General features: G+C 64.4%; 58 protein-coding genes (2 of these 58 running past the window's edge). 21 read left to right on the top strand and 37 right to left on the bottom strand.

What is annotated here, in order from left to right:
- From LSQ66_RS17825 to LSQ66_RS17845, 5 genes are all read right to left on the bottom strand, one after another.
- Positions 1-765 carry the beginning of a methyl-accepting chemotaxis protein gene (locus tag LSQ66_RS17825; protein WP_231766530.1) on the bottom strand. 1,497 nt of this gene lie to the left of the window's left edge, so 765 of the gene's 2,262 nt are visible here — the first part of the coding sequence; its start codon is at positions 763-765; its stop codon lies off the left edge, out of view.
- A 30-nt stretch (positions 766-795) separates the two neighbouring features.
- On the bottom strand, positions 796-1,353 hold the full coding sequence (locus tag LSQ66_RS17830; RefSeq protein WP_231766531.1) for a chemotaxis protein CheW: 558 nt from the start codon (positions 1,351-1,353) through the stop codon (positions 796-798).
- A gap of 3 nt (positions 1,354-1,356) precedes the next feature.
- Positions 1,357-1,722, bottom strand: a complete 366-nt coding sequence (locus LSQ66_RS17835; RefSeq protein ID WP_269449098.1) for a response regulator — start codon at positions 1,720-1,722, stop codon at positions 1,357-1,359.
- A gap of 9 nt (positions 1,723-1,731) precedes the next feature.
- On the bottom strand, positions 1,732-2,133 hold the full coding sequence (locus tag LSQ66_RS17840; protein WP_231766532.1) for a response regulator: 402 nt from the start codon (positions 2,131-2,133) through the stop codon (positions 1,732-1,734).
- A gap of 83 nt (positions 2,134-2,216) precedes the next feature.
- Entirely contained in the window at positions 2,217-2,369 is a 153-nt protein-coding gene (locus LSQ66_RS17845; RefSeq protein ID WP_231770144.1) for a rubredoxin, read from the bottom strand.
- A 92-nt stretch (positions 2,370-2,461) separates the two neighbouring features.
- Between LSQ66_RS17845 and thiD the strand changes: the two genes are divergently transcribed.
- The 4 genes from thiD (at position 2,462) to LSQ66_RS17865 (ending at position 6,579) form a co-directional block, all read left to right on the top strand.
- On the top strand, positions 2,462-3,289 hold the full coding sequence (gene thiD, locus LSQ66_RS17850) for a bifunctional hydroxymethylpyrimidine kinase/phosphomethylpyrimidine kinase (protein WP_231766533.1): 828 nt from the start codon (positions 2,462-2,464) through the stop codon (positions 3,287-3,289).
- 9 nt (positions 3,290-3,298) lie between these two features.
- On the top strand, positions 3,299-4,585 hold the full coding sequence (gene hemL / locus LSQ66_RS17855; protein WP_231766534.1) for a glutamate-1-semialdehyde 2,1-aminomutase: 1,287 nt from the start codon (positions 3,299-3,301) through the stop codon (positions 4,583-4,585).
- A gap of 182 nt (positions 4,586-4,767) precedes the next feature.
- Entirely contained in the window at positions 4,768-6,036 is a 1,269-nt protein-coding gene (locus LSQ66_RS17860) for an NRAMP family divalent metal transporter (RefSeq protein ID WP_231766535.1), read from the top strand.
- A 150-nt stretch (positions 6,037-6,186) separates the two neighbouring features.
- On the top strand, positions 6,187-6,579 hold the full coding sequence (locus LSQ66_RS17865) for a cbb3-type cytochrome c oxidase subunit I (RefSeq protein WP_231766536.1): 393 nt from the start codon (positions 6,187-6,189) through the stop codon (positions 6,577-6,579).
- A 25-nt stretch (positions 6,580-6,604) separates the two neighbouring features.
- Here the strand turns inward: LSQ66_RS17865 and corA are convergent, their stop codons facing one another.
- The 9 genes from corA to mpl form a co-directional block, all read right to left on the bottom strand.
- Complete coding sequence (gene corA / locus LSQ66_RS17870; RefSeq protein ID WP_231766537.1) at positions 6,605-7,570, bottom strand: magnesium/cobalt transporter CorA; 966 nt, start codon at positions 7,568-7,570, stop codon at positions 6,605-6,607.
- 88 nt (positions 7,571-7,658) lie between these two features.
- Positions 7,659-8,042 carry a DUF4124 domain-containing protein gene (locus LSQ66_RS17875; protein WP_231766538.1) on the bottom strand — a complete coding sequence of 128 codons (384 nt, stop codon included), beginning with the start codon at positions 8,040-8,042 and terminating at the stop codon, positions 7,659-7,661.
- Positions 8,043-8,052: 10 nt separating this feature from the next.
- Positions 8,053-8,769, bottom strand: coding sequence for a monofunctional biosynthetic peptidoglycan transglycosylase (gene mtgA, locus LSQ66_RS17880; protein ID WP_231766539.1), 717 nt, complete (start codon positions 8,767-8,769; stop codon positions 8,053-8,055).
- Positions 8,766-9,584, bottom strand: a complete 819-nt coding sequence (gene aroE / locus LSQ66_RS17885) for a shikimate dehydrogenase (protein ID WP_231766540.1) — start codon at positions 9,582-9,584, stop codon at positions 8,766-8,768. Before aroE ends, mtgA begins: the two co-directional genes overlap by 4 nt.
- Positions 9,584-10,465: a TonB family protein gene (locus LSQ66_RS17890; RefSeq protein WP_231766541.1), complete on the bottom strand. Its 882-nt coding sequence runs from the start codon at positions 10,463-10,465 to the stop codon at positions 9,584-9,586. The genes aroE and LSQ66_RS17890 overlap by 1 nt, the downstream gene beginning before the upstream one ends.
- Before the next feature lie 110 nt (positions 10,466-10,575).
- Positions 10,576-12,606: an RNB domain-containing ribonuclease gene (locus LSQ66_RS17895; RefSeq protein ID WP_231766542.1), complete on the bottom strand. Its 2,031-nt coding sequence runs from the start codon at positions 12,604-12,606 to the stop codon at positions 10,576-10,578.
- Positions 12,607-12,609: 3 nt separating this feature from the next.
- Positions 12,610-13,203, bottom strand: coding sequence for a chorismate--pyruvate lyase family protein (locus tag LSQ66_RS17900; protein ID WP_231766543.1), 594 nt, complete (start codon positions 13,201-13,203; stop codon positions 12,610-12,612).
- Positions 13,200-13,769: a YqiA/YcfP family alpha/beta fold hydrolase gene (locus LSQ66_RS17905; RefSeq protein WP_231766544.1), complete on the bottom strand. Its 570-nt coding sequence runs from the start codon at positions 13,767-13,769 to the stop codon at positions 13,200-13,202. Before LSQ66_RS17905 ends, LSQ66_RS17900 begins: the two co-directional genes overlap by 4 nt.
- Positions 13,766-15,136: a UDP-N-acetylmuramate:L-alanyl-gamma-D-glutamyl-meso-diaminopimelate ligase gene (gene mpl, locus LSQ66_RS17910; protein ID WP_269449099.1), complete on the bottom strand. Its 1,371-nt coding sequence runs from the start codon at positions 15,134-15,136 to the stop codon at positions 13,766-13,768. The genes LSQ66_RS17905 and mpl overlap by 4 nt, the downstream gene beginning before the upstream one ends.
- Positions 15,137-15,214: 78 nt before the next feature.
- Here mpl and LSQ66_RS17915 point away from each other — a divergent pair, with 78 nt between their 5' ends.
- From LSQ66_RS17915 to LSQ66_RS17950, 8 genes are all read left to right on the top strand, one after another.
- Positions 15,215-15,844, top strand: coding sequence for a hypothetical protein (locus LSQ66_RS17915; RefSeq protein ID WP_231766545.1), 630 nt, complete (start codon positions 15,215-15,217; stop codon positions 15,842-15,844).
- Complete coding sequence (locus LSQ66_RS17920; RefSeq protein ID WP_231766546.1) at positions 15,841-16,386, top strand: TlpA family protein disulfide reductase; 546 nt, start codon at positions 15,841-15,843, stop codon at positions 16,384-16,386. Before LSQ66_RS17915 ends, LSQ66_RS17920 begins: the two co-directional genes overlap by 4 nt.
- A gap of 82 nt (positions 16,387-16,468) precedes the next feature.
- Positions 16,469-16,906, top strand: coding sequence for a type II 3-dehydroquinate dehydratase (gene aroQ / locus LSQ66_RS17925; RefSeq protein WP_231766547.1), 438 nt, complete (start codon positions 16,469-16,471; stop codon positions 16,904-16,906).
- 90 nt (positions 16,907-16,996) lie between these two features.
- On the top strand, positions 16,997-17,473 hold the full coding sequence (gene accB, locus LSQ66_RS17930) for an acetyl-CoA carboxylase biotin carboxyl carrier protein (protein ID WP_231766548.1): 477 nt from the start codon (positions 16,997-16,999) through the stop codon (positions 17,471-17,473).
- A 102-nt stretch (positions 17,474-17,575) separates the two neighbouring features.
- A complete protein-coding gene (gene accC / locus LSQ66_RS17935; RefSeq protein WP_231766549.1) occupies positions 17,576-18,934 on the top strand; it encodes an acetyl-CoA carboxylase biotin carboxylase subunit in 1,359 nt (452 codons plus the stop codon).
- Positions 18,931-19,866 carry a 50S ribosomal protein L11 methyltransferase gene (gene prmA, locus LSQ66_RS17940; protein ID WP_231766550.1) on the top strand — a complete coding sequence of 312 codons (936 nt, stop codon included), beginning with the start codon at positions 18,931-18,933 and terminating at the stop codon, positions 19,864-19,866. Before accC ends, prmA begins: the two co-directional genes overlap by 4 nt.
- A 15-nt stretch (positions 19,867-19,881) precedes the next feature.
- Positions 19,882-21,234, top strand: coding sequence for a DUF3426 domain-containing protein (locus LSQ66_RS17945; RefSeq protein ID WP_269449100.1), 1,353 nt, complete (start codon positions 19,882-19,884; stop codon positions 21,232-21,234).
- Between the two features lie 9 nt (positions 21,235-21,243).
- Positions 21,244-22,182 carry a carbohydrate kinase family protein gene (locus tag LSQ66_RS17950; protein WP_231766552.1) on the top strand — a complete coding sequence of 313 codons (939 nt, stop codon included), beginning with the start codon at positions 21,244-21,246 and terminating at the stop codon, positions 22,180-22,182.
- A gap of 59 nt (positions 22,183-22,241) precedes the next feature.
- On the opposite strand, the gene LSQ66_RS17955 is transcribed toward LSQ66_RS17950, so the two are convergent.
- From LSQ66_RS17955 to LSQ66_RS18025, 15 genes are all read right to left on the bottom strand, one after another.
- Positions 22,242-22,775, bottom strand: a complete 534-nt coding sequence (locus LSQ66_RS17955) for a YggT family protein (RefSeq protein WP_231766553.1) — start codon at positions 22,773-22,775, stop codon at positions 22,242-22,244.
- A gap of 70 nt (positions 22,776-22,845) precedes the next feature.
- Positions 22,846-23,706, bottom strand: coding sequence for a histone H1-like repetitive region-containing protein (locus tag LSQ66_RS17960; protein ID WP_231766554.1), 861 nt, complete (start codon positions 23,704-23,706; stop codon positions 22,846-22,848).
- A 751-nt stretch (positions 23,707-24,457) separates the two neighbouring features.
- Positions 24,458-25,396 carry a diacylglycerol/lipid kinase family protein gene (locus LSQ66_RS17965; protein WP_231766555.1) on the bottom strand — a complete coding sequence of 313 codons (939 nt, stop codon included), beginning with the start codon at positions 25,394-25,396 and terminating at the stop codon, positions 24,458-24,460.
- A gap of 53 nt (positions 25,397-25,449) precedes the next feature.
- The gene (locus LSQ66_RS17970) at positions 25,450-25,863 is read right to left on the bottom strand and encodes a hypothetical protein (protein WP_231766556.1); all 414 of its coding nucleotides are present in this window, start codon (positions 25,861-25,863) and stop codon (positions 25,450-25,452) included.
- Positions 25,860-26,141, bottom strand: a complete 282-nt coding sequence (locus LSQ66_RS17975) for a hypothetical protein (RefSeq protein ID WP_231766557.1) — start codon at positions 26,139-26,141, stop codon at positions 25,860-25,862. Before LSQ66_RS17975 ends, LSQ66_RS17970 begins: the two co-directional genes overlap by 4 nt.
- The gene (locus LSQ66_RS17980) at positions 26,095-26,595 is read right to left on the bottom strand and encodes a hypothetical protein (RefSeq protein WP_231766558.1); all 501 of its coding nucleotides are present in this window, start codon (positions 26,593-26,595) and stop codon (positions 26,095-26,097) included. The genes LSQ66_RS17975 and LSQ66_RS17980 overlap by 47 nt, the downstream gene beginning before the upstream one ends.
- A 107-nt stretch (positions 26,596-26,702) precedes the next feature.
- Positions 26,703-27,812: a ribonucleotide-diphosphate reductase subunit beta gene (locus LSQ66_RS17985; protein WP_231766559.1), complete on the bottom strand. Its 1,110-nt coding sequence runs from the start codon at positions 27,810-27,812 to the stop codon at positions 26,703-26,705.
- A 55-nt stretch (positions 27,813-27,867) separates the two neighbouring features.
- The gene (locus tag LSQ66_RS17990; protein WP_231766560.1) at positions 27,868-30,807 is read right to left on the bottom strand and encodes a ribonucleoside-diphosphate reductase subunit alpha; all 2,940 of its coding nucleotides are present in this window, start codon (positions 30,805-30,807) and stop codon (positions 27,868-27,870) included.
- A gap of 352 nt (positions 30,808-31,159) precedes the next feature.
- Positions 31,160-32,650: a sigma-54-dependent transcriptional regulator gene (locus LSQ66_RS17995; RefSeq protein ID WP_231766561.1), complete on the bottom strand. Its 1,491-nt coding sequence runs from the start codon at positions 32,648-32,650 to the stop codon at positions 31,160-31,162.
- 20 nt (positions 32,651-32,670) lie between these two features.
- Positions 32,671-34,353, bottom strand: a complete 1,683-nt coding sequence (locus LSQ66_RS18000; RefSeq protein ID WP_231766562.1) for a sensor histidine kinase — start codon at positions 34,351-34,353, stop codon at positions 32,671-32,673.
- 3 nt (positions 34,354-34,356) lie between these two features.
- A complete protein-coding gene (locus tag LSQ66_RS18005) occupies positions 34,357-34,605 on the bottom strand; it encodes a PP0621 family protein (RefSeq protein ID WP_231766563.1) in 249 nt (82 codons plus the stop codon).
- Positions 34,602-35,405: a cytochrome C assembly family protein gene (locus tag LSQ66_RS18010; RefSeq protein ID WP_231766564.1), complete on the bottom strand. Its 804-nt coding sequence runs from the start codon at positions 35,403-35,405 to the stop codon at positions 34,602-34,604. The genes LSQ66_RS18005 and LSQ66_RS18010 overlap by 4 nt, the downstream gene beginning before the upstream one ends.
- 40 nt (positions 35,406-35,445) lie before the next feature.
- Positions 35,446-36,243 (bottom strand): ABC transporter ATP-binding protein, encoded by a 798-nt coding sequence (locus LSQ66_RS18015; RefSeq protein ID WP_231766565.1) that lies wholly within the window; start codon positions 36,241-36,243, stop codon positions 35,446-35,448.
- Positions 36,244-37,068 (bottom strand): ABC transporter permease, encoded by an 825-nt coding sequence (locus LSQ66_RS18020; protein ID WP_231766566.1) that lies wholly within the window; start codon positions 37,066-37,068, stop codon positions 36,244-36,246. It lies immediately after the preceding gene.
- 10 nt (positions 37,069-37,078) lie between these two features.
- Entirely contained in the window at positions 37,079-38,056 is a 978-nt protein-coding gene (locus LSQ66_RS18025) for an ABC transporter substrate-binding protein (RefSeq protein ID WP_231766567.1), read from the bottom strand.
- A 180-nt stretch (positions 38,057-38,236) separates the two neighbouring features.
- Between LSQ66_RS18025 and LSQ66_RS18030 the strand changes: the two genes are divergently transcribed.
- Positions 38,237-40,261, top strand: a complete 2,025-nt coding sequence (locus LSQ66_RS18030; protein ID WP_231766568.1) for an NHL repeat-containing protein — start codon at positions 38,237-38,239, stop codon at positions 40,259-40,261.
- A gap of 1 nt (position 40,262) precedes the next feature.
- On the opposite strand, the gene LSQ66_RS18035 is transcribed toward LSQ66_RS18030, so the two are convergent.
- Positions 40,263-41,270 carry a M48 family metallopeptidase gene (locus tag LSQ66_RS18035; protein ID WP_231770146.1) on the bottom strand — a complete coding sequence of 336 codons (1,008 nt, stop codon included), beginning with the start codon at positions 41,268-41,270 and terminating at the stop codon, positions 40,263-40,265.
- Complete coding sequence (locus tag LSQ66_RS18040; protein ID WP_231766569.1) at positions 41,270-42,325, bottom strand: YjgN family protein; 1,056 nt, start codon at positions 42,323-42,325, stop codon at positions 41,270-41,272. The genes LSQ66_RS18035 and LSQ66_RS18040 overlap by 1 nt, the downstream gene beginning before the upstream one ends.
- 189 nt (positions 42,326-42,514) lie before the next feature.
- Here LSQ66_RS18040 and ffh point away from each other — a divergent pair, with 189 nt between their 5' ends.
- The 3 genes from ffh (at position 42,515) to LSQ66_RS18055 (ending at position 45,696) form a co-directional block, all read left to right on the top strand.
- Positions 42,515-43,882 carry a signal recognition particle protein gene (gene ffh / locus LSQ66_RS18045; RefSeq protein WP_231766570.1) on the top strand — a complete coding sequence of 456 codons (1,368 nt, stop codon included), beginning with the start codon at positions 42,515-42,517 and terminating at the stop codon, positions 43,880-43,882.
- A 191-nt stretch (positions 43,883-44,073) separates the two neighbouring features.
- Entirely contained in the window at positions 44,074-44,451 is a 378-nt protein-coding gene (locus tag LSQ66_RS18050) for an SWIB/MDM2 domain-containing protein (protein WP_231766571.1), read from the top strand.
- Positions 44,452-44,514: 63 nt separating this feature from the next.
- Positions 44,515-45,696 (top strand): MFS transporter, encoded by a 1,182-nt coding sequence (locus LSQ66_RS18055; RefSeq protein WP_231766572.1) that lies wholly within the window; start codon positions 44,515-44,517, stop codon positions 45,694-45,696.
- Here the strand turns inward: LSQ66_RS18055 and LSQ66_RS18060 are convergent.
- The 4 genes from LSQ66_RS18060 to LSQ66_RS18075 are packed head-to-tail and all read right to left on the bottom strand — an operon-like array spanning position 45,684 to position 50,621.
- Positions 45,684-47,066 carry an alkaline phosphatase gene (locus tag LSQ66_RS18060; protein ID WP_231766573.1) on the bottom strand — a complete coding sequence of 461 codons (1,383 nt, stop codon included), beginning with the start codon at positions 47,064-47,066 and terminating at the stop codon, positions 45,684-45,686. The genes LSQ66_RS18055 and LSQ66_RS18060 overlap by 13 nt on opposite strands.
- A complete protein-coding gene (locus LSQ66_RS18065; RefSeq protein ID WP_231766574.1) occupies positions 47,063-48,196 on the bottom strand; it encodes an alkaline phosphatase in 1,134 nt (377 codons plus the stop codon). Before LSQ66_RS18065 ends, LSQ66_RS18060 begins: the two co-directional genes overlap by 4 nt.
- A 47-nt stretch (positions 48,197-48,243) precedes the next feature.
- Positions 48,244-48,900: a lytic transglycosylase domain-containing protein gene (locus LSQ66_RS18070; protein ID WP_407659535.1), complete on the bottom strand. Its 657-nt coding sequence runs from the start codon at positions 48,898-48,900 to the stop codon at positions 48,244-48,246.
- Positions 48,897-50,621, bottom strand: coding sequence for a proline--tRNA ligase (locus LSQ66_RS18075; protein WP_231766576.1), 1,725 nt, complete (start codon positions 50,619-50,621; stop codon positions 48,897-48,899). The genes LSQ66_RS18070 and LSQ66_RS18075 overlap by 4 nt, the downstream gene beginning before the upstream one ends.
- A 202-nt stretch (positions 50,622-50,823) precedes the next feature.
- Between LSQ66_RS18075 and LSQ66_RS18080 the strand changes: the two genes are divergently transcribed.
- Both LSQ66_RS18080 and LSQ66_RS18085 read left to right on the top strand, forming a co-directional pair.
- Positions 50,824-51,465 carry an RNA pyrophosphohydrolase gene (locus LSQ66_RS18080; RefSeq protein WP_231766577.1) on the top strand — a complete coding sequence of 214 codons (642 nt, stop codon included), beginning with the start codon at positions 50,824-50,826 and terminating at the stop codon, positions 51,463-51,465.
- A gap of 50 nt (positions 51,466-51,515) precedes the next feature.
- The gene (locus LSQ66_RS18085; RefSeq protein ID WP_231766578.1) at positions 51,516-51,941 is read left to right on the top strand and encodes a DUF1841 family protein; all 426 of its coding nucleotides are present in this window, start codon (positions 51,516-51,518) and stop codon (positions 51,939-51,941) included.
- Positions 51,942-52,022: 81 nt separating this feature from the next.
- Here LSQ66_RS18085 and LSQ66_RS18090 read toward each other — a convergent pair whose 3' ends face one another.
- The gene (locus LSQ66_RS18090) at positions 52,023-52,364 is read right to left on the bottom strand and encodes a c-type cytochrome (protein ID WP_231766579.1); all 342 of its coding nucleotides are present in this window, start codon (positions 52,362-52,364) and stop codon (positions 52,023-52,025) included.
- 12 nt (positions 52,365-52,376) lie between these two features.
- Positions 52,377-52,697 (bottom strand): c-type cytochrome, encoded by a 321-nt coding sequence (locus LSQ66_RS18095; protein ID WP_231770147.1) that lies wholly within the window; start codon positions 52,695-52,697, stop codon positions 52,377-52,379.
- Between the two features lie 185 nt (positions 52,698-52,882).
- Between LSQ66_RS18095 and LSQ66_RS18100 the strand changes: the two genes are divergently transcribed.
- The 3 genes in view from LSQ66_RS18100 to LSQ66_RS18110 are tightly spaced (each overlapping or abutting the next) and all read left to right on the top strand, a layout consistent with a single transcriptional unit that may run on beyond the window.
- Positions 52,883-53,740 (top strand): AAA family ATPase, encoded by an 858-nt coding sequence (locus tag LSQ66_RS18100; RefSeq protein ID WP_231766580.1) that lies wholly within the window; start codon positions 52,883-52,885, stop codon positions 53,738-53,740.
- Positions 53,740-54,327 carry a GNAT family N-acetyltransferase gene (locus LSQ66_RS18105; protein ID WP_231766581.1) on the top strand — a complete coding sequence of 196 codons (588 nt, stop codon included), beginning with the start codon at positions 53,740-53,742 and terminating at the stop codon, positions 54,325-54,327. Before LSQ66_RS18100 ends, LSQ66_RS18105 begins: the two co-directional genes overlap by 1 nt.
- Positions 54,327-54,998, top strand: the 5' portion of a protein-coding gene (locus tag LSQ66_RS18110) for a vWA domain-containing protein (protein WP_231766582.1). Its footprint extends 498 nt past the window's final position; only the first 672 of its 1,170 coding nucleotides appear in the window; the start codon lies at positions 54,327-54,329; the stop codon falls past the right edge of the window. The genes LSQ66_RS18105 and LSQ66_RS18110 overlap by 1 nt, the downstream gene beginning before the upstream one ends.

Raw genomic sequence — 54,998 nt, forward strand, 5'->3', positions numbered from 1 at the left:
GCCGAGGAATTCGCCGGCGCTGCGGCTCATGCGCTGGGTGAGCATGGTGAGGCGGCCCAGGGCTGCCTGCTCGCGCGCGCTGCCTCCGTGCTGGAGCTTGAGGCTTGCAATCTCCTCGGTCAGCGCCAGCAGGTCCGGCGACATGGCATTCAGCTTGCGCAAGGTCTGCTCCATGATGGACAGCTCCGCCCGCAGCGAAAGGATGGTGCCGGCCGCCTTGTCCGAAGCGGTCCAGCGCTGGCGGGCGGCGCGCGCCTTCTCCAGCTGGCCCGCGGAGGGGCTGCCGACGCTGCGCGTGCGATACAGGCCGCCTTCCACCATGAGGCCCAGATCGCGGTTCAGTTCATTGCGGCTTTCCTCCAGCTGGCGGAAAGCGTCGGCATTCCCCTGCACGGCGTTGGGCGCGGCCTTGCCCAGGCGCTGCGAGTGCATGAGCGCGTCGCCTGCAAGCTGGGTGCGCGCCGCCTTCACGGCGCTGTGGTGGCCGTTGAACGCCACCAAGCCCGCGCTGAGGGCGAGGCTCACGGCCAGCGTGGTGATGAGATAGCTAAGCTGGCGCTGCGGCGGCAGATGGCCGATGAGCGGCAGCTTGAATCCGGGCCCGGTGTCCGCAGGCGCGCCCTCCCTGCCTCGGCGGCGCAGCGCGTCGCGCAGGCGCAGGGGCGCGCCGTCGTCCAGCGGCGGAAGCTCGGCGTCGGCGAACTGCGAATCGGGCGCCTCATAAGTATTCCTGCCTGCGCCGCGTGAAAACAAGGTGAATGCCATCGGGTCCATTCCTCGGTTAAAAGGCCGGCGCTACAGACCGACTTGCAGAAAGCGGGGTTCACGCACGAGCTGCGCCAGGTCGAGCCGCTGCCAGAGCTGGCCCTCCGCGTCGCGCCACTGCTGGCGGCGCCAGGGCGGCGCTGCTTCGTCGTCCGGCTGCTCCGCCATGTCCTCGGGCTTGCGCAGGCCCAGCACGCGGCTGGCCAGCAGGGCGCAGTTGAAGCCCAGGGACGGCGCGAAGCTGAGCAGGCGCGCCTCCATGCCCGCCGCCAGCGGCTCCCGGCCCTCGTAGCGCGCAAGGTCGATCACGCCGGTGAGACTGCCGCGGATATTGGCCAGGCCCAGATACCAGTCCTGCGTGAGCGGCACGGGCGTGGCGGCCTGCAGCGGCACGATCTCGCCCACCTGCGTCAGGTCCAGCAGATAGTGCCGTCCCCCGATATCGAGGCCCAGGGCGCGGTCGGGCAGGCGCTCGCCGCTCTTCGCGGCCTGCATGCGTTCCAGCAGCTGCACCTGGTACTGGCGCAGGCGGCTGCGGCGTTCGGCGCCGCCGGGTTTGGTGTCGTTATCGTGCGGCTCGCCGTTCATCGTTCAGCCGAGGGCCGCAATGCGGGACAGCAGCTCGGCCGCGTCCACGGGCTTGACGAGATAGTCGCGCGCGCCCTGGCGCAGGCCCCAGATCTTGTCCGTTTCCTGGTTCTTGCTGGAGCAGATGATGACCGGCACGTCCTGCAGTTCCGGGTCGCGCGCGATGGAACGCGTGACCTGGAAGCCGTTCGCGCCCGGCATCACCACGTCCATCAGGATCAGTTCCGGCTTGCTGGCCTTGATTTTGCTGAGCGCTTCCTCGCCGCTTTCCGCCGTCGTGACCTGGTAGCCGTTGCGCACCAGGATGTCGCTCAGGTAATAGCGCTCGGTGGGCGAGTCATCGACGATGAGGATCTTGTGGATGGGCATACGGCGGTCCTATGCGCCCGCCGCGGCGCCGGTATGCTCGCGCACGGCCGCCAGCAGGCTGTCTTTGGTAAAGGGTTTGGTGAGGTAGGCCGAGGAGCCCACCATGGCGCCGCGCGCGCGGTCGAACAGGCCGTCCTTGGAGGAGAGCATGAGCACGGGCGTGGCATGGAATTTCGCGCTCTTCTTGATCAGGGCGCAGGTCTGGTAGCCGTCCAGGCGCGGCATGAGGATGTCGCAGAACACGAGATCCGGGTGATGGTCGTTGATCTTGGCCAGGGCGTCGAAGCCGTCTTCGGCCAGCAGCACCTGGTAGCCGGCCTGGGTGAGGAAAATCTCGGCGGAGCGGCGGATGGTGCTGCTATCGTCGATCACCATGATCTTCAAACCGGGCGCTTGCGGCGTAGTCGTCATATAAGTCCACCTGTTTTGCCGTACGATAGCACAGGGGGCAGCTCAGCGGCGGCACGCCCGCAGACGTGCGGGACTTGCCAATATTACAGCGCCACCATCTCGAAGTCGTCCTTGCGGGCGCCGCATTCCGGGCAGGTCCAGTTCATCGGCACGTCGGCCCAGCGGGTGCCGGGCGGGATGCCTTCATCGGGCAGGCCGGCCTCTTCGTCGTAGATCCAGCCGCAAATAAGGCACATCCAGCTCTTGAACTCCTGGGTATCGTTGCTGCTCACGTTCTGCCTTCCTCAATCAAGTAAAATGCCGAATCAGGTATCTTAATCTACCCGCCGTGCAAAACCAAACTTCACCACTCATCCTGACATTCGGTCCCGCCGACCCGGTCGGCGCCATCGGCGTGCATGCCGACCTGGCCGTGTTTTCCGCCCTGCGCTGCCAGGGCATGGCCGTGACCACGGCGTTGCTGATCGGCGACAGCGCGCGCGTGGAGGACCAGCAGCACGTGGAGCCGGACTGGGTGTCCGACCAGGCCCGCGTGGTGCTGGAAGACGTGCAGGTGTCCGCCTTCAAGATCGGCGCGGTGGACAATATGGAGCATATCTCCTCGATCGCCGAAGTGGTGTCGGACTACCCCGATGCGCCCCTGATTCTCGATCCCTTCAGCTCCCAGCTGCCGCAGCTGCCGGAGGAGGAAGACCCCGAAGAACTGCTGACGGTGCTGCGCCAGCTGCTGGTGCCGCAGGCCACGCTGGTGATGCTGTCGCAGGTTGAACTGGGCCGCCTGGCGGAAACGTGGCGCGATCCCGCCAATGGAGAAACCGTGGCCGACGACGCGCAGCACCTGATCGACCTTGGCTGCGAATACGTACTGGTGACCGGCACGCAGGCGCACGTGGGCCGCAGCGACAGCTCCCTGCGCGCCAATACCCTCTACGGCGATGGCGGCGTGCTGCGGCACGATCCCTGGCGCCACCTGGCCGGGCCTTTCATCGGCTGCGGCGGCGCGCTGTCGGCCGCCATCGCCGCTTACATGGCGCAAGGCGCGGATGCGCCGCAGGCCGTGGAGCTGGCGGAACAATTCACGCACGGCGCGCTGTCGCATGCGCGCCGCTACGGCATGGGCAAGTTCGTGCCGAATCCCTTCTTTCAAATGCAATAAGCTGAATCCATGACTATCTCGAAGAACGATACGCTGTTTGAACGCGCCCAGAAAACCACGCCCGGCGGGGTCAACTCGCCGGTGCGCGCCTTCCGTTCGGTGGGCGGCACGCCGCGCTTCATCACCCACGCCGACGGCCCCTACTTCTACGATGCGGACGGCAAGCGCTATATCGACTACATCGGTTCCTGGGGCCCGGCCATCGTCGGCCACGCCCATCCCGAAGTGGTGAAGGCAGTGCAGGATGCGGCTGCGCGCGGCCTGTCCTTCGGCGCGCCCACCGAGGGCGAGATCGAAATGGCCGAAGAGATCTGCCGCCTGGTGCCCTCCATCGAACAGGTGCGCCTGGTCTCCTCCGGGACCGAGGCGACCATGAGCGCGCTGCGCCTGGCGCGCGGCGCCACGGGCCGCGACAAGATCGTGAAGTTCGAGGGCTGCTACCACGGCCACGCCGACTCCCTGCTGGTGAAGGCGGGCAGCGGCCTGCTCACCTTCGGCAACCCCACCTCCGCGGGCGTGCCGGAAGATTTCGTGAAGCACACCCTGGTGCTGGACTATAACAATGTGGCCCAGATCGAAGAGGCCTTCGCGTCCTACGGCAAGGAGATCGCCTGCGTGATCGTGGAGCCGGTGGCGGGCAATATGAACCTGATCAAGGCCACGCCCGAGTTCCTGCAGGCCCTGCGCGACCTCTGCACGCGCCATGGGGCCATCCTGATCTTCGACGAAGTGATGTGCGGCTTCCGCGTTGGCCTGGGCGGCGCTCAGGCCCTCTACGGCATCAAGCCGGACCTGACGGCGCTGGGCAAGGTGATCGGCGGCGGCATGCCGGTGGCGGCCTTCGGCGGACGCAAGGACCTGATGGAGAAGATGGCGCCGCTGGGCGCCGTGTACCAGGCGGGCACGCTGTCCGGCAATCCGGTGGCGGTGGCGGCGGGCATGACCACGCTGAAGCTGATCCAGCAGCCGGGCTTCTACGACAAGCTCACCGCCAGCGCGAAGCGCCTGGCCGAAGGCATGACGGCGGCCGCGCGCGAGGCTGGCGTGACCTTCTGCGCGGACTACGAAGGCGGCATGTTCGGCCTGTATTTCAGTGCCGAGCCGCCGCGCAATTACGCGGAAATGATGGCGGGCGACCGCGCGAAGTTCAATGTCTTCTTCCACGCCATGCTGGATGAAGGCGTCTACTTCGCCCCTGCGGCCTTCGAGGCGGGCTTCGTCTCGGCGCAGCACGACGACGCGGTGATCGATGCCACCATCGCCGCGGCACGCAAGGTGTTTGCGTCGCTGAAGTAAACGGACGCAAGGCGGGCGCCGGGCCCGCCCTGCCTTAAGCAATGCTTAATGTAACAACATCGACACTTTCCCGGCCCTCCCCGCTGCTACACTCCGTTCCGCTATGACAACTCCCTCTACCACCTTGCGCTAGCAGGCCGGCCTTCGTTCCGGCTGCGTGCGCCCATGCACGGACCGGAACCATGAAATTCCTCAAGCACCTCTCCCGTCACGACGCCGTCAAGGCGCTCGGCCCCGGCCTCATCACCGGCGCGGCGGACGACGATCCATCCGGCATCGCCACCTATTCCCAGGCCGGAGCCCAGTTCGGTTTCAACATGCTGTGGACGGTGGTGCTGACCTATCCGCTGATGGTGGGCATCCAGCTGGTCTCGGCCCGCATCGGCCTTGTGACCAGGCGCGGCCTGGCGGCCAACATCCGCCGCGCCTACTCGCCCGCCCTGCTCTACGGCATCGTGCTGCTGCTTCTCATAGCCAACATGATCAATATCGCGGCCGATATCGCGGCCATGGGCGAGGCGCTGCGGCTGGTCGCGGGGGTGGGCAGCGCCCACATCTACTCCCTGGCCTGCGGCTTTATCTGCCTGAGCCTGCAGATCTTCCTGCCCTACCGCAGCTATGTGCGCATGCTGAAATGGCTGACGCTGGGGCTGCTTGCCTATGTGGCAACCGTATTTGCAGTCCAGCTGTCCTGGTCCGACGTCATCCGCTCCACGGTGCTGCCCGAGGTGGCCTGGAACGGCGAGTCCCTGGGCATGGTGGTCGCCGTGCTGGGCACGACCATTTCACCCTATCTCTTCTTCTGGCAGGCCTCGCAGGAGGTGGAGGAGCTGCGCGACAGCGCAACGCCCGGCCTGCTGCGCGACCCGGCCAAGGCGGGAAGCCACCTGCGCCGGATCAAGCTCGATACCCTCATCGGCATGGGCTTCTCCAATCTCGTGGCCTTCTTCATTATCGTGACCGCCGCCGCGACATTGGGCGCGCACGGCATCCGCGATATTCAGAGCTCCTCGCAGGCGGCGGAAGCCTTGCGGCCGATTGCGGGAGAATTCGCCTTCTGGATTTTTGCGCTCGGCATTATTGGCACCGGTATGCTTGCCATTCCCGTTCTCGCCGGTTCCGCAGCTTATGCGGTGACGGAAAGCTTTAAATGGAAGAGCGGCCTGAATTTGAAAATCCTGGAGGCGCGCGAGTTCTACGCCATTATTTCGCTGGCGACGATTGGCGGAATGGCGCTGGATTTTGCACCGGTCGATCCCGTTAAAGCGCTCGTGTGGTCGGCGCAGATCAATGGGGTAATTGCCGTGCCCATCATGGCCGTGATGGTATTGATGGCGCAGAGCCCGCGTGTCATGGGCCGGTTCACGCTGACCCGGCGGCACCGCATGCTCGGCTGGCTGGGCGTTGCGGTCATGGCGGCTGCCGTATTCGGCATGTTTGTGACGTCCTGACAAGGAAAACGCGCCAGCTTCTGGCGCGATCGCATCAGATCCTGGCATGCCTACCTTAAAAATTTCGTAAGAGGACAATTGCACGACAATTCGATGAAGTTCGATCCCTAGAATCGGCGGCTCTTACAACAACGTAATCCGGGAGAGATCATGCAAACCAAATCCGCACAAGGGATCAATTGGATCAAGCTGTCCGTACTGTACTTAATCGTCGGGGTGGTAATGGGAATGATGATGGGCGCGACGCGCGACTTTACCCTGCGTCCAGTGCATGCCCACGTCAACCTGCTGGGCTGGACAACGCTGGCCCTGGCCGGCCTAATTTACACCGTATTTCCAAAGGCAGGCCTCAGCAAACTGGCCAAGGCCCACTTCTGGCTGATGAATATCGGGCTGCCGGTGATGATGGCGGCGCTGGCGACGATTTTCCTGACGGGGAATATGCAGATTGTTCCGGTACTGGTCGCATCGGAATTCACCGTGGCCGCTTCGGTCCTCGCCTTTGCCGCGAATATTTTCCTCAACCTGAAACGCGAGGAATAAAAAAAGCGGCTTGCGCCGCTTTTTCTTATTTGAGCCAGCCCCGGTGCCGGAAATAGAGGAAGGGGGCGATGGCGCTCGCCACCATCAGGCCCCAGGCCCAGCCGTAGCCGAAGCTCCACTTCAGCTCCGGCATGAAGTCGAAGTTCATGCCGTAGACGCTGGCGATCAGGGTTGGCGGCAGGAAGGCCACGGACGCCACCGAGAAGATCTTGATGATCTTGTTCTGGTTAATGTTGATGAAGCCGACGGTGGCATCCATCAGGAAGTTGATCTTATCGAAAAGGAAAGACGTGTGGCCGTCCAGCGATTCGATGTCGCGCAGAATCTGGCGCGCCTCCTCGAACTGCTCGGAATTGAGCAGGCGGCCCCGCATCAGGAAGCTGACCGCGCGGCGCGTGTCCATCATATTGCGGCGGATGCGGCCGTTCAAGTCTTCCTCGTGGGCGATGGCGCTCAGGGCGTCCGCCGCGTCCTTGTCGGTGAACTGTTCCTGCAGCACCCGGCCTGAAACCTCTTCCAGCTTCTGGTAGATGCCTTCCAGCGCATCTGCCGAATATTCGGCGTCCGTCGCGTACAGGTCGAGCAGCACGTCCATGTAGTCGGCGATGGAGCCGGGGCGCGAGCGGGCGCGCATGCGCACCAGGCGGAACACCGGCAAATCGTCCGTATGAACGGAGAAGAGCATCTTTTTGGCGAGGATGAACGCAACTGTCACCACGCGGGAGGGGCCGTCGTCTTCTTCCAGCAGGAAGTCGGTGCGCAGGTGGAGGTCGCCGTTTTCGGCTTCGTAGTAGCGGGCCGAAGCCTCGATATCCTTGACTTCGTCTTCGCCCGGCAGGATCACGCCATAGATGGCCTTGACCCAGGCGCGTTCATCATCGGTCGGGTCCGTCAGGTCGACCCACACCGGCGCCACTTGTTCCAGATCTTCGCGCGTCTCAATAGGCACCTGGTTGAGCCGGCCGTTTTGTAATACGAAGACATTAATCATAGGCACTCTCAGCCGACGGTGGGAACGAAACAGCGCAAGTGTACCCGCAAAGCGCGGGGCCAGACCACCCCGCCGCGCCACTTTTTGTCTAGCGCGCCGCCTTTTCGATCATTTTTTCGCGCATGGCCGCCGCGGCATCCTCCGAGGGATGGGTATCGGGCACCTTGGGCGACTCGATGCCGCGCGACTCGTGGATATCGATCTTGCGTCCGCGCTGGCCGCATTCCACGTTCGAGACCACGGTTCTACCGTCGATCACGCACTTGCGCAGGGGCTCGGCGGCAGGCGCGGCCGCTTCCGGCGCCACCGCGGTGGCCACGGCGGCCGACTTGCCCAGCACCTTGTCCAGGCCTACGGCAAAGTAGTTCTTCTCGTGGCGCATGGACATCATGGCCACCATGGCCAGGAAAGCCAGGCCGCCCATGAGCACAGCAACCATGACGAGGCTAATTCCGGATTGTCGGCGCAGCATAGTGTTCTCCTTAACGGGGCAGGTCGGCTGAATTCATGCGCTTGAGGATGGTGGCGGTGCGCCGGTTCAGGTAATTCGTGTCGCGGTGGGCGTCGTAATAGCGGGGATTGGGCAGCATGACGGCCAGCTTGGCGGCCTGGGGTGCATTCAGGCGCGCCGCCGGAATGCCGTAATAGTGCTTTGCCGCCGCCTCCGCGCCGAAGATGCCTTTGCCGAACTCCACCACGTTCAGGTAGATCTCGAAAATGCGCTGCTTATCCATGAGCGATTCGAGCATATAGGTGATGATCAGCTCCTGGCCTTTGCGCAGATAGCTGCGCGATCCCGACAGAAAGAGGTTCTTTGCCAGCTGTTGCGTGATGGTCGAGCCGCCGTGGGTCACCTTTTTGCTTTTCTGGTTGCGCTCGTACGCCTTCTCCAGCGCGTCCCAGTCCACCCCTTCGTGGTCGCTGAAATTGGCGTCCTCCGAGGCGATAATGGCGCGCTTCAGGTTGTTGGAGATCTGCTTGTAGGGCACCCACTGCTGCTGGATATTGGCCTTGGGATTCTTCTCGCGCAGGGCCGACTGCTGCTCGCGCATGAAGGCCGTCATGGAAGGGTTATGGTCTACCCACCACCAGATCTGAACGAAAAAATAGGCCTGAACGGCCGCAAACAGGACAATGGGAATGATGAACAGCCACTTCACCCAGCTCCAGCGGCCGGGCGACTTGCGCGCTTTTGTCATAGTTTTGAACGCATTTGCACCAATAACGCCGACGTTTCTGGCCGCACGCCGCGCCAGCCCTGGAAGGCCTCGGCGGCCTGTTCGACCAGCATGCCGAGCCCATCGCGGACGGTGGCGCCGTGTTCAGCCGCAAACTGCATGAAGACGGTCGGTTCCTTTCCGTACATCATATCCAATGCGAGCGTTCCTTGGTGAAATACTGTGGCCGGAATGGGCGGGAGGGCCGCATTCAGGCTGGCCGATGTGGCATTAATGACGATATCGAAGCTGCCCTGCAGCGCCTCGAAGGCGCTGGCCGAGAGCACGCCCGTGCCCGCCAATGCGGAGAACTGCTGTACGAGGGCCTCGGCATTGGCCACGGTGCGGTTGGCGATCACCATGGCGGACGGCCGGTGCTCCAGGATAGGCAGCACCGCGCCCCGCGCCGCGCCCCCAGCACCCAGCAGCAGCACGCGCTTGCCCGCCAGCGGTACGCCGGCATTGCGGGTGATGTCGGCCACGAGACCGGCGCCATCGGTGTTGTCGCCGACGATGCCGTCCGCTCCGAAGAGCAGGGTGTTGACGGCGCCGGCGGCCTGGGCGCGCACGGTGAGCGCATCGGCCAGGGCGTGGGCCTCCAGCTTGAAAGGCAGGGTCACGTTGGCGCCCTTGCCGCCTTCGGCGATGAAGTCCTGCACAGCCTGGGCGAAGCCGTCCAGCGGCGCCAGGCGTTTCTCGTAGCTCAGCTGCTGCCCCGTTTGCGCGGCAAAGGCGGCGTGGATCTCGGGCGACTTGCTGTGGGCGATGGGGTTGCCGAAAACGCAGTAGCGGTCCATCAGTTCGAGCCTCCGAGATTCGTTTCCAGTTTTTCCTCGCGCGTGAACTTGAAGCGGGTGATGATGACCCAGAGGTCGTCGCGGTCGCTGGACAGCATATTGGGCGGGAACTTGCCGAAAGGCGCCGCGCGGCGCACGATGGCCAGGGCCGCCTCGTCCAGGGCCGGATTGCCCGAGCTCGACTGGATGCGCGCCCCGCCCTCCTTCATGTAGATACTGCCGTCCTGGAAGATGGGAATCATCACCACCAGTTCGCCATACAGCTTGCGGCCGTTTTTCTGCGGGAAGTTCAGCGTGCCGATCTCTTCGATGCGGCGCTGCAGCTGCTTGTAATACATGGCATAGCCCACCTCGCGCGTGCTGGGCGTGATGTAGGTGCGCTTGGGCCGCTTGTTCTGGTCCTCGATGGTCTGGGTGATCTCGGCCGTCATGCGGGCGATGGCCTTGCTGCTCTCTATCAGGTCGGCGCCCGTGGGCGTGGGATCGGGCTTCGACTTCTCCGTGACCGGGGAAGCGCGATAGGGGGTAGTCTTCGCCACCTGGGTCAGCAGGTTTTTCTGCAGCTGCTCCAGTTCCTGGATGCGGCGCTTGGCGGCCTTGACGGAATCGCCGGTCTCCATCTTGCGCATGTCCGGCAGGGGCGACTTGGCTCGGCCCGCATCGGCGTTGCCGCCGCCGTCCAGATTCGCCTGCGCCAGCGCCTCGGCCTTCAGCGGCTTCTGCGCGTGCTTGGCATTGACGAGGATGACTTCCAGGCTGGGATCGGTGGGCTCGATCTTGAACTCTTTCGGCGCCACGAAATGCACAGTCAGCAGTGCCGCATGGGCCGCCACGGAAACAGCCGTAGCGATAAACAGGAAGCGGTTTTCTTGAACAGACATTGCTCCATTCTACCGCGAAAAAAGTTGCTTAATTGGGGACAGACCCCTTTAAGAAATTAAAAAATTTCTTAAAGGGGTCTGTCCCCAATTAAGCAACTCGTAGGGTTTGGCTACGATTGGCCGGGTTCGGTGACGACGGCTTCGCTCGCGAGCTCGGCGACTTCGGCGGCGGCGTCGGTGGGCGCGGCCGGGTCGGCCGGGGCTTCTTCGTCGTCGAAGTCGAGGTCGGTTTCAGGGGCCTGGTCTTCCACTTCCAGCAGGCGGGCTTCGATCGAGAGGTCGACTTCGTCCCAGCGGATGACGTCGAGCTTGACGTGCGCGCCGCGTGCCACCGGCGGCATGCCCGCCAGGCGGATGATCAGGGGAATCTCCGTCAGACGCAGCACTTCGTCCTTCAGCACCACGGCCTCCACCTGCCTGGCCTCTTCCTGGCCCAGCCAGCGCAGGCACCAGTAGCGCTCCATGTTGGACTGGAAATCGGCATAGGCGGCGTAGGCGGCGTCAAAGGCGGAGACAATCGCGAAGAGGTTGGCGTCCTTCTGCTTGAAGGGGGCCACCAGCGGCGCCGTCACGCCGTTCTGGGCGCAGGCGAGGATCTGCCATTGGTTGACGAGGTCGGTGTAGCGGCGCAGCGGCGAGGTGCTCCAGGCGTACTGGTCGACACCGAGGCCCTGGTGGGGCGCGGCGTGCGTGACCATGCGCACCTGCATCTTGGCGTTCCAGCCGCCCACGCCCTGCCCCTGGCTGCGGTAGATGCCGGGCACGCCATGGTCGTGCATGAGCTTGCCCCAGGTGCTGTTGGCGAAGATCATGAGCTCGGCCACGATCTTGTCCAGCGGCGCGCCGCGCTTGCGGCGGGTAATCGTCACCACGTCGTCTTCAACGTAGAAGTTGAAGTCCACGCGGTTGTTCTGCTCGGGCTTGAGGCCGAAGGCCTCGCGCTTGACCATGCGGCCCGCTTCCAGGTGCTGGGCCCAGCCCCACAGCAGCGTCAGCTCGGCCTTGCGCGGGTACTCGCCTTCGCCGCTGGCCAGAGTAGCCTCGTTGACCACGTCGTCCAGCTCGTTGTGCCGCAGGTTGTTGGCAATGGGCACCAGCTCGGCGCGCGTTTCCGTCGAGAGCACTTCCCAGCTGGACGGGTCCAGCGTCGCGTAGAGCGAGAGCGCGGGGCAGGTCTTGCCTTCGGCCAGCGTGAAGGCGTCCACGATGGCGTCCGGCAGCATGGTGATCTTGTCGCCCGGCATATAGACGGTGGACATGCGGCTGCGCGCCAGCTTGTCGATCGCGTCGTCCGGCTTGATGCCGAGGCCGGGCGCGGCGATGTGAATACCCACCCGCACCTTGCCATCCTCCAGGTGCACTACGGAGAAGGCGTCGTCGATTTCGGTGGTGGTCACGTCGTCGATGGAGAAGGCTTCCACGGCCGCCAGCGGCAGGCCGTCCGGCACGCCGGGCACCGGCACATCCGGGAACCCGTGGCCGCGCGGGAAGTTCTCGAAGAGGAATTTGGCCATGTGCAGGTCCTTGGCCGAGCCGATGCCGCCCACCGCCAGCATCAGGCGGGCAGGCGAGCTGTGCAGCTCGTCGCAGGCCGCTTCCAGGGCCTTCCATTCGATGGTGTTCTTGTCCGGCTTGAAGAGCAGCTGCTGGACGATGTTCTGCATGGCCGCCGGGAGCCGGTTTTCCTTGAGCTCGTCCACATACTGCTGCTGGACGATGGCCTGCTGCTTCTTCTTCTCGATGCCCGCCAGCGCCGCCTTCAGCGACTGTTCCGGCGCCGCCTTGTAGCGGCCGCGGCCCTTCTTGTAGAAGTAGATGGGCGAGGAATGCAGGCTCAGGATCAGGCCCGCCGCCTCGTGCGGCAGCGGCGCGTGGCCGAAGTATTCCGCGCCCAGTTCGGCGAAGCCGAATTCCTCTTCGCCCGCCACTTCCCACAGGAAGTCCAGGTCGATCTCGGCCGCAATGGCCTTGGCCTGCTCCATCAGCGTGGCGGGGTCGGGCTTTTCGTACTGCAGCAGCACGTCTTTGGCTTTGACCTTGGTGCGCTTGCCGCTGGCCATCTCCACCTGATAGGCCTCGCCAGCCTGCGACAGCACGGTTCCGACCTTGAAATCGCCGGATTCTTCAAAAAAGACGTTCATTATTTATCTCGTGTTCGTAATCTTGTGGGGACGCAGCGCCAGCACCGGCGGCAGGAAAACCTCCGTCACCAGCAGCGCGCCCTCGCGGCGCCGGTACAGGCAGCGCCGCGCATACAGCAGTTGTTCATCGGGCCGCGCAAAGCCGTTGCTCTCCAGCGCAGCCCGGGCGCGCTGGATGAGCGGATGGCTCGCGCGCAGCCGCGCATATTCAAGTTCGCCCCGGCGCACCATGGGGTCGCCGAACAGGGTGCTGCCCAGCGAGCGCTCGCCCAACGCGCTGAACAGGGGCCAGTCCGAGGCGTCCGCCGACATGGGCACGACCGTGTGCGCAAACACCACGGGCGTATTATCACACCGCAGCAGCACTTCCCGCTCCCACACCCGGCCGGGCCGGTGCAGGCCGATGGCCGCAGCTTCGTCGCGCAGGCAGATGGCCGTCTTCTGGTGCAGGCGCTGCACGCGGAACGCGCCGCTGTGCGCCTTGAGCTTGGCCGTGAGCGATCCGCCACTCGTCAGCCAGTGCCGCAGCGGCTGCGGCGCATTGACGGCCAGCACATGGCCATGCCAGTTCGCCTGGCGCAGGGACTGCTCTCTCATGCCACCCCGCAGAAGGCCAGCACTTCGTCCACATAGCTGGCGTACTCGCTGATGGCGTGGTCGCTGCCCCGAATCACGCGCTGGCGCGCGCCCGCGTAGTGCTTCACCATGTCGCGGTAGTCCAGCACTTCGTCGCCCGTGGCGGCAATCAGGAAGTAGCGTTCGGGCTTGCTGATCTGCGCCACTTCGAAGGCGCGCAGCTCGCCGATGTATTCCTGCTTGAATTCGAAGGGTTTGCCCGAGTGGTATTCGGTGGTCACGCCCACGTGCTTGCTCAGGTCGAGCATGGGCACGATGGCGGGGTTCAGCAGCACGGCCTTGCAGCCGAGGCGCTCGGCCATCCACGTGGCGTAGTAGCCGCCGAGCGACGAGCCCACGATGCTCAGCTCCTCCGGCGGAACTCCGGCCACCATGGCCATGGCCTCCTCCATCGCCTGGCGCGGCGAGGCGGGCAGCTGGGGGGCGAGGAATTCGGCCGACCGTCCCAACTGCGCCATGCGCTCGCCGGTCAGGCGCGATTTCATGGAGAGCGGAGAGGAACGGAAGCCGTGCAGGTACAGGATCATCGCTTCAGGGCCTCGAGCAGCTTGCCATGCACGCCGCCAAAGCCGCCGTTGCTCATGATGACCACGTGGTCGCCCGGACGGGCCGCCGCCTTGATCGCTTCCACCATCACATCGATATCTTCGTAGGCCGTGGCCAGTTCCCCCATCGGCGCCAGGGCGCGGCCCAGGCTCCAGCCCAGGGCCTTTTCGCTGCCGTAGCCGAAGACCAGGTCGGCGTCCTTCAGGCTTCCGGGCAGAGCGTCCTTCATGGCGCCCAGCTTCATGGTGTTGGAGCGCGGCTCCAGCACGGCCAGGATGCGGCCCATCTGGCCCAGCTTCTGGCGCAGGCCGCCCACCGTGGTGGCGATGGCCGTGGGGTGGTGGGCGAAGTCGTCGTAAACAGTAATGTCGTTGACCACGCCCCGCACTTCCATGCGGCGCTTCACGCTTTCGAAGCTCTCCAGCGATTTCGCTGCCTGCGCGATGGGCACGCCCACATTGCGCGCGGCGCCGATGGCGGCCAGGGCGTTGTAGCGATTGTGCTTGCCCGTGAGCTTCCAGTGGACGGTGGCTTCGTGCTTGCCGTTGAAGATGACGTCGAAGGAGCCGTCCGGGTGTTCCAGCATGGTCCAGTGGGCGTCGGGACTGCTGCCGAACATCTCTTTCTCGCTCCAGCAGCCGCGTTTCAGCACGCGCTGCAGCGATTCCTCGTCGCCGTTCACGATCACCCGGCCGATGCCAGGCACCGTGCGCACGAGGTGGTGGAACTGGGTTTCGATGGCGCCGATATCGGGGAAGATGTCGGCATGGTCGTATTCCAGGTTGTTCAGGATGGCCGTCTTGGCGTGGTAGTGAACGAACTTGGAGCGCTTGTCGAAGAAGGCGGTGTCGTATTCGTCCGCCTCGATCACGAAGAATTCGGAGTCGGCGCCCTTGCCCGACAGCCGGGCAGAGATGCCGAAGTTCATGGGCACGCCGCCGATGAGGAAGCCCGGCGCATAGCCGTTGTCCTCCAAAATCCAGGCCAGCATGGCCGAGGTGGTGGTCTTGCCGTGCGTGCCGGCCACGGCCAGCACCCATTTGTCGCGCAGGATATGCTCGCCGATCCATTGCGGGCCGGAGATGAAGGGCAGGTTGCGGTTCATGATCTCTTCGATCAGCGGATTGCCGCGCGAGATCACATTCCCGATCACGTAGAGGTCCGGATTCAGCGCCGTCTGCTCCGGGCCGAAGCCCTGGATCAGGTCTATCCCCTGGGCTTCGAGCTGGGTGCTCATCGGCGGGTAGACGTTGGCGTCGCAGCCCGTCACGCGGTGCCCGGCTTCCTTCGCCAGCACGGCCAGGCCGCCCATGAAGGTGCCGCAAATGCCGAGGATGTGAATGTGCATGATCAGTATCGCAAATGGTCAAGAACGGGATTTTACCTGAGGCGCTGGAAAATCCCGGTTCAGAGTATGATCACGTCCATGATGCAGAACCCCTTCGACGAAGTACAGCAGCTGCGCGCCGAGATCGCGGCCGCTGCGGCCCGCATGGTGGCCCAGGACGGCGCCGACTATGGCACGGCCAAGCGCAAGGCGGCGCGCCAGATCCTCGGCGAGTCCCAGGCCAACGCCAAGCGCGACCTGCTGCCGGACGACGCCCAGGTGGAGGAGGAAGTGCGCCTCTACCACGCCCTCTTCAATGCCGACACCCAGCCCGCCCTCCTCTTCCGCCTGCGCACCGTGGCCCTGCAGGTGATGGAGATGCTGGAGCAGTACCAGCCCTACCTCACCGGTTCTGTGCTCAACGGCAGCGCGGGCGAGCATGACGATATCCGGCTCCAGGTCTTCGCCGACAGCGCCAAGGACGTCGAAATCTTCCTGTTGAACCGGAACCTCAATATAGAGATCTCGGAATCGGACCATTTCAAGGGACCGCGCTATGATCCCGTCGAAACCGTGAGCTTTATCTGGCAGAAGGAAGGCGTTCATGTGGAATTGTACGAACAGGACGATCTGCGCGGCGCGAAGAAGCAGCGCCAGGGCGACCGTCCCCTGCGCGCCAGCTTGGCCGAGGTCCGCGCCCTATTAACCACCAGCTCCCACGAACAATGAAGAAGAACAAGCTCGCCCTCTACGGCCTCGTCGCCGTGATCTTCGGCGCCATCGGCGCCTGGTACGGCACCCGCCACAAGGCCGAAGCCCCCCCGCCCATCACCGCCACCGTGGCGCCCGGCGTCACCGGCCCCGCCAAGACCCTGTTCAGCCAGCGCATGCTGAACGACAAGGGCGTGGAGCAGGCCCTGGCCCAGCACCAGGGCAAACCGCTGCTGGTGAATTTCTGGGCGCCCTGGTGCGCGCCCTGCGTGGAGGAGATGCCGGAACTGTCTCAGCTCGCGGGCGAGAACAAGAAGCTGCAAGTCATCGGCATCGGTATCGATTCCCAGGCCAACATCGCCGAATTCGGCCAGCGCTTCAAGATTGCCTACCCTCTTTATGTAGGCGGCATCGGCGGCTCGGAACTGTCCCGCACCTTCGGCAATACCCAGGGCGGCCTGCCCTTCACGGTGCTGATCGGCGCTGACGGACAGGTGAAGAAGACCTATCTCGGCCGCCTGAAATTCGATCAATTGCGTTCTGACCTAGCAAGCATGTAGCATTTTTGGCAAGTTCTTTTTTCTTGCCAATGCTTGGGCTTAGCGGCAAAATGCGGAACTTTCGCGGAAATTGGTCAGGAACATGGCAAAAAACCTGCTGCTGCTGAACGGCCCGAACCTCAATCTGCTGGGCACGCGCGAGCCTGAAGTCTACGGCGCGCACACCCTGGCGGACGTGGAGCAGGCTGCCCAGGCGCAGGCCGCCGCGGCGGGCGCAAGCCTGGCCTGCTTCCAGAGCAACCACGAAGGGGCATTGATCGACCGGATCCACGCCGCGCGCGGCGAGGGAGTGGATTTCATCGTCATCAATCCGGGCGGCTATACCCATACCAGCGTGGCCCTGCGCGACGCGTTGGCGGGCGTGGCCATTCCCTTTGTTGAAGTACATATCTCTAATATTTACAAGCGCGAAGCATTTCGCCACCACTCTTATCTCAGCGCCCTCGCGCAGGGAACGATCTGCGGCCTGGGCATCGACGGATATCGTTTTGCCATCGACTTTGCCTTAAAAAGCAGTTAATCTACGCGATCTTGCGCGCATTTTTACCGCTACATGCACCTTGGCCGCGGCGCACATAATTCTCAAAACAAGCTATAAACGGAGTCTCAGATGGATCTACGCAAGCTCAAGACCTTGATTGACCTGGTTGCCGAGTCGGATATCGCCGAACTGGAAGTGACCGAAGGTGAAAGCAAAGTCCGTATCGTCAAATCCTCCGCCATGCCGCAAAACCAGGTCGTGATGATGCAGCCGCAAGGCGCTCCGGCCCATTTCGCTCCGGCTGCCGCACCGGCCGCAGCCCCCGTGGCCGCAGCCGCTCCCGCCGTGGCGGCCGCCGCTGCCGAACCTTCCGGCCATGTCGTGAAGTCGCCGATGGTCGGCACCTTCTACCGCTCCTCCGCTCCGGGCAGCGCTCCCTTCGTGGAAGTGGGCGCCACCGTGAAGGAAGGCGACACCCTCTGCATCATCGAAGCGATGAAGCTGCTGAACGAAATCGATGCCGACAAAGGCGGCGTCATTACCCAGATCCTGGTCGAGAACGGCCAGCCGGTCGAATTCGGTCAACCCCTGTTTGTGATCGGCTAAGACAGGCCGGGCGCTTCGCCGCCCGCCGTCTTCCAGCGCCTATCCCTCATCTACAAAGAGCGCCCGGCCACCCTGCCGGGCGCCCACAAACATAGAAAAGCCATGTTTGAAAAAATCCTCATTGCCAACCGTGGAGAAATCGCGCTGCGTATCCAGCGCGCCTGCCGCGAATTGGGCATCAAGACCGTGGTGGTCCACTCCGAAGCGGACAAGGACGCGAAGTATGTGAAGCTGGCCGACGAATCGGTCTGCATCGGCCCTGCCGCTTCGGCGCAGAGCTACCTGAACATGCCCGCCATTATCAGCGCGGCGGAAGTGACGGACGCCGAAGCGATCCACCCCGGCTACGGCTTCCTGTCCGAGAACGCGGACTTCGCCGAACGCGTGGAGAAATCCGGCTTCGTCTTCATCGGCCCCCGTCCTGAAGCGATCCGCATGATGGGCGACAAGGTCTCCGCCAAGCAGGCCATGATCAAGGCAGGCGTGCCCTGCGTGCCCGGTTCGGATGGCGCGTTGCCGGACGATCCGAAGGCGATCGTGCAAATTGCGCGCAAGGTGGGCTACCCCGTCATCATCAAGGCCGCCGGCGGTGGCGGTGGACGCGGCATGCGCGTGGTGCATACCGAGGCGGCCCTGCTGAACGCCGTGACCATGACCAAGACCGAGGCGGGCGCCGCTTTCGGCAATCCCGAAGTCTATATGGAGAAGTACCTGGAGAATCCGCGCCACGTGGAGATCCAGATCCTGGCCGACGAGCACAAGAACGCCGTCTGGCTGGGCGAGCGCGACTGCTCCATGCAGCGCCGCCACCAGAAAGTGATCGAGGAAGCGCCGGCGCCGGGCATTCCGCGCAAGCTGATCGAAAAGATCGGCGACCGCTGCGCCGAAGCCTGCCGCAAGATCGGCTACCGCGGCGCGGGCACCTTCGAGTTCCTGTACGAGAACGGCGAGTTCTACTTCATCGAGATGAACACCCGCGTGCAGGTGGAGCACCCGGTCACGGAAATGATCACCGGTATCGACATCGTGCAGGAGCAGATCCGCATCGCCTGCGGCGAGAAGCTGCGCTTCCGCCAGCGCGACGTCATGCTCTCCGGCCACGCCATCGAGTGCCGCATCAATGCGGAAGACCCGTTCAAGTTTACCCCGTCGCCGGGCCGCATCACGGCGTGGCACGCACCGGGCGGCCCCGGCATCCGTGTCGATTCGCACGCTTACGCGGGCTACTTCGTGCCGCCGAACTACGATTCCATGATCGGCAAGGTGATCTCCTATGGCGCCACGCGCGAACAGGCGATCCGCCGCATGCAGATCGCGCTCTCGGAAATGGTGGTTGAGGGTATCCTCACCAATATTCCGCTGCACCGCGAACTGATGGTGGACGGCCGCTTCATCGAAGGCGGCACCAACATCCATTACCTGGAGCAGCGCCTGTCCGAAATGCCAAAGGCCGGTTCATGAGCTGGACTGAAATCGTCATCGAAGTCGCCCTCGATCACGCGGAGGCCCTGTCCGACGCGCTGATGGAGGCGGGCGCCCTGTCCGTGTCCGTGGAGGATGCGGACGAAGGCACCGACGCGGAAAAACCGCTGTTCGGCGAGCCGGGCATGGAGCCCAAGGAAGCCGCGTGGGAACACAGCCGCGTGGTGGCCCTGACCGACGTCGATGCCGACCAGGCAGCCATCGTGGCTGCCGCCGCCGAGGCAATCCATCTGCCGGAAGTTCCCAAGTTCACCACCCGCAAGGTGGCGGACGAGGACTGGGTGCGCCTGACGCAGTCCCAGTTCGAGCCTATCCATATCGGCAAGAACATCTGGGTGGTGCCGAGCTGGCACGAAGCGCCGGACGCTTCCGCCCTCGTGCTGGAGCTCGATCCCGGCCTGGCCTTCGGCACCGGTTCGCATCCCACCACCCGCCTGTGCATGGAGTGGCTGGAAGCGCATCCCGCGCCGGGCAAGTCAGTGCTGGACTACGGCTGCGGCTCCGGCATCCTGGCCATGGTGGCGCGCAAGCTGGGCGCCGCGCCGGTGGCCGGTGTCGATATCGACCCGCAGGCCATCGAATCGGCGCGCGACAATGCCGAACGCAATGCGGTGGCCGACATCGAATACTTCGTGCCGGAAGATTTTGCGCAATCCGCCTTCGCGGAGCAGCGCTTCGACATCGTGGTGGCGAACATCCTGTCCTCGCCGCTGAAACTGATGGCGCCGATGCTGTCCGGCCGAGTGGCCGACGGCGGCTCCCTGATCCTGTCCGGCGTGCTCGCGCGCCAGGCGGAGGAAGTGGCGGCGGCCTATGCGCCCTTCATCAAGATGGGCGTGTGGGCCGAACATGACGGGTGGGTCGCGCTGCACGGCCGTCTGGGCAGCGATACCGTACCTCCCGCGCGCTAAGGCCCGCCCGCTGCGATGGCGCTCGCCACCAAATGCCCCCACTGTAATACGATCTTCCGGGTCGCCCACGACCAGTTGAAATTGCGTGGGGGCATAGTGCGCTGCGGCGCCTGCAATGAAGTCTTCGACGGCAATGCGGCCCTTGTGGAGCCGCTTGCCAAGCCCTCCCCCGTCATGCCCGCCGTGCCTGTGGCAAGCCCTCACCCCGAAACCGTCGAGGAAACCGCCGCCGCCCTGGCGCCTGCGGCCTTCCTGGACGAACCGGAGCTGGCAGAAGAAAGCCCGGCGCTTCCTCCCGAGCCCGAGCCTGAGCTTATGGAAGCGCTGGCGGCGGATATCGATACCGAAGAAGCTCCCGCCGAGACCACGGAGGAAGGCGAGGTCGCCGAAGCAGGTGTCCAGCCCTTGAGCGAGCCCGATGCGGAAGAGGCGCACGCCGAAGACGGCGAGCCGGAAGAGCCGCCCGCAGCCGAGACCCTGGACTTCATCGTCGACCCGGACGCCTTTGCCGATCCGCTTCCCGCGCCCAGCGCTGCCGGGGGCGAGGCCGACACGCCGCAGGAACATATCGTGGCCGCCGCGCTGGACGACGCCCACCACTTCGACGACCTGCCTGCCCGGGAAGCTGCGCCCGACTCCGAGCCCGCCGAAGAGCCGATCGCCAGCGAAGCGGAAGACGCCGGCGCCGCCCCGCCCGCGCCGCCGGAAGGCACGGCCGACGACGACGCGGAAGCCAAACGCAGCGCCGACCAATCGGCCGCCGCCGAGCTGCCTGCGCTGGAAAGCGCCTCCCTGGCCGCAGGCGCCGTTGCCATGGCGCCAGAGCCGGAGGCCGAAGCGGATGGCGACGAACCGGGCTTCGTCAAGCGCGCCAACCGCCGCCAGCGCCTGCAGCGCGTCGGCAAGGTGGTGATGGCCTTCGGCACGCCCATCCTGCTGGCCGGCCTGCTGGCCCAGGGCGTGGCCACTTTCCGCAACCCGCTGGCCGCCAGCTTCCCCCAGCTCAAGCCCACGCTGAACTCCCTCTGCCAGCCGCTGGGCTGCAAGGTCGAGCTGCCGATGCAGATCGACATGCTGGCCATCGAACAGGGCGAGCTGCAGACCCTGGCCGACAATACCTACAGCTACGTCACCGTGCTGCGCAACCAGGCCCGCAATCCGCAGGCCTGGCCTTCCATTGAACTGGTGCTGAACGACAGCGCCGACAAGCCCGTGCTGCGCCGGGTCTTCGCCCCGCGCGACTACCTGCCCTCGCAGGCCGAATTGGACAAGGGCTTCGCCCCGCGCAGCGAGCAGCCCGTGAAGCTCTATTTTGAACTCAGCCAGGTGAAAGCCTCCGGCTACCACATCGCCATCTTCTACCCCTAAGAAATCACCATGAACAAGACCTCCATCATCTGCGGCTCGCTCGCCATCGACATCATCATGCAGTACGAGGGCCGCTTCGGCGACACCCTGCTGGCCGACCAGCTGCACAAGGTGAACGTTTCCTTCCTGGTGCCAACCATGCGCACGGAGTTCGGCGGCTGCTCGGGCAACATTGCCTACAACCTGAAGCTGCTGGGCGGCGACCCGCGCATCGTGGGCGTGATGGGCCAGGATTGCGCGGCCTACCTGGAGCGCCTGCAGAAGCTGGGCATCTCCACCGAGAACATCCTGATCAAGAAGGACGCCTACAACGCCCAGTGCTTCGTGACGGCGGACTCGGACAACAACCAGATCAACGCCTTCCACCCCGGCGCCATGTCCTACGCCCACGAAAACGAAGTGGCCAAGGCCGCCCCGGCGCGCCTGGCCATCATCTCGCCGGACGGCCACTTCGGCATGCTGAAGCACGCCGAGGACCTGCACAAGCTGAATATCCCCTTCATCTTCGACCCGGGCCAGCAGATGCCCATGTTCACGCCGGATGAGCTGATCGGCTTCATCAACAAGGCCGCCTATGTGACCACCAACGACTACGAGATCGAACTGCTGATGGACCGTACCGGCCTGTCGCTGGCCGATATCGCGGGCCGCCTGGAAGCGCTGATCGTGACGCGCGGCGAGAAGGGTTCGGAGATCTACACCAAGGGCACCCGCATCGATATTCCGGCCGTGAAGGCCGAAGCGGTGCTGGACCCCACCGGCTGCGGCGACGCCTATCGCGCCGGCCTGCTGTACGGCCTGACGCATGATCTGGGATGGGAGACCACCGGCCGCCTGGCCAGCCTGCTGGGCGCGATCAAGATCGCCCACAAGGGCGCCCAGAACCACGTGCTGACGAAGGAACAGATCGGCGACCGCTTCGAAGCGGCGTTCGGCTACCGATATTAAGAAGACAGAGGGGACAGACGCCGAACAGGGTCTGTCCCCTGCGTTCAATCGGTGGCAGACTAGAAGAGGAACAGCTTGTCGAGCACCAGGTTGGCGATCTGCAGCAGGATCAGCGCCACCAGCAGCGACAGATCCAGATTGCCCACCAGCGGCACCACGCGGCGGATGGGCCGCAGCAGCGGCTCATTGAGCGCACGCACGAAAGGCGCCATCGGCGCATGCGGGTTGATCCAGCTGAACACCGCCTCGATCACCAGCAGGAACATGAAACCGTAAATAATCCATTGCAGGAAGCGGCGCAGCGCCAGCAGCGCCACCAGCTCGGGCGAGGCGCCTGCGATCAGCAGGATGGCGGTGGCCAGGATCACGATCAGGAAAGCGCCAATCAGGCTGGCCCAGTCATAGCCGCCCACGCCCGGCACGATGCGGCGCAGGGGGCGCACCAGCCAATCCGTCAGCTGGAAAGTGAACTGCGCCACGCTCGCGGGCGGACGCACGCGGATCGCCTGCATCCAGAATCGCAGCAGCAGGACGCCGCCCAGCAGGCCGGCAACGGTATCGACGATCAGCCTCACAATATCAAACACGAGCATTCTCCATAAAAAAAGCCGCTGTGCGATTGTCTCACACAGCGGCTTTTCAGCCCATCAGGCTAAGCGTAGCTTAGGAAGGACGGGTGCTGGTTGGGAAAGGCCAGGCGGCGGCTGGAGCCAGCACGGTTTTCGCGGCTGGAGCAGCGGCTGCTGGAGCCGAAGCAGCGGCAGGCGCCGGTGCTGCAGCTGGCTTGGCTGCAGGCTTGGCGGCGGCCTTCTTCGGAGCGGCCTTCTTGGCAGCTGGCTTCGCGGCCGGCTTGGCAGCAGCGGCAGGAGCAGCTGGCTTGGCGGCAGGCTTGGCAGCAGCCTTCTTCGGAGCAGCCTTCTTGGCAGCGGCAGGCTTCTTGGCAGCAGCAGGCTTCTTGGCGGCAGCGGCAGGCTTGGCAGCGGCCTTCTTCGCAGCAGGCTTCTTGGCTGCAGGCTTGGCAGCGGCCTTCTTCGCAGCAGGCTTCTTGGCAGCAGCCTTCTTGGCGGCTGGCTTGGCAGCGGCTTTAGCGACGGTCTTCTTCGCTGCCGGCTTGGCGGCGGCCTTCTTGGCTACCGGCTTTTTAGCAGCGACTTTCTTTGCTGCTGGCTTGGCGGCGGCTTTCTTGGCGACGGTCTTCTTCGCTGCTGGCTTGGCTGCTGCTTTCTTCGCTACTGGCTTTTTCGCTGCGACTTTCTTTGCTGCTGGCTTGGCTGCTGCCTTGGCGACGGTCTTCTTCGCTGCTGGCTTGGCGGCTGCCTTCTTCGCTACTGGCTTGGCGGCGGCTTTCTTTGCCACTGGCTTCGCTGCTGCCTTCTTCACAGCTGGTTTAGCTGCTGGCTTGGCGGCGGCTTTCTTGGCTGCTGGCTTGGCAGCGGCCTTCTTTGCTGCCGGCTTGGCGGCGGCTTTGGTGGCAGCCTTGGCGGCTGGCTTCTTCGGTGCTGCTTTCTTTGCTGCAGTTGCCATTTTCTTCTCCTTCATCCGGATGATTTACATAGATTGAAACCCGTCCGGGCCTTCGCGAAGACGCCGGGCGAATTATTCATCGGCACAAGCAAAGCGATGTTTGCGCTAATGAATTCGGTACCGGCTGAACTGCTGCAACTCCTCACTTTTGCAGCGCTTCAGCCATCTGGGCCGCCGCTCCAGCGTCGATGCTGGCAGCCGCGGCTCGGAATATATATATGTAGGTGGCGGGTGGTCGAGGGCGTGTGTTCAGCTCCGTTCGACGAGGGCCTGTGCCACATCACGTTACATCGGCTCAAAGAAAAAACCGCCCGGCCTGAAGCAGGTCAGGCGAGGCGGTTCAGCCGGAATACGGTGTGGTCTTAAGCATATTTGTGCGAGCTTGGGTCCTATTTTTTGTTCGGGCTTTTGCGGTTACAACACACTCAAAAAAGAGCGCTTGCAAATTCACGCGTTTTCAAGTTCGTAAAGTACACGAAAACCTTACATGAACGCAACGGGTGCGCGCGATTTTCTTGCGCTTTTTTTTAAGTGATCAGCGAGCTAACGCACATAAGCGAGGCCGCAAAACCTCCGATGAAGCGCTTCGGCGAGGCCAATCCATCGTTCAACGATTTGTCATGCTTCGCATAACGCCTTTACCTAAAGGACGTATGCAAAGCGATGAATTCGAGTGGGAGACCGCGAGGATGCCGCGACGCCTCGCGTCGAGGTCCGTCGTGATAAAGAGACAGCGCGGCGCATCCGCGCATCAGAAATCGAGCATTGGGACCGGCAAAGGACGAAGCAGCAGCAGTTTTCCCTCGACAGCTTTGAATTCGAGCGGCATCGTCATCATGTGGACCTCGCCATCGGTGGCGACCTTGATGCGATGACGGCCAGGCAGCGCGCGGCGCTTCACCGTCATGCGCCTGAAGCTGAAGGCCTCCACGTCGGCGGCATCGCCGAGCTGTCCGAACGCGCCGCGCAGCAGAAGGCCGAGCATTCCCATTCGGCCCACAGCCTTCGGAGCGATGGCCGCCAGCTCTCCCTCGTCCACCGCAGCGGACAAGGGCGGCATGCCCACCTGCTCCAGCTGCAAGCGGTTGTTCCCGACGAACAGCGTCGGCGTCCGCAGATGGCGCTTCACGCCATCCAGCTCCACCGTGATGCGCAGCAGCCGCACGGCGCCGAGCACCGTCTTGAGGGCGGACAGCATGGCCACGATGCGGCTGCGGCCGAACTGCTTCTTGTCCGCCTCGCGCTCTTCGAGGATGGTGGGATAGAGGCCGATACTGGCATTGACGAGGAAGATGCGCTCGTTGACCATGCCGACCTGCACCGCTTCGGCGCGCGCGTCGAGCAGGCCGCGCACGGCGTCGGCCAGGTCTTCCGGAATGCCGTGGGTCCGGCCGAAGTAGTTGAACGTGCCTTGCGGCAGCACGCCGAAGGGACAGCCGCTGCCCACGGCATGATGCGCGACCGCATTGATGGTGCCGTCGCCTCCCGCGGCGATCACGATGCCGCCGTTGGCTCCCGCCTCGCGCACCGCCCAGGCGGCGATGTCGGGCAGCTGCGAGGGCTCCTCGACCAGCCGCAGATGGAACTCGCGCCCGGCCGCGGACAGCACCTCGCCCGCCGTCGCTTCGCGCAGGGCCGTGTCGGCGTTGCCGGAACCGGCGTTCATCACTATATAGAAGGGGGCGCTCATGACGGAACTATACCCGCCGCCCCCTCGGCCTGGCGTCACGCATCGCAACGCCCTCACCTGCCCTGACGCCTCCACTGCGGTTCGTCCGGCCAGCGCTCGGCGATGTCCTCGAAGCGCTCTGCGCCTCCACATTTCTTGCTGACGCGATGCAGCCAGATCGTGCCGTGGCTGGGACTGTCGGTCCAATAATCCCCCTCGAGGATCGAGTCGCGCATGGCCAGCAGCAGGTCGCCCGCTCCATTGACCAGCTCCCGCTTGCCGGGATACTTGTTCTTGAGCTCATAGATATAGAGCAGGCGCGTCGCACCGGTGCGGTCGCTATGCATGAGCGCCTCCAGCCGCGATTCGCCCGTCTGCGATGCGGTGAAACTCTGGATGGTCAGCGTGAGATAGGTCTGGCGGACGATGAAGGCGATGGGCAGGCTGAGAGGCGGCTCGCCCTCGGCGCGGCCATAGTGCGAAGTCAAGGACCGATCCAGATGCCGCGGATGGCGGGCCGCCCGATCCAGCCGGGAATCGGTCCCCAGCGCCAGCACCACTTGTAAAAGGCGAGCGAGAGGATGGTGGCGGCGAAGACGGCGGACGATGCCATGCGCAGCAGGTCGCGGTAGCCCAGGCTGTCCAGGGTGTCCCAGCGGTTCAGGAGCTGGAGGGCCAGGCAGAGAAGAACGATGAGCGCAAAGGCCTTCTTGAGTGCTTCAAACTCCTTCGCCGTCACCGTCAGATTTTGCGCCTGGTCGCTCATGCTGAAGAACCTGCAGGCCCTGCCTGAAGATAGCCGCGTTACCCTGTCGTCCAATGAGGGCGGATAACGCCACTTCTGGCATTCTGGAGATGGCGGCCGCCGCACGCCAGCGCGCACCAACCGGGTATTGATCTGGCTCAGGGGGGTCCAGCAGGGCCAGCGGGGGCGACAGGAACTGGCAGACCTGCGTCAGGGCGAAAGCACTGCAATCGATCAGGTGGAAGCCGTCGTGCCAGGGGCTGCCCGTGCGCGAGATGCCGGCCAGCACCTGGGCGATGCGCAAATCGCCGGCCAGCGGCAGGTGCGGCCGGAACATGGCCGGATCGCCCAGGGGGTGGCTGGGCAGGCGCAGCGGCGGGCGGTAGAACACGAGGCCCAGGCCGGTGAAGTCCCCGGCAGCCGCACGGCGGATCTCGCTCAGCAAGGAGCTGACTCTGGCTTCCAGGGCGTCCATGGCAGCCAGTATTGCATGGGTACTGGACGCGGGCAAGCAAGGGCCGGGCAGGCGGGCGCAATAAAAAAGCCCGGCACCGGCCGGGCTTTCCTTGCAGCGGGAGAGGCTTAGTCCCAGTTCAGGGCGCCGCCCGTCTGGTACTCGGTGACGCGGGTCTCGAAGAAGTTGCGTTCCTTCTTCAGGTCGATCATCTCGCTCATCCATGGGAAGGGGTTCTCGTCCTGGTCGAACAGCTGGTCCAGGCCGATCTGCACGGCGCGGCGGTTGGCGATGAAGCGCAGGTAGCCCTTGAACATGGTGGCGTTCAGGCCCAGCACGCCGCGCGGCATGGTGTCTTCCGCGTAGCGGTACTCCAGCTCCACGGCCTGCAGGAAGAGCTGCTTGATCTCTTCCTTGAAGGCGGCCGTCCACAGCTGGGGGTTTTCCAGCTTGATGGTGTTGATCAGGTCGATGCCGAAGTTGCAATGCATGGACTCGTCGCGCAGGATGTACTGGTACTGCTCGGCGGCGCCCATCATCTTGTTCTGGCGGCCCAGCGCCAGGATCTGGGTGAAGCCCACGTAGAAGAACAGGCCTTCCATCAGGCAGGCGAACACGATCAGGGACTTCAGCAGCTTCTGGTCGTTCTCCACGGTGCCGGTGGTGAAGGACGGGTCGGTCAGGGTGTTGATGAAGGGGATCAGGAACTGGTCCTTGTCGCGGATCGACTTCACCTCGTTGTAGGCGTTGAAGATCTCCTGCTCATCCAGGCCGAGCGACTCCACGATGTACTGGTAGGCGTGGGTATGGATGGCCTCTTCGAAGGCCTGGCGCAGCAGGTACTGGCGGCATTCCGGCGCCGTGATGTGGCGGTAGGTGCCCAGCACGATGTTGTTGGCGGCCAGGGAGTCGGCCGTCACGAAGAAGCCCAGGTTGCGCTTCACCAGGCGGCGCTCGTCCTCGGACAGGCCGTTCGGGTTCTTCCACAGCTCGATGTCGCGCTGCATGTTCACTTCCTGCGGCATCCAGTGGTTGGCGCAGCCGGCCAGGTATTTGTCCCAGGCCCACTTGTACTTGAAGGGCACCAGCTGGTTGACGTCGGTCTGGCCGTTGATGACGCGCTTGTCGTCCGCATTCACGCGCAGGGCAACCTGCTCGGCGGTGCTTTCGCCTTCGGCGGCGGCGGGCATCTGTGGCTGGCGCGGCGCGGCCGCGGTTTCATCGTCCCAAGATAGCATCTTCTTTTTCCTCGATAGGGTCAAAAACCGCCCCGGAGGGCGGTGTGTTCATATTTTACTGGCAGGCTTCGCACTCTTCGAAGCCGGGATCGCCCGGCCGCAGGTAGCAGGCGGCGCCTTCCTGGATCTCCTGCACCGTGGTGGGCGCGGCGGCGGTCGGCACGGCCGTCGAGGAGGCTGCCGAGGCAGCGGCGGAGAGGCCGCCATCCACCGGCACGGCGTTCAGGGCGCCGGTCTTGGTGGTGGATTTCTCCATGTGCGTCGCGGCAATGGTGCGCAGGTAGTAGGTGGTCTTCAGGCCGCGCAGCCAGGCCAGCTTGTAGGTCTCGTCCAGCTTCTTGCCCGAGGCGCCGGCCATGTAGATGTTCAGCGACTGGGCCTGGTCGATCCACTTCTGGCGGCGGGAGGCCGCTTCCACCAGCCAGGTCGGCGACACTTCGAAGGCCGTGGCGTAGATGTCGCGCAGGTCCTGGGGAGCGCGGTCGATCTTCGACAGGGAGCCGTCATAGTATTTCAGGTCGGCGATCATGACCTCGTCCCACAGGCCGCGCGCCTTCAGGTCGCGCACCAGGTAGGCGTTGATCTCGGTGAACTCGCCCGACAGGTTGGACTTCACGTACAGGTTCTGGAAGGTGGGCTCGATGCAGGCCGACACGCCGATGATGTTCGAAATGGTCGCGGTCGGGGCGATCGCCACGCAGTTCGAGTTGCGCATGCCGAACTGCTTGATGCGCTCGCGCACCGGAGTCCAGTCCATGGCGGAGGACAGGTCCTGCTCCAGGTAGCCGCCGCGCTCTTCGGCCAGCAGCTTGACGGAGTCCTGCGGCAGGATGCCGCGATCCCACAGGGAACCCTTGTAGGACTCGTACTGGCCGCGCTCTTCGGCCAGCTCGGTCGAGGCCAGGTAGGCGTAGTAGCACACCGCTTCCATGGAGGTGTCGGCGAAGCTCACCGCTTCCTGGGAGGCGTAAGGCACGCGCATCATGTGCAGGCAGTCCTGGAAGCCCATCACGCCCAGGCCCACCGGACGGTGGCGCATATTGGCGTTGCGGGCCTTGTCCACGGCGTAGTAGTTGATGTCGATCACGTTATCCAGCATGCGCATGGCGGTGCGGATGGTCTTCTGCAGCTTCACGTGATCCAGCTTGCCCTCTTTCATGTGGGCTGGCAGGTTGACGGAACCCAGGTTGCAGACGGCGATTTCGCTGTCGTTGGTGTTCAGGGTGATCTCGGTGCACAGGTTCGAGCTGTGCACCACGCCCACGTGCTGCTGCGGCGAACGGATGTTGCAAGGATCCTTGAAGGTGATCCATGGGTGGCCGGTTTCGAAGAGCATGGACAGCATCTTGCGCCACAGGTCCAGGGCCGCAATCTTCTTGTGCACGCGGATCTCGCCCGCAGCCGCCTTGGCTTCATAGCCCAGGTAGGCCTGCTCGAAGGCCTTGCCCACCTTGTCGTGCAGGTCCGGGCAGTCCGATGGCGAGAACAGGGTCCAGTCGCCCTTCTCCATCACGCGCTTCATGAACAGGTCGGGAATCCAGTTCGCGGTGTTCATGTCGTGGGTGCGGCGGCGGTCATCGCCGGTGTTCTTGCGCAGGTCGAGGAATTCCTCGATGTCCATGTGCCAGGTTTCCAGGTAGGCGCAGACGGCGCCCTTGCGCTTGCCGCCCTGGTTCACCGCCACGGCGGTGTCGTTCACCACTTTCAGGAAGGGAACCACGCCTTGCGACTTGCCGTTGGTGCCCTTGATGTGGGCGCCCAGGGCGCGTACCGGGGTCCAGTCGTTACCCAGGCCGCCCGCGAACTTGGCCAGCAGGGCGTTTTCCTTGATGGCGTCGTAGATGCCTTCCAGGTCGTCCGACACGGTGGTCAGGTAGCAGGAGGAGAGCTGGGAGCGCAGCGTGCCGGAGTTGAACAGGGTCGGGGTCGACGACATGAAGTCGAAGGTCGACAGCAGGTTGTAGAACTCGATGGCGCGCGCTTCGCGGTTGTCTTCGTTCAGGGCCAGGCCCATGGCGACGCGCATGTAGAAGGCCTGCGGCATCTCGATACGGATATCGCGCACGTGCAGGAAGTAGCGGTCGTACAGGGTTTGCAGGCCGATGTAGCCGAACTGCAGGTCGCGGTCGGCCACCAGGGCCTTGGACAGCTTGGCCAGGTCGAACTTGGCCAGCTCGGGGTTCAGCAGCTCGTTCTCGATGCCCTTGGCGATATATTTGGGGAAGTACTCGATGTACTCGGCTGCGGCCTTGGCCTGCGGGGTCTCCTTGCCGAAGACTTCCTTGCGGATGGTGTGCAGCAGGATGCGGGCGGTGACCTGGGAGTAGGCTGGGTCCTTTTCCATCAGCGCGCGGGCAGCCAGGATGGCGGACTTGTGCAGCTCTTCGACTGGCACGCCGTCGTACAGGTTCTTCACGGTTTCGGCCAGGATGGCGTCGGCATCGACGTGTTTTTCCAGGCCGGAACAGGCGGCGTTGATCAGGTCGCGCACTTCCTGCATGTTCAGCGGACGGCGCGCGCCGTTCTCGGTGACGTGCAGCTGCGGCTCGGCGATGGCGCCAGCGCCCGCGGCCTCTTTTTTGAGGCGGCGTTCTTCCATGTGCTTGGCGCGGTACAGCACATAAGCGCGCGCCACTTCATGTTCGCCGGAGCGCATCAGGGCCAGTTCCACCTGGTCCTGCACATCTTCGATGTGGAAGGTGCCGCCGGATGGCTGGCGGCGCACCAGCGCGTTGACCACGCTGTTCGTGAGCTGTTCCACCAAGTCGCGGATGCGCGCGGACGCGGCGCCCTGGCCACCATTCACAGCGAGGAAGGCCTTGGTCATGGCGACCGCGATCTTCGACGGTTCGAACGCGACGACCGCGCCGTTACGGCGGATGATGCGGTAGTCGCCCAGCGCGCTGGCCGGCGTCGTCAGGCCGCCGGATGGCGCGCCTGCTGCGCCTGCGAGAGGCGCTGCTGGATTGGTGGTCATGTCTTGAGTAGATTGCATTTCAGCTCCCTGAGAACAGCATGCGAAGGTTTGTAGAGTGCTCTTATTATGCAAAAGCAACTTTTAATGTAAAGCAACTAATACCACTAGATTTAGTGAGGGGTTCTAAGTGACGCACTAATTGTAGTGACGCACCTTACAAGAGACAAGCGGTCCCGGCTAAAAAATTTTGCGTTTTTCTTATTGACTTTTTGGACCTGCGGATAGCTCTAGGCGCTTGGCGAAAGCAAGCACTAACCATCACTTTTTTGCTGCCTTTTTATTGTGCAAGAGACAGCATTTTCGCCACAGCATTACGCCCTTCCGGCGCGCGGGAGCGGCATTATAGTCGATGCGGCGGTCTCGCGTGGACTCAGGAATTGGGGGCCTGGATGTTCAGTTTCTGCATCTGGTAGCGCAGCTGGCGGAAGCTGATGCCCAGCAGCTGGGCGGCCTGGGTGCGGTTGTACTGGGTCTGCACCAGGGCGCGCTGGATGATCTCGCGCTCGACCATTTCCAGGTAGGCCGGCAGGTTGTCCGGCAGGACGGAGAGGTCGGGCAGCGGGGGCATGCGGGTGGATGCCGAAGGCCCGGCGGCGGGCGGCGCTGCGCTGTCGCCGGCGGCGAATGCGGGAGCCGCGTATGCCTCCGCTGGCGCGGCGGCGGACGATGGCGCCGAGGCGGCCGGGGCGTCGGGGGCGTGCGCGGCGACGGCGGCGCCCTTCAGCGACAGGTCGGCGGCATCGATCACGCCGTCGTTCGAATAGGCGAGCGCCCGCTCCAGCACATTCTCCAGCTCCCGCACATTGCCGGGGAAGCTGTAGCCCGCCAGCGCTTCCAGCACGCCGGGACCGAGCTTCGGCTTTTCCCCGCCGCGCGCCAGGCGGGCCAGGATGGCGTCGGTCAGCACCGGCAGGTCGTCCAGGCGCTCGCGCAGGGGCGGCAGCGAGAGCTCGATCACGTTCAGGCGGTAGAACAGGTCCTGCCGGAACCTGCCCTGCTCCACGCAGCGCGCCAGGTCCTGGTGGGTGGCGCTGATGATGCGCACGTCCACCGGTTCCTCGGCCGTTGCGCCGATCTTGCGCACGCGCCGCTCCTGGATGGCGCGCAGCAGCTTCACCTGCATGGCCAGCGGCAGGTCGGCCACCTCGTCCAGCATGAGGGTGCCGCCGTTCGCGGCCTGGAAGAAGCCGTCCCGCTCGTCGGCGGCGCCCGTGAAGGCGCCCTTGCGGTAGCCGAAGAATTCGGCCTCCATCAGGGCCTCGGGAATGGCGCCGCAGTTCACGGCCACGAAGGGCTGGTCCGCACGCGAACTCTGGGCATGGATCTCGCGCGCCGCCACTTCCTTGCCGCTGCCCGATTCGCCGGTGATGGCGATGGGCGCCATGGAGCGGGCCAGGCGGGCGATCTGGGCGCGCAGGGCCTGCATGGCGGCGGAGTCGCCTTTCAGGCGGCTGTCCACCGGCTCTCCGCGCGGGACGGCGGGAGCCGAGGCCGAATCCAGCTTGAGGGCGGACTGCACCATCACGCGCAGCTGGTCCAGCTGCACGGGCTTGCTTACATAGTCGAAGGCCCCGGCCTTCAGCGCGACCACGGCGTTGTCCGCGCTGCCGAAGGCCGTCACCACGGCGATGGGCGTGTTGCGGCCGCTGGCCGACACCTCGCGCACCAGCTCCAGGCCCAGGCCGTCCGGCAGGCGCATATCCGTCAGCACCAGCTGGTAATCCCCCGCCGCGAACAGGCCGCGCGCCTCCTGCAGGGTGGCGGCGCTGTCCACGTCCAGGCCCATCTTGAGCAGGGTGATCTCCAGCAGCTCACGCAGGTCTGCTTCATCGTCGACGACAAGAACGCGGGGAGAACTCATATATATAGTGTGTGGTTGGCTCAGCGCGAAGGCGGCAGTGCAAAAGTGATCACAAAACGGCCGCTGGACTTGCGGCTCCCGTCCGGCTGCACTTCCCGGTCGAAGCGGTATTCGTAGTCCAGCATGGCCTCGTTATTCAAGCACAGTTCCCGCGCCAGATACAGGCCAAGGCCCGTGCCCTTGCTGGAAGTGGTGTAGAAAGGCTCGAAGAGGTGGGCCCTCACCTCGGTGCTGATGCCGGGACCGTCGTCCTGCACGTGCAGCTCCAGCGGCCTGCCCCGCGCCTGCACAACGAAGACGCGGATGCTTTCCGGCTTGCCGCTGGCGTAGCGCACCGCGTTGTTGAGCAGGTTGAGCAGCACCTCCCGCAGATGCAGGGGATCGAAACGCACCGTGTGGCGGGCTACGCCGCCAAGGCAAAGCACTTCCGGCGCCAGGCCATGGGTATCGTCGAACTCCGCCTTCAGCTCGGCCAGGAAGCGCTCCAGCTCCAGGGGCTCGCTGTGGCCTTGCGCCTTGCGCGACAGCTGCAGGATGTCCTCCACCATGCGGTTGACCCGCGCCACATTGTCGCTGATGATCTTCAGCAGGCGCACATGCACCGGCTCCTTCAGGTCCTCGGCCATGAGGGAGGTGGCGTGGCCGATGGCGGACAGGGGATTGCGCACCTCGTGGGCGATGCTTGCCGTGAGCCGCCCCATGGAGGCGAGCTTGAGCTGCTGCGCCTGATTCTCGATGGCCGTCACGTCCTGCAGGAAGATCACGTTGCGCTCCGTGCCCAGGGCCGCCGTATCCGCTGCGGCGAAGCGCACCTTCAGGTGCACGGCCACGTCGCGCCGCGCGCTCCATGCCGCCGTCATCTCCTGCAGCGCGGGATCGTTGAAAGGCTTCACGGTGATGAAGGCGCTGGACTGGGCCGGATTGACGCGCCACTCGTCATAGGCCAGGGCCACCGGCAGCAGCGAGGGATTGTCGCTGAGGCGGAAATCGGCAATGGACTGGGTGAGGCCGAGCATCTGCTGGGCGGCCGGGTTGCTGGCATAGACTTCGCCGCTGGCGCCCAGGACGATGACGCCATCGCCCGCATGCGACATCACCAGCCGGTTCACCGCCTGCTGCACGCCGACCTCGATGCCGCGCTGCACGGCCAGCTCCTCCTGGCCGATCAGCCGCGCCGCCATGCGGTTCACCACCAGCACGGCGGCGAAGAAGGCCGCGCCGTAGAGGCCAGCCTGCACCACCGTCATTTCGCCATCGGAGACCAGCATGCGCCAGCTGCCTTCGGCCAGCACGAAAAGGCTGGCGATGGCCGCCGCGAACAGGGCCATCATCAGGGGCGCGAGGATGGCGCAGCCGGCCAGGGGGAAGAGGTAGAGGATGGCCAGGCCGCTGCGCACGCCCCCTGCCCCGAAATACAGCAGCGAGATTACCGTGAGGTCGCAGGCCAGCTGGGAGGCCAGCTGCAGCATGAAGCGGCGGCGCCAGCGTGCGGCAGCCAGCGTAAATACGACGGAGAGGAAAAGATAAACCGCGCAGATCTGGGCGTTGAAGAAGCTGCTCGCGGAGCGCGGGCTCCCCGGATCGAAGCTCAGGTAGGCCAGCAGCACGACCGCAATCACCACCCGCGTGCCGTTCAGGGTTTGCAGCGAGCGCCAGAAGGTCTCGCGCGATTCCGCCGACAGGTTGGGCAGGCGCGCGATCACCGCTTAATTGGCGGGCGCGTGGGCCGCGCTGCAGTAATTGCGCCCTCCGGCTGGCACGTTCTCGGACGCCGGGTAGTACACGCCGCAATGGGCGCAGCACAGCATGGGTTCCGTTTCCGCATCCTCCTTGGGCGGGGCGCGGCGGGCGGGCGGCTGTTGCGGACGGGGATGGCGGCTGGAGCCTTTCAGCTTGGCGCGGATGGCGGCGACGACCAGGAAGGCCAGCGCCAGCCAGAAAAGAATACGTGTCATGCAAAACCTCGATGCAGCACCACTTCGAGCACGAAGCGGCTGCCGACATACGCCAGCAGCAGCGTGGCGAAGCCGGCGAGAGTGAAACTGAGCGCCGTCTTGCCGCGCCAGCCACGGAAATGGCGGCCGGCGAGCAGCGCTGCGAACAGGAGCCAGGACAGCAGCGTGAAGACGGACTTGTGGTCCCACTTCAGGGCCTGGCCGAACAATTCTTCGGAAAACACGATGCCCGAGAGGACGGTAAGGCTCAGGAGGGCGAAGCCGAAGGCGATGAGGCGGAACAGCAGCTTCTCCATCGTCAGCAGGGCAGGCAGCTGGTCCAGGGCGGCCCAGATCAGGCCAGGCTTCTCGCTGCGGGTGTGCAGGCGCGACTCCTGCAGCGCCATCAGCACGGCATGGAAGGCGGCGATGGTGAGGGTGCTGTAGGCCAGGGTGGCAATGGCGATATGCCAGCCGAACATGGGGGAGCGTCCCGCCAGCGGCACCAGGGCGCCGGGGAACACGCCCTGCAGCGCAACGGCGGCGGCCGCGCAGGGCATGACCATGCGACGCAGGCCGTCGAGCGGGAAGTTGCGGTTCTCGATCCAGTAGGCGCCTACCGAAATCCACAGGGCGGAGGACAGCATGGCGGCGAAGCCCAGGCGCAGCGAGCCAGGCGCAATGACATCCGTCCACAGCGCGGCGCCGTGCAGCAGCCAGGCCACGGCGGTGACGGCGGCGATCAGGGAAGCCTTCCGGGAGGGCAGCACGGCGCAGGCCAGGTAAAGCGCCACCGCTGCAATCAGAAAATAAGTCTGCATCAGCTCAGTTTATCACGCCGCCGCCCTCGTGAAAGCGATGTCAGTCGACGGCGGCGAGGCGGAGTTCGTCGTTGTGGTGGCGCTGCTGCTCCTCCATCACCAGCTGGCCGAGCTCCCGCTTGAGGGCATTGAACTCGGGCGCCGCCGGGTCGCGCAGGCGCGGCAACTCGACCATGATGTCGCGCTTGATGGTGCCGGGGCGGTAGGTCATCACCACGATCCGGTCCGCCAGGTAGATCGCTTCCTCGATGCTGTGGGTGACGAAGATGATGGTCTTTTTCAGCTCCGACCAGATGCGCAGCAGTTCGTCCTGCAGATTGCGCCGGGTGAGCGCATCCAGGGCGCCGAAAGGCTCGTCCATCAGCATCACAGGCGAATCGAGCGCCAGCACGCGCGCGATGGCAACGCGCTGGCGCATGCCGCCGGAAAGGTCCTTGGGGTAGCGGTTGCGGAAGTCGTTCAGGGAGAGCATCTTGAGCAGCTGCCCCACCGTCTGCTCGATCTGCGCCTTCGGCAGGCCCTTGATCTCGAGCCCGAAGGCAACGTTGTCGGCCACCGTCATCCAGGGGAAAAGCGCATATTCCTGGAACACCATGCCGCGCTCCGGTCCCGGCGCCGTGATCTCGGCGCCATCCACTGTGATGCTGCCGGAACTTGGCAGCGCAAAGCCTGCGACGGCATTCAGCAGCGTGGACTTGCCGCAGCCCGAAGGCCCCAGAAGGCAGACGAACTGCCCGCGCGGGATCTCCAGGCTGATGTCCTTGAGCGCCACCACGTCCCGTTCCGCGGTCTTGAACACCTTTTGTACGTCGCTGATAAGGATGTGCGGATCGCTCATTCAGTTCTCCAGGCCGCGGTGCCAGCGCAGCAGGTAGTTGTTCAGGCGGTTCATGGCCACGTCGATGGCCAGGCCGATCAGGCCGATGGTGATCATGCCGGCGATGATCTTGTCGGACCAGAAGTACTCGCGCGCCTCCAGAATGCGGAAGCCCAGCCCGTTGTTCACGGCGATCATTTCGGACACGATCACCACGATGAAGGCGGTGCCGATGCCAATGCGCACGCCGCTCAATATATAGGGCACGGCCGCAGGCAGGATCACGCGCACGAACATGGTGGTGCCGGTGGCGCCGAGGTTGCGCGCAGCCCGCAGGTAGATGCCATCCACATGCCGCACGCCAGCAATAGTGTTCATCAGCACGGGGAAGAAGGCGCCGAGGGAAATAAGGAAGACGGCGGGCGGATTCCCCAGCCCGAACCAGAGAATGGACAGGGGTATGTAGGCGATGGGCGGAATGGGCCGCAGCAGCTGCACCAGGGGATTGAGCCAAGCGTAGACCCGCGCGCTCGCCCCCATGGCCAGGCCGATCGGCAGCGCAAGCCCGCCGCCGATGGCGAAGCCCACCACCACGCGGTACAGGCTGCCCAGCGAATCGTGTATCAGCTCCCCGGACAGCGCCCAGGCCAGCCTGCCCTGCCCGCTGGCCGGATCGTAGGCCTGAAGCGGCAGCAGGTACTCGATCCACTTGGTGACCACGGCCAGCGGCGACGGCAGCACCTGCGGGTTGACCCAGCCCTTCTGGGACACCAGCTGCCATACCGCGATCACGAGGGCCGGAACAACCAGGCCCACACCCACTTCGCGCCAAGCGATTCGGGCCATGGCGGGCACCTTACTTCACGCCCAGGCTCTTCTTGGCCTGCTCCAGCAGGTCCGTGCGCACCCAGTCCTTGGCCACGGGCGGACGGCTCATTTTGCCCACGCCCGTCTTCACCATCACGTCCGTCGTGGTCTGGATATGCTCCGGGGTGATGTCGTAGGAATACGGCGAGTTGCCGATGGCATCCTGGAAGTCGTCGGAAGTGATCTGGTTCTTGAACACCACTTCGCGCACATACTTCTCGGCCACGGCAGGCTTGTCGATGAAGGTCTTGGTCGCCTCCACGAAGCAGCGCATGAACTTCTCGGCCACAGGGCGGCGCTCCTTGTAGAACATCTCGGTCATGACCATGGTGCGCACCGGCTCGCCGATGGGCGTGTCGTATGGCTTGATGATCTCCGTGCCGAAGCCCTTGTTTACCGCTTGGGAGGACTGGGGCTCGGACTGCATCATGGCGTCGATATTCTTGCCGAGCAGCGCCTGGTTCAGGTCTGCATAGGCGAGGAAGACCAGCTGCACATCCTTGCCCGGCTGGTCCGAGACCGTGAGGCCCGCCTGCTGGAGTTCGGCCAGCAGCAGCACTTCCTGGATGCCGCCGCGCGTGACGCCCACACGCTTGCCCTTCAGGTCCTTCACGGATTTCAGTTTCAGGTCCGTGCGGCCGACCAGGCGCGCGCCGCCCTTGGCGAAGCCCGCCACCACGTAGATCGGCGCGCCGCCAGCGCGGCCGGAGATCGCGGCTTCGGATGCGGTCGCGCCCACGTCCAGCTCACCGGCGATGATGGCCTGCATCACATCCAGGCCCTTGGCGAAGACGTGCTCCTCGACCTTGATGCCGCACTTGGGCGCGATCTCCTTGATATAGGAAACGGCGCCGTAATGCGCAAACTTCAGGTTCCCGAGCCGCACCACCTCCTGGGCCTGCGCGCCGCCTGCCATTGCCAACGCTGCTGCCAGCGCTACCGATTTGCCGATCACGTTCAGTTTCATCCGCTCGCTCCTCGAAAAAAGAAATGGAAATGGCCCGCGGCCGTCTTGCTCTTGTGTCCGGATAATAGCAAGGTTTGCTTACAAAATATCTCCCATTTTCAGGGGCGCTGTGACAATTGGTGATATTACCGGGACGCTCCACCGTAGATAATCTGCGATTCGTACAGATTGGAGTTTGTCATGCATCGAATTACCCATCATGCGCTCGCAGCCCTGATCGCGGCGGCAATGGCTGCCTGCGGCGGAGGCGGCGGCGGTGAAAGCGCCCCTCCCCCACCTTCGGGGCCCGTGACCTTGTCGCTCAGCGCCAGCCAGGACGTGACCACGGCGAATGGCAAGGCGCTTCCTCTCAATGCCACGGTGACCGGCGGCGCGGCGGTGAGCTGGCAGCTAGCCGCCGGTCCTGGAACGCTGTCGGCCAGCAGCGGCGCCAGCGTGCAGTATCTGCCTCCTCCGGGCGGTGTGACTACGGCCACCACTGTGACCGTCAACGCCAGCGCGGGCAGCATCACCCAAACCATCAAGCTCACGGTGCACCCCGATCCCGGACCGGCCGGGCTGACGCAGCTGGCCGAAGGCAGCGCTGGCAGAATCGATGGTGCCGGCACTCGGGCAAGCTTCCAGGGTATCCGCTCCGTTGCTGCAGACGACAGCGGCAACCTGATATTTGCCGACGCGAACTCCATACGCAAGATGACGTCCGCAGGCGTGGTCAGTACGCTCAGCGCCAACGGCACGATCGATCCTGCCAGCGTGGCAGCGGGTCCAGCAGGCTCGGTGTATTTCACGGAGAACGACTTCAGTACTATCAGCATTCGCCAGTTGAAGGCGGATGGCAGCATCGTCACGCTGCTCACCATGCCCTATTCCCTTCAACAGGGCCTGAGGCTCTACAGCGGCGGCAGCACCCTCTATGTGATCCAGCCTGAGCGCATCAGCACCCTGTCTTCGAACGGCACACTCGTCCCGCTGGTCGGCGAGATTACTGGCGCCGCCATGCCCAATCCGATCGATGGATCCGCGGGTACTGCACGCTTCCGCCATATTGTTTCTGTCGCGCGCGCCCCGAGCGGTGAACTGTATGTGATCGACTCGGTACTAGTGCGCAAGGTCGCCCTCGACGGGAGCGTATCCACCATCGCAGGCACTCTGCCTACCGGGAACAGCACGGGCTTCATGACGCCCCAGGATGGCACGGGCAGCTCGGCGCATTTCGTCACGCCCGGAAGTATCGCAGTGAATGCGCAAGGCAACCTGATGGTGCTCGAGGCTCCGGGGAGCGGGGAGCAGCCAAGGCTCCTGCGAACGGTGACGCCAGCCGGAGTGGTCACGAGCGTGCCAATGCGCTATGACACCGCAGGGTGGCTAATCAACGGCAGCACCGGAGTCCTGTACGCCGTCAACTCCGAACAGGTCAGCACGCTGCAAGCGAACGGCGACGCGAGCTTGCTGGCTGGCCGTTTCCACACCTATCCGAATCTGGTGGCCGGCGACCTGGCAGGCAACTTCTATCTGATCGATTTCCCCCTGACCAATCCCCACCTTCCGACCAGAACAGGCCTGTCGCTGTTGAGGGTGACGCCGGCAGGAACAGTCAGCACCTTCGCGCAAAGCGCTGTCGTACGAACGCCAAAGAGCATGGTTTCCGATCGCAACGGGAACCTGTATATCTCCGATGTTCCTTCGACAGGCTTCGGAATATCGTCGACGATTGGAGGCGCCATCTTCAAGGTTTCCCCGCAAGGGGTAGTGACCCTGTTGGCCGGGTCCACGACAGCAGTGGCGGGTCAGGTGGACGGTGCAGGACCCGCCGCACGCTTCGTCCAGCCGGTTCTTGTCGGTGCCGACGCCGAAGGGAACCTGTACGCGAACGATCCGGAAACGATCTACAGCACAGGCTACAAGGTCCGCAAGATCACGCCGGCAGGCGTCGTCACCACCATCGACGCGATCCCGGCTGGCGTGGGCACGGTGGTGGATGCGCTGGGCAACCGATACACAGCCGACGCCACGCGCGGCGTCATCGTCCGCACCGCTCCCAATGGCAGTACCAGCATCGCGGCCGGAACGGAGAACAACCAGAGCAACATGTTCGGAAGTCTCCCCGGTGCGCTAAGTGGCCCATCCGGCCTGGTCGCTCTCGGTCCGTTCAGTTTTGGCCTGCTGGCAGGAGGCTCCGTCATTCGGCTGGTAGTGCCGCACTGAGTCAGGGCAAGGACGGCTGCGCCATGTTGCGCAGCCGCTGCAGCCGTTCGGCGGAAGGCGGATGGCTGTTCAGGTATGGCACACCGAAACCCCGGTCCACCTTTTCCAGCGCCGCGAACACGGCTTCCATGTCGGAGAGCGGACGGCCATTGTGGCGCAGCATGACGGCTGCGTAGTCGTCGGCCTCGGTCTCCGCGTCGCGCGAGTAGTGCATGTCCAGGGCGACGGCGGGCAGGCTGGCGACAAAGCCGCTGGCGTCGCCGAACATCAGCGCCGTAACGGCGGCGACGGCGGAACTCTGGATCAGCCGCCGCGACATGTGGCGCTCGTGCAGGTGGCCCAGTTCGTGCGCCAGCACGGCCAGCACCGCCTGGTCGTTATCGAGCAGTTCCACCATTTCGTCGGTCAGCACAATGTCGCCGGATGGGAGGGCGAAGGCGTTGGGTCCGACACGGCTCTGGCGGAAAAGCAGCCGGTAGGCAGGACTCTCGCCGCGTGGGGGCCGCAGCGCGGCGAATGCCTCTGCAATGCCACGGCGGCGCTCCCCGCTCAGGCGGGAGGGGCGAAACACATTCTTGTCCAGCAGCGCCAGCACGCCCTGCCCCATCTGGCGTTCCACCGATTCGGGCAATGCGCGCGCGATGGAATCAGCGGCCGCGGGCAGTGCGTAGCGGTAGCCCAGCGCAAGCACCGCGATCGTTGCCGCCAGCGCGCCGAGCACGAGGCGCCAGCTTTGCTGGGCCTTCACAACGGCGCCGTCGCGGTGGCCGCTCGCCGCCAGCAGGGTATTCAGGGCCGCCTGTTCGTCGGCCTCGAAATAGCTGTCGTCCGGATATGTGATCTTGCGCGCAGCGCGCTGGCTGCGCTCCGAAACGCGCAGCGTGGCCATTGCATCGCGCCGCTCCACCTCGCCCTCCAGCCATGCTTCGCCGCCCTTCACAGAGAGGACGGCGCGGTGGGCGCGCGAGGTTTTGCCGTCGAAGTAACGGCCGCTGACCGCCTCTTCCATCACATCGAAAGATCCACGCCGAGGAAGTCGGCCATGCCGTCGCCCGTGGCGCCGACATCGGCTGCATTCCGTGCCACCACGTTATCCAGCCCGCCCACGGCCACCAGGGAGATCGACTCGAGGCGGTATTTCATCGCCCGCACTTTCGCGAACGGGGTGAAGAAGCCCAGCGTGAGGATGATGCCGAGGGTGTTGGTGACATAGATGAAGGCCAGCCGCCCCCAGCGCATGCCCGACTGGAAGCGGTGTTCGCCAAGCTGCGTATTGTTCCAGACGAGATTCTGGACCATGGCCATGAACAGCCAGGTCAAGGCCAGCATCCACGGATAGATCAGAAAGGCGACGATGTACGTGGCCAGGCCACGCTTCAAGGGATCGTTCCCGACCAGTTCAAGCACGGGAAACGCAAGGGCGAAGGTCGCCGCAAAGCCCAGCACCATGAGGCCGAGCAGGGCCAGGTAAATCTTGTAGAAGCTGCGCACGGACGCATCGAAGCTGAACTTCGTGCTGCCAAAACGCGCCTCGCCGTGCTGGAACTTCTTCAGGCGCTGGTGCGCGAACGGCGCGAGAAGACCGAAGCTCAGGGCGCTCAGCAGCATCATGCCGAGGAAGGCCTTGTAGGCCTTGCCCACGCTGCCGTCGAAACCGAAGCGGATGCCCCGGTAGCTGCTGTTGTGCAGCGCGAACTGCAGGCTGCGCCACAGCAGCCAGGGCATCGCGCCAGCCAGCACGGCGAACATCACCAGGCCCGCAGCCGGAGAGATGCGGAAGGCCACGTTGTAGAAGACGACCATTGCCAGCGCAACGAGGCGGCCGATAAGGATGGCCTTGGGGTCGCCGTGGTATTCGAAGCTGCTTCCTGCCAGCCGGGTGCTGGAGTAGAAGTACTGGTTGCGCCGCACCTTGGCCCAGGCCGAATAGATGCCGAGTGTGACGATGGTGAGCAGCAGGTTGACGATCCAGATGCGGAAGTATTCGCTGCCGCTGGCGTTGAAGGTAATGGTTTCCTGCGTTTCGGCCCCTGCCTGGGCCTGCGTCAGTGCTTCGTTGAGCATCCAGCTCTCCTCTGATGGACAAGCTGGCAAGATGACGGCAGCGCCGCCGATTGTCAATTAATACAGGCCACTATGCGCCATGAATGTGCACAGCTGTGACAATCCGTGAGCTTGTGGCTGGCACCTGCGCGGCCCGCACTCGGGTAAAATGACGGGTTTCCGCCATATTTATATTAGTAGGTAGTCTCCATGCTAGACAATCTGACCCAACGCCTTGCCAAAGTCGTCAAGACCATGCGCGGCGAGGCCCGCCTGACGGAGGCCAACACGGCCGAGATGCTGCGCGAAGTGCGCCTGGCGCTGCTGGAGGCCGACGTCGCCCTGCCCGCCGTGCGCGAGTTCATCGCCAAGGTGAAGGAAAAGGCCTTGGGCGAAGAGGTGATCTCTTCCCTGACGCCGGGCCAGGCCCTGGTGGGCGTGGTGCAGCGCGAACTGGCCGCCCTCATGGGCGCCGATCTCGGACCCGATGCGTCCCAGATCAGCTTTGCGCAGCAGCCGCCCGCGATCATCCTGATGGCAGGCTTGCAGGGTGTCGGCAAGACCACCACCACCGGCAAGCTGGCCAAGTACCTGAAGGAAGAGAAGAAAAAGAAGGTGCTGACGGTATCGGCCGACGTGTACCGTCCGGCCGCTATCGCGCAGCTGCAATCGGTGACCCAGCAGGTTGGCGCCGACTTCTTCCCCTCCACCGCGGCGGACAAGCCGGTCGACATCGCCCTGGCCGCGCTGGACTGGGCGAAGAAACACTACCACGATGTGCTGATCATCGACACGGCGGGCCGCCTCGGCATCGACGAAGAGATGATGAAGGAAATCGCCGCCGTGCACGGCGCGGTCAAGCCGGTGGAGACCCTGTTCGTGGTCGACGCAATGCTGGGCCAGGACGCCATCAACACCGCCAAGGCCTTCAACGACGCGCTGCCGCTGACCGGCATCGTGCTCACCAAGCTCGATGGCGATTCGCGCGGCGGCGCTGCGCTGTCCGTGCGCCATATCACGGGCAAGCCGATCAAGTTCGCTGGCGTGTCCGAGAAGCTGGACGGCCTGGAAGCCTTCGACCCGGCGCGCATGGCCAACCGTATCCTGGGCATGGGCGACATCCTCGCCCTGGTCGAGGAAGCGCGCAAGGGCGTGGATGCGAAAGCGGCGGCCGACCTGGCGGCCAAGGTCAAGTCGGGCGGCAAATTCGACATGAACGACTTCAAGGCGCAGCTGGGCCAGATGAAAAAGATGGGCGGCATGGCCAGCCTGATGGACAAGCTTCCAGCCCAGTTCCAGCAGGCGGCGGGCGGCGCCAACATGGACCAGGCGGACAAGCAGGTGCGCCGCATGGTGGGCATTATCGACTCCATGACCCCGGCCGAACGCGCCAAGCCTGAACTGATCAAGGCCTCGCGCAAGCGCCGTATCGCGGCCGGCGCGGGGGTTCAGGTGCAGGAAGTGAACCGCATGCTGAACCAGTTCGAGCAGATGCAGACCATGATGAAAAAGCTCTCCGGCGGCGGCATGATGAAGATGATGCGCTCCATGAAGGGCATGATGCCGGGCCTGCGCTAAACGCCTCCGGCCCTGGCCAAAAGCCGCTCTGCGCCCTGCGCAGGCGGCTTTTTTCATTGGAGAGGGCGGTTTTACGTGTCGTTTCCGATAAAAAACGCGAAAAACGCTTGCATCACGGCGAAATCCCCACCAATATTAGCCGTGCGATTGTATTGCGCAATTTTCCATTGTTTGTTTAGGGAGGCTCGAATATGGCAACAGCAGCCAAGAAAGCAGCACCAGCAAAGAAGGCAGCCACCAAGGCGGCTCCGGCAAAGAAGGCAGCACCAGCAAAAGCAGCAGCCAAGCCCGCAGCGAAGAAAGCAGCACCCGCAGCACGCAAGCCCAACGCAGCATTCATGAAAGCGATGACCCCATCGGCAGCCCTGGGCGCCGTGGTTGGCTCCTCCGCTCTGCCGCGTACCGAAGTGACCAAGAAAGTCTGGGACTATATCAAGAAGCACAATCTGCAGGATGCAGCGAACCGCCGCATGATTAATGCAGACGACAAGCTCAAGGCCGTATTCGGCGGCAAAGCCCAAGTGTCCATGTTCGAAATGACCAAGCTGATTTCCGATCACCTGAAATAAGCTCCCCCGGCCGCAACGCCGGCCGAAGGCCCCGACGCTTCGCGCTCGGGGCATTTTTTTTATATGAGCCCACAACACCGCCTCGCCTTTCCCCTCGCCAGCCTTACCGCCGTTGGCCTGCTGGCTTCCGACCTCTACCTCCCTGCTCTGCCGGCCATGCAGCAGCAGCTGGGCGCATCCGTCACTGCGGCCCAGGCCACGATGGCCGTGTTCATGCTGGCCCTTGCGGCCTCCCAGCTTGTGTGGGGCTGGGCGGCGGACCGTTTCGGCGACCTGGCCACCATCCTGAGCGGCACGGCGCTGCTGGCGGTGGGCAGCCTGCTGTGCGCGATGGCGGGCGATATCGATACGATGCTGGCGGGCCGCCTGCTCCAGGGACTGGGCGCGGGCGCGGCAACCGTCGCGGTGCCCGCGCTGATACGGCGGCGCTTCAGCGAAACGGAAGCGGTGGGCGCGATGGCCGTGGTGGCGATGGCCGAATCGGTGATCCCCGCGCTCGGCCCCGTCGCTGGCGCCGCGCTGGTGATGCTGGCGGACTGGCGCTACGCCTTCTGGATCATTGCCGCGCTGGCCCTGCTGCTGGCGCCCATGGTCACCCGCATCATCAGCAGCCATGCGGTGCACGCAGTACCGGCCGCCTCTCCGGCCGCGCCGCGCGGCCTGCTGCGCAACCTGCCCTTCCTGCGCTATGCGTTCAGCTACGCCCTCATGTTCGGCGCGCTGCTCATGTTCGTGGCCAGCGCGCCCTATCTCGTCACGCACTGGCTGGGCCGTGAGGTGTCGGCCTTCGCCCTGCTGCAGATCTGCGGCGTCGGCTGCTTCATGGTGGGTGCGACGCGGGGTGCGCGCGCCGTGGAGCGCTACGGCGTGGAAGGCATGGTAAGGCTTGGAGTGCTGATGCAGGCGGCATCGGGCATTGCAATGACCGCACTGGCGCTGGCCGACCTGCGCTCGACTGCAGCCCTGACTGCGGCATGGGCGCTGTTCTGCTGCGGCCTGGGCGTGCGCGGTCCCTCGACCATGTCGCGCGCCCTCTCGCTGGCGCATGAACACGCGGGCAAGGCAGCGGGACTGCTGATGTTCCTTGCCTTTGCCGCCACCTCGGGCGCCACCATGGCGGCGGCGCCCCTGCTGGAACGGGGCCTGCTGCCTGTCGCCCTGCTGCTGACGGTGCTTGTGCTGCTCAGCGCCGCCCTGGTGCCGGGGGCGCTGCGCCGCCCGGCCGGGGAAATTCAGAAGCCGTAAGCGGCTTTCATCAGCTCGAACACGCGGGTGTTCTCCATGGTGCCCTTGAACACGGCGGAACCTGCGCCGGTGGCGTAGAGCTTCACGTCGCCGCCGCCATGCGTTTCGCCGCGCAGGCGCACGCCGGTCTCCTGGAGGTAGTCCTCGCCCATCGCCTCCTCGCTGCTTACATCGCTGCGCTGGTTTTTGCGGTTCGGGCCATTGCCGAAGGTGAGCGCAGTGTAGGTGTGGCCGTCGGCGTCGTGCGCCGGGCTGCCGTCCGCATGGCGCACGATATCCAGCACCGACGCGCCGCGCGGCGAGGGCCCATTGAACGCCAGCGTATGGTCGTGGTCCGCCGTGATCACGATAAGGGTGTTGCGCAGGCCGGGGTCGATCTGCTGCATGTGGTCGATGGCGGTCTGGATGGCGTCGTCGAAGGCCAGCAGGTCGACAATGCCGCGGCGGGCATTCGAACCATGCAGGGCGTGATCGATCTTCCCGCCCTCCACCATCAGGAAGAAGCCCTTTGGATTCGGCGACAGCAGTTCGATGGCCTTGGCTGTCATCTCCGAGAGGCTCGGCTGCTTCCCGCCTTCGCCGCGCGGCGGCGTGGCCGTGCGATCCAGTTCATATTCCAGATGGCTCTCGCCGTACAGGCCAACGAACTTGCGGCCCGGCTTCGCAGCCGCCATCTCGGCCTTGCTGCGCGCCACCGCGTAGCCCCGCGCCGCCATTTCCGCCAGCAGATCGCGCCCGTCGATGCGGCCTTTGGGATTGTTCTGCTTGTCGTAGGGTGTGAAGTGCATGGCGCCGCCGCCCATGAGCACATCCAGGCCGTCGCCAAGCGCCGCGTTGTAGCCCTCTCCTCCAGGCACGGCCTGCACTGCGATGGCGTAGCCGGAGTTGCGGTGGCAATGGTGGGCATAGGTGGAGGCAGGCGTCGCATGGGTGGCTTCGGTGGTCGTCACCGCGCCAACGGATTTGCCATACGCCTTCGCCAGCTCCAGGATGGTCGGCACCGGCTTGCCGTTGCCCGCCTTGCAGGTATCGACACCCAGGTTGCCGTTTGCGTCCTTCTGCGGCGCGCTGGGCTGGGAATCCCACATCGAGATCACTTCGTTGTTGATCTTCACGCCCGTCATGTAGGAGCCCATCGATGGCGCGCTGTCCGTGGTCTGCGCGTCGTGCGAATAGGTCTTGAGGCGCGCCACGCGCTCAAGGCGCTCGAACTTGAGCAGGCCTTCTTCCTTGTGGCCGTGGATGCGCGCCGCCGTGATCACGGTAGGGCCCATGCCGTCGCCGAGGAAGAAGATGATGTTCTTTGCATCGGCCGCCGCGGCCGTGCCGCCGATGGCCGCAAGCGCCAATGCCAGGAAGAGTTTTTTCATAGTCCGGCCGCAGCCTTGATCAGTTTGAAAACATCGGTGTTGTCGATCGTGCCGCGGAAGCGCTCCGCTCCCGCGCCAATGGCGCCCAGGTAAACATCCGTGCCGCCGTGCGAGGTCGCATCCGGGGCATTGCGCACGGCAGCTTCATAGCGGTAGTCAGGGCTGGCGACGGCCTTTGCGTCCAGGCTTTCGGGCCGGACGGCATCCACGCGGTGCGGGCCGTTGCCGAAGCCGATGATGGTGTAGGGCGCCCCGTCCAGGTCCTTGGCCAGCTTCCCGCTGCCATAGCGCCGCAGCAGGCCCAGTACGCCCGGCTCCGTTGCCGTGGTCCTGCCCGTGATGGTGGAATAGCCGTTCAACACCAGCGTGCTGTCGTGGCTTGCCGTGGCGACGATAAGGGTGTGCTTCAGGCCCGGGTCGCGCTGCTGCATCGTGTCGATAGCGGCGCGCAGCGCCCTGTCCTGCGCCGCCGCCTCTTCCACCACCGCGCGCGCATCCGCACCGTGCGCGGCGCGGTCGATCAGGCCGTTCGATACCAGCAGCACGAAACCCTTGCCATTGCGGGACAGGCGCTCGATGGCCTCGACGGTCATTTGCGGAAGGTTCGGCTGTTTCGCCGCATCGCCGCCAAGGGCCACGTCGATGCCGCTGGCCCTCAAGGCCGCGGCAGCCGCTTCGCTGCCGGGATGGCGGCAGCTGTGCACGAAGGCGGCGGCCGTCATGGCATCCGTGATCTCGACATTGCTCACCAGTCCCGTGCCCATGCCGCGCTGCGCGGCCAGTTCCATGAGGGTTGGCACAGGTTTGCCGCCGCTTGCGCAATCGCTCATGGCGAGCGCGCCGTTATTGGTCTTGTGGCCGGTGAGCATGGCGGACATGGCGGCCGCTTCGTCCGTCACCTGCATATCGTTGGACCAGGTTTTGACGAAGGCCGATTCCGGCAGGGTGTCGATGGCGAGATCGCCGGACTCGCCCACGGCATAGATGCGCGTGGCGGTCAGCGTATTGAAGCCCATGCCGCCACCGACAAAGAGGATGATGTTCCTGGGTCCTTCCTGCACGGACGATATGCCCGCGCAGCCCGCCGACAATGCTGCGCCCATGGCCAGCGCCGCTATCCTCAACCGCATATGCCGCTCCCGCTATTCAAAGGCTGACATCTTAGCCCAAAAGCGGCTTACTTCCAGTTGTTCCAGGCTTTGAGTACGGCATTCGGATATTCGGGCCGGCCGCGGCTGCCGTTGTAGCGGCCCAGAGCGAGGTAGAGATTGCCCTGCTCCATGTCGATGTACATGCGCAGGATGGCGCAGCCGTAGCGCAGGTTGGTCTGCATGTTGAACAGCTTGCGGCGGTCGCTGTCGCCGATCACATTGGTCCAGAAGGGCATGACCTGCATGTAGCCGCGCGCGCCAACAATCGACACGGCGTATTTCCGGTAAGCCGATTCCACCTGGATCAGGCCAAGCACCAGCCCCGGTTCCAGCCCGGCGCGGCGGGCTTCGTACCAGACGGTTTCGAGGAACTCGGTGCGTACCAGGTCGTCCGGCAGTTTGCGCTTGAGGCGCTGGGACATGTCCGCCAGCCAGGCGTGATACCGCTGCTGTTCGGAGGGGTCGCTGAAGCGCGGCTTCGGCGGCCGCGCATCCATGATGGCGCTGGACAGCGCCACGCGCACGGAGTCGGCGAGCGCCTCCTCCTTCTGGTTCCCCGCAAAGCCGAAGGGTGCGCACAGCACACCGCTGGCAAAAGCCACGGTGTGCCACCAGCGCAAAGGCCGCGCCCACCAGCGCCGGCGTTCCCGGCCAGTTCGCTGATGAAGGCGCGCGGTGCTCATTGCTGCACTTTGCCCTTGATGAAGCCGACGATGTCCGCCAGCGGGACATTGGTGGCTTCCGCGTCGCGGCGGCCCTGGTATTCCAGGTTGCCTTCCTTCAGGCCACGCTCGCCGATCACCACGCGGTGCGGTACGCCGATCAGTTCCCAGTCGGCGAACATGGCGCCCGGACGCAGGCCGCGGTCGTCGATGATGACGTCGATGCCCGCCGCCAGCGCAGCGTCGTACAGCTTGTCCGTTTCTTCCTTCACGGTCTCGCTGCGGTCGTAGCCCATGGGGCACAGCACCAGCTCGAAAGGCGCCAGCGAGGTTGGCCAGATAATGCCCTTGTCGTCGAAGTTCTGCTCGATGGCCGCGCCCAGGATACGGGTGATGCCGATACCGTAGCAGCCCATCTGCAGGGGCGCAGGCTTGCCGTTCTCGTCGAGGAAGGTGGCCTTCATCGATTCCGAATAGGCGGTGCCCAGCTGGAAGACGTGGCCCACTTCGATGCCGCGCTCGATCGCCAGCACGCCCTTGCCGTCCGGCGAAGGATCGCCTTCCACCACATTGCGCAGGTCGGCGACGACGGCCGGTTCCGCCATGTCGCGGCCCCAGTTCGCGCCCGTGTAGTGGAAGTCCACCTCGTTCGCGCCGGTGACGAAGTCCGCCATGCTGGCGACGGTGCGGTCGGCCACCACGGTCACGGGAGCCTTGGTGCCGATGGGGCCCAGGTAGCCGGGCTTGCAGCCGTAGACTTCCTCGATCTCCGCTTCGGTGGAGAAACGGTAGTTCGCCAGGCCGGGCACCTTGGCCGCCTTGATCTCGTTCAGCTCATGGTCGCCGCGCAGCAGCAGCATGAAGTACTGCTTCTTGCCCTCTTCCTTTTCCACGGTCAGCGCGATGGTCTTGACGGTGGTTTTGAGGTCGATCTTCAGCTGGGCCGCCACGTCCTCGCACTTGCTGGCCTTGGGGGTCGGCGTCTTCGTCAGCGCGGCGCCTGCTGCGGCGCGGGCGCCGCTGGCCACCGCTTCGGCGGCTTCGATATTGGCCGCATAGTCGGAGGTGGGGCAGTACACCAGCGCGTCCTCGCCGGTGCTGGCGATCACGTGGAATTCATGCGAGCCGGTGCCGCCGATGGCGCCGTTGTCCGCCGCCACGGCGCGGAACTTCAGGCCGAAGCGCGTGAAGATCTTGGTGTAGGCATCGAACATGATCTGGTAGGACTTCTGCATGCCTTCCAGGTCGCGGTCGAAGGAGTAGGCATCCTTCATGGTGAACTCGCGGCCGCGCATCAGGCCGAAGCGCGGACGGCGTTCGTCGCGGAACTTGGTCTGGATGTGGTAAAAATTCAACGGAATCTGGCGGTAGGATTTGATCTCCGAACGCACCACGTCCGTGATCACTTCCTCGGAAGTGGGCTGGATGGCGAACTCGCGGCCGTGGCGGTCCTTCACGCGCATAAGCTCGGGGCCCATCTTGTCCCAGCGGCCCGTTTCCTGCCACAGCTCGGCGGGCTGCACGAGCGGCATCAGCAGCTCGATGGCGCCAGCCTTGTTCATTTCCTCCCGAACAATGGCTTCCACCTTGCGGATCACTTTCAGGCCCATCGGCATATAGGTATAGATGCCCGAACCCAGGCGCTTGATCATGCCCGCGCGCATCATCAGCTTGTGGCTGACGATTTCCGCGTCCGAGGGCGCCTCTTTAAGAGTGGAAATAAAAAAACGGGAAGCACGCATAACTATGAATTCTTTTAAAAAGAGAGGGTTATAATCAACCTAATTTTAAAGGATTAGCTGGCTGATGCATCCATACTTTATACAAATGCGTTCAATTGCGTGCTTTCCGGCCGTTTTCCTACCCCGAAAACGCTGCTGGCAGGCAGATTTGTGGGCAAAAATGTAAGAGGATCGCTCGGCCGCAGAAAGTTTGAGGTGCAATATGCTCGATCGGGAAGGGTTTCGCCCCAACGTCGGCATCATCCTGCTCAACTCTCACAACGAGGTTTGGTGGGGCAAGCGGGTGCGCGAGCACTCGTGGCAGTTCCCGCAAGGGGGTATCAAATACGGTGAAACGCCGGAACAGGCGATGTACCGCGAGCTGGAAGAAGAGATCGGACTAAAGCCGGAACACGTCAAGATCGTGGGACGCACCCGCGACTGGCTGCGCTATGAAGTGCCCGACCATTTCATCAAGCGCGAGATCCGCGGCCATTACCGTGGCCAGAAGCAGATCTGGTTCCTGCTGCGCATGTGCGCGCGCGATTGCGACGTGAACCTGCGCGTGACCGATCATCCCGAGTTCGACGCCTGGCGCTGGCACGAGTACTGGGTGCCGCTGGACGTGGTGATCGAATTCAAGCGCGAGGTCTACCAGCGCGCGCTGCAGGAGCTCTCGCGTTTCCTGAGCTGGCCGCCGCACGGCGACCGGCGCCACAACTCGCGCTACCTGCGCCAGCCTCGCAACCAGCCCGGCACGCCCGCCAACCGGCAGCAGCCTGCCAAGGCAGCGCCGCAGCCTGCGGCGCCCGAAGCGGAGCCGGACTGCGGCGAGGTCCGCCTCGCCGTGCCGGCCAAGGGCTGAAACCGGGGCAGCCTGCAAGGGCTGCCCTTTTTTTGTACAATAGCGCCCCTATGTTCACCCCCTCCTCCCACGACGTGCGGCGCTTCTTCTGCGAAGTGCTGCGCAAGCACCGCAGCAAGGAAGTCCTCACCCCGCTCGAAGCGATGGCGCTGGACTGGGTGCTGCAGCATCCCGAATACGACGACGCCCTGGGCGATGTGGAGGCCGCGCTGGCGCGCGACTACTCGGTCGAGGGCGGGCAGGCCAACCCCTTCCTGCATCTTTCGATGCACCTTTCGATCAGCGAGCAGGTCTCCATCGACTCCCCGCGCGGCATCCGCGCCGCCAGCGAAGCGCTCACGCGCAAATACGATTCCGCGCACGAAGCGCAGCACCAGATCATGGAATGCCTGGGCGAGATGATCTGGAAGTCCCAGCGTACGGGCCTGCCGCCGGACGGCGAGGCCTACGTGGAAGCCGTCAAGCGCCGCATATAAACAAAAAGCCCGCAGTCGCGGGCTTTCTTGCTTGTTTCCTAAAGGGGACGGACGGGGACGCCGAGTCCCCTTTAAGAAATATTAACGGTGGTTAACCAGCGAGCCGGGCAGGCTGTGCAGGTAGGCGGCCACGTCCTGGATGTCCTGGTTGCTCAGCGGCTTGACCTGGCCGGTCATGATCGCGTTGCTGCGGCCGTTGGCGCCGTCGCCGCGCTTGTAGGCGGTCAGGGCGTGCACCAGGTAGTCCTTGTGCTGGCCGGCCAGCTTCGGATAGCTGGGGTCGATCGGGGTGTTGTAGTCCTTGCCGTGGCAGGCGAAGCAGCTGTACTTGTCAGCGACAGCCTTGCCGTTGGCAACATTGCCACCAGCCATGGCGCTCAGGGACACGGCGGAGCAGATCAGCGCGAATACGATTTTCTTCATGGTGCTGTGTCCTTATTTCTGCTGCGAGTAGTAGGCGGCGATGTCGGCGATGTCCTGGTCGCTCAGGCTGACAGCGATGCCCTTCATCGAAGGATGCTTGCGCTCGCCCTTGGCGTAGCCGCGCAGCGCGTTTTCGATGTACTTGGCGGACTGGCCGCCGATCTTCGGCACCTGGAACACTTCCGGGAAGGTCGCTTTGTAGCCGGGGATGGCGTGGCAACCGATACACATTTCAATCTTGTTCGGTGCTGCCTCGGCCTTGCCGACGATCTCGGCCGCCGTGGCTGCCTGAGCGGCGCCCGCGAGCACGAGCAGTGCGAAGATATTTTTCATCATGTTGGCTAGCTTCATCAGAGGTAATCGGATACTGCCGTCGCAAAAGTTGACTTTTGCACTATCAACCTGCGATTTTAACCTGAGAAGGTTCCTGAAGTCCATATTGTTTCTCGGACGCCAAGGCCCGGCCTGGCGATCTCGCGTATACTCGGAAGTTTCCACTTTCTCCGGGAAATTTGTCCATGCAATCCCCTGCTCAGCGCTTCGAGGGCTCCGAGAACTACGTCGCCACCCATGACCTGAAACTGGCTGTGAATGCGGCCCTGACCCTGCAGCGCCCCCTGCTGATCAAGGGCGAGCCGGGCACCGGCAAGACCATGCTGGCCGAAGAAGTGGCCGCTGCCCTGGACATGCCACTGATGCAGTGGCATATCAAATCGACCACGAAAGCCCAGCAGGGCCTCTATGAATACGACGCCGTGTCGCGCCTGCGCGACTCCCAGCTGGGCGACGAGCGAGTGCGCGACATCCACAATTACATCGTCAAGGGCGTGCTGTGGCAGGCCTTCACCGCGCCGGAGCCGGTGGTGCTGCTGATCGACGAAATCGACAAGGCCGACATCGAATTCCCCAACGACCTGCTGCGCGAGCTGGATCGCATGGAGTTCTACGTCTACGAAACGCGCGAGATGGTGACGGCAAAACACCGTCCTCTAGTCATCATCACCTCCAACAACGAGAAGGAGCTGCCGGACGCCTTCCTGCGCCGCTGCTTCTTCCACTACATTAAATTCCCGGACAAGGACACGATGGAAGCCATCGTGAAGGTCCACTATCCGAACCTGAAGCAGGAGCTGCTGGCGCAGGCGCTGCGCACCTTCTATGAAGTGCGCGAGGTCTCGGGCCTGAAGAAGAAGCCCTCCACCTCCGAATTCCTGGACTGGCTCAAGCTCCTCATGGCCGAAGACATTCCGCCGGAAGCGCTGCGCAGCCAGGACAACAAGACAATCGTGCCGCCCCTGCACGGCGCCCTGCTGAAGAACGAGCAGGACGTGCACCTGTTCGAGCGCCTGGTGTTCATGTCGAGGACGAACCGCTGATGATCAACGTGCTGCCCGTTACGCTGGAACGGAACGGCGTGCGCCTGGAGCCCCTGGGGCCGCAGCACGCGGACGGCCTGCGCGCCGCCGCTCGCGACGGCGAGCTGTGGAAGCTGCGCATCACCTCCGTGCCCGAACCGGAGCAGACGGAGAGCTATATCGCCACCGCGCTGGAGATGCGCCCTTCCCGCCTGGCCTTCGCCGTGATCGATGCCGCCACCGATGCCGTCATCGGCACCACGAGCTACCACGACATCGTGCCCGCCATCGACCGCGCCGAAATCGGCTACACCTGGTACGCGCTGAGCCGCCAGCGCTGCCACGTCAATACGACGTGCAAGCTGATGCTGCTGACGCACGCCTTCGAAACCTTGGGCTGCGCCCTGGTCGGCTTCCGCACGGACAACTACAATTACCGCTCGCAGGCCGCCATCGAGCGCCTGGGCGCGAAGAAGGACGGCGTGCTTCGCCATCATGCGATCCGCCGCGACGGCACCGTGCGCGACACCGTCATGTACAGCATCGCGCGCGGCGAGTGGCCGGAAGTGAAGGCGCAGCTCAACTACCTGCTGGCGAAGGAACGCTGATGCTCATCGACTTCTTCTTCACGCTGAAAGACGCGAAAATTCCGGTCACGATCAAGGAATTCCTCACGCTGCTCGAAGCGATGGAAAAGAACGTCATCGCGCCATCGATGGACGACTTCTACTACCTCTCGCGCCTGGCGCTGGTGAAGGACGAAGCCCATTTCGACAAGTTCGACCGCGCCTTTGCCCAGTACTTCAAGGGCATCAACGGCGCCTTCGAGACCAGCAGCGCCATTCCGCTGGAGTGGCTGGTCAAGCGCATGGAGCGCGAACTGAGCGAAGAGCAGAAGGCGGCGCTGGAGAAGTTCGGCTACGACAAGCTGATGGAACGCCTCCAGGAGCTGCTGAAGGAGCAGAAGGAACGCCACGAAGGCGGCAGCAAGTGGATAGGCACGGGCGGCACTTCGCCCTTCGGCAACGGCGGCACGAATCCCGAGGGCATCCGCATCGGCGGCAAGGGCGGCAACCGCACGGCGGTAAAGGTGTGGGAAGCGCGCGCCTACAAGGATTACGACGGCGACCGTGAACTGGGCACGCGCAACATCAAGGTCGCGCTGCGCCGCCTGCGCAGGTTCGCGCGTGAAGGCGCGGCCGAGGAATTCGCGCTGGAGCAGACCATCCGCGCCACGGCCAACAACGCGGGCTACCTCGATATCAAGATGCAGCCCGAG

The organism is Massilia endophytica (assembly GCF_021165955.1).
Lineage (GTDB): Bacteria > Pseudomonadota > Gammaproteobacteria > Burkholderiales > Burkholderiaceae_D > Rugamonas > Rugamonas endophytica.

Coding starts and splice junctions, on each gene's coding strand:
- LSQ66_RS18055 (WP_231766572.1), top strand. CDS start 44,515: ATGAGCCCACAACACCGCCTCGCCTTTCCCCTCGCCAGCCTTACCGCC.
- mtgA (WP_231766539.1), bottom strand. CDS start 8,769: ATGACAAAAGCGCGCAAGTCGCCCGGCCGCTGGAGCTGGGTGAAGTGG.
- LSQ66_RS18105 (WP_231766581.1), top strand. CDS start 53,740: ATGATCAACGTGCTGCCCGTTACGCTGGAACGGAACGGCGTGCGCCTG.
- LSQ66_RS17860 (WP_231766535.1), top strand. CDS start 4,768: ATGAAATTCCTCAAGCACCTCTCCCGTCACGACGCCGTCAAGGCGCTC.
- LSQ66_RS17975 (WP_231766557.1), bottom strand. CDS start 26,141: ATGAGCGACCAGGCGCAAAATCTGACGGTGACGGCGAAGGAGTTTGAA.
- accC (WP_231766549.1), top strand. CDS start 17,576: ATGTTTGAAAAAATCCTCATTGCCAACCGTGGAGAAATCGCGCTGCGT.
- LSQ66_RS17905 (WP_231766544.1), bottom strand. CDS start 13,769: ATGATCCTGTACCTGCACGGCTTCCGTTCCTCTCCGCTCTCCATGAAA.
- LSQ66_RS17950 (WP_231766552.1), top strand. CDS start 21,244: ATGAACAAGACCTCCATCATCTGCGGCTCGCTCGCCATCGACATCATC.
- prmA (WP_231766550.1), top strand. CDS start 18,931: ATGAGCTGGACTGAAATCGTCATCGAAGTCGCCCTCGATCACGCGGAG.
- LSQ66_RS18060 (WP_231766573.1), bottom strand. CDS start 47,066: ATGAAAAAACTCTTCCTGGCATTGGCGCTTGCGGCCATCGGCGGCACG.
- LSQ66_RS17890 (WP_231766541.1), bottom strand. CDS start 10,465: ATGTCTGTTCAAGAAAACCGCTTCCTGTTTATCGCTACGGCTGTTTCC.
- LSQ66_RS17865 (WP_231766536.1), top strand. CDS start 6,187: ATGCAAACCAAATCCGCACAAGGGATCAATTGGATCAAGCTGTCCGTA.
- LSQ66_RS17830 (WP_231766531.1), bottom strand. CDS start 1,353: ATGAACGGCGAGCCGCACGATAACGACACCAAACCCGGCGGCGCCGAA.
- LSQ66_RS18005 (WP_231766563.1), bottom strand. CDS start 34,605: ATGACACGTATTCTTTTCTGGCTGGCGCTGGCCTTCCTGGTCGTCGCC.
- accB (WP_231766548.1), top strand. CDS start 16,997: ATGGATCTACGCAAGCTCAAGACCTTGATTGACCTGGTTGCCGAGTCG.
- LSQ66_RS17955 (WP_231766553.1), bottom strand. CDS start 22,775: ATGCTCGTGTTTGATATTGTGAGGCTGATCGTCGATACCGTTGCCGGC.
- LSQ66_RS17920 (WP_231766546.1), top strand. CDS start 15,841: ATGAAGAAGAACAAGCTCGCCCTCTACGGCCTCGTCGCCGTGATCTTC.
- LSQ66_RS17985 (WP_231766559.1), bottom strand. CDS start 27,812: ATGCTATCTTGGGACGATGAAACCGCGGCCGCGCCGCGCCAGCCACAG.
- LSQ66_RS18080 (WP_231766577.1), top strand. CDS start 50,824: ATGCTCGATCGGGAAGGGTTTCGCCCCAACGTCGGCATCATCCTGCTC.
- LSQ66_RS17990 (WP_231766560.1), bottom strand. CDS start 30,807: ATGCAATCTACTCAAGACATGACCACCAATCCAGCAGCGCCTCTCGCA.
- LSQ66_RS18065 (WP_231766574.1), bottom strand. CDS start 48,196: ATGCGGTTGAGGATAGCGGCGCTGGCCATGGGCGCAGCATTGTCGGCG.
- aroE (WP_231766540.1), bottom strand. CDS start 9,584: ATGGACCGCTACTGCGTTTTCGGCAACCCCATCGCCCACAGCAAGTCG.
- LSQ66_RS17960 (WP_231766554.1), bottom strand. CDS start 23,706: ATGGCAACTGCAGCAAAGAAAGCAGCACCGAAGAAGCCAGCCGCCAAG.
- LSQ66_RS17895 (WP_231766542.1), bottom strand. CDS start 12,606: ATGAACGTCTTTTTTGAAGAATCCGGCGATTTCAAGGTCGGAACCGTG.
- LSQ66_RS17945 (WP_269449100.1), top strand. CDS start 19,882: ATGGCGCTCGCCACCAAATGCCCCCACTGTAATACGATCTTCCGGGTC.
- LSQ66_RS18010 (WP_231766564.1), bottom strand. CDS start 35,405: ATGCAGACTTATTTTCTGATTGCAGCGGTGGCGCTTTACCTGGCCTGC.
- ffh (WP_231766570.1), top strand. CDS start 42,515: ATGCTAGACAATCTGACCCAACGCCTTGCCAAAGTCGTCAAGACCATG.
- LSQ66_RS17835 (WP_269449098.1), bottom strand. CDS start 1,722: ATGCCCATCCACAAGATCCTCATCGTCGATGACTCGCCCACCGAGCGC.
- aroQ (WP_231766547.1), top strand. CDS start 16,469: ATGGCAAAAAACCTGCTGCTGCTGAACGGCCCGAACCTCAATCTGCTG.
- LSQ66_RS17845 (WP_231770144.1), bottom strand. CDS start 2,369: ATGTGCCTTATTTGCGGCTGGATCTACGACGAAGAGGCCGGCCTGCCC.
- LSQ66_RS18070 (WP_407659535.1), bottom strand. CDS start 48,900: ATGAGCACCGCGCGCCTTCATCAGCGAACTGGCCGGGAACGCCGGCGC.
- LSQ66_RS18040 (WP_231766569.1), bottom strand. CDS start 42,325: ATGCTCAACGAAGCACTGACGCAGGCCCAGGCAGGGGCCGAAACGCAG.
- LSQ66_RS17995 (WP_231766561.1), bottom strand. CDS start 32,650: ATGAGTTCTCCCCGCGTTCTTGTCGTCGACGATGAAGCAGACCTGCGT.
- hemL (WP_231766534.1), top strand. CDS start 3,299: ATGACTATCTCGAAGAACGATACGCTGTTTGAACGCGCCCAGAAAACC.
- LSQ66_RS18035 (WP_231770146.1), bottom strand. CDS start 41,270: ATGGAAGAGGCGGTCAGCGGCCGTTACTTCGACGGCAAAACCTCGCGC.
- LSQ66_RS18015 (WP_231766565.1), bottom strand. CDS start 36,243: ATGAGCGATCCGCACATCCTTATCAGCGACGTACAAAAGGTGTTCAAG.
- mpl (WP_269449099.1), bottom strand. CDS start 15,136: ATGCACATTCACATCCTCGGCATTTGCGGCACCTTCATGGGCGGCCTG.
- LSQ66_RS18085 (WP_231766578.1), top strand. CDS start 51,516: ATGTTCACCCCCTCCTCCCACGACGTGCGGCGCTTCTTCTGCGAAGTG.
- LSQ66_RS17840 (WP_231766532.1), bottom strand. CDS start 2,133: ATGACGACTACGCCGCAAGCGCCCGGTTTGAAGATCATGGTGATCGAC.
- LSQ66_RS18030 (WP_231766568.1), top strand. CDS start 38,237: ATGCATCGAATTACCCATCATGCGCTCGCAGCCCTGATCGCGGCGGCA.
- corA (WP_231766537.1), bottom strand. CDS start 7,570: ATGATTAATGTCTTCGTATTACAAAACGGCCGGCTCAACCAGGTGCCT.
- LSQ66_RS17980 (WP_231766558.1), bottom strand. CDS start 26,595: ATGGACGCCCTGGAAGCCAGAGTCAGCTCCTTGCTGAGCGAGATCCGC.
- LSQ66_RS18095 (WP_231770147.1), bottom strand. CDS start 52,697: ATGAAAAATATCTTCGCACTGCTCGTGCTCGCGGGCGCCGCTCAGGCA.
- LSQ66_RS18050 (WP_231766571.1), top strand. CDS start 44,074: ATGGCAACAGCAGCCAAGAAAGCAGCACCAGCAAAGAAGGCAGCCACC.
- LSQ66_RS17965 (WP_231766555.1), bottom strand. CDS start 25,396: ATGAGCGCCCCCTTCTATATAGTGATGAACGCCGGTTCCGGCAACGCC.
- LSQ66_RS17875 (WP_231766538.1), bottom strand. CDS start 8,042: ATGCTGCGCCGACAATCCGGAATTAGCCTCGTCATGGTTGCTGTGCTC.
- LSQ66_RS17915 (WP_231766545.1), top strand. CDS start 15,215: ATGATGCAGAACCCCTTCGACGAAGTACAGCAGCTGCGCGCCGAGATC.
- LSQ66_RS18090 (WP_231766579.1), bottom strand. CDS start 52,364: ATGAAGAAAATCGTATTCGCGCTGATCTGCTCCGCCGTGTCCCTGAGC.
- LSQ66_RS18075 (WP_231766576.1), bottom strand. CDS start 50,621: ATGCGTGCTTCCCGTTTTTTTATTTCCACTCTTAAAGAGGCGCCCTCG.
- LSQ66_RS18020 (WP_231766566.1), bottom strand. CDS start 37,068: ATGGCCCGAATCGCTTGGCGCGAAGTGGGTGTGGGCCTGGTTGTTCCG.
- LSQ66_RS18025 (WP_231766567.1), bottom strand. CDS start 38,056: ATGAAACTGAACGTGATCGGCAAATCGGTAGCGCTGGCAGCAGCGTTG.
- LSQ66_RS17900 (WP_231766543.1), bottom strand. CDS start 13,203: ATGAGAGAGCAGTCCCTGCGCCAGGCGAACTGGCATGGCCATGTGCTG.
- LSQ66_RS18100 (WP_231766580.1), top strand. CDS start 52,883: ATGCAATCCCCTGCTCAGCGCTTCGAGGGCTCCGAGAACTACGTCGCC.